58 protein-coding genes, 1 tRNA gene and 2 pseudogenes (1 of these 61 cut by a window edge) are annotated in these 54,820 nt (G+C 68.6%); 26 read left to right on the forward strand and 35 right to left on the reverse strand.

The annotated features are described in order from the left end of the window. A partial coding sequence (locus ACZ7L9_RS07935; RefSeq protein WP_383864639.1) for an Hsp70 family protein occupies positions 1 to 1,092 on the reverse strand: 1,092 nt, incomplete at its 3' end. Between the two features lie 329 nt (positions 1,093 to 1,421). Here ACZ7L9_RS07935 and ACZ7L9_RS07940 point away from each other — a divergent pair. The 3 genes from ACZ7L9_RS07940 to ACZ7L9_RS07950 all read left to right on the forward strand — a co-directional run bounded on the left by ACZ7L9_RS07940 (position 1,422) and on the right by ACZ7L9_RS07950 (position 5,574). Continuing rightward, positions 1,422 to 2,105: a sugar transferase gene (locus tag ACZ7L9_RS07940; protein ID WP_471413511.1), complete on the forward strand. Its 684-nt coding sequence runs from the start codon at positions 1,422 to 1,424 to the stop codon at positions 2,103 to 2,105. Positions 2,106 to 2,205: 100 nt separating this feature from the next. After that, positions 2,206 to 4,473, forward strand: a complete 2,268-nt coding sequence (locus ACZ7L9_RS07945; RefSeq protein ID WP_471413513.1) for a (Fe-S)-binding protein — start codon at positions 2,206 to 2,208, stop codon at positions 4,471 to 4,473. A gap of 174 nt (positions 4,474 to 4,647) precedes the next feature. Next, positions 4,648 to 5,574 (forward strand): Yip1 family protein, encoded by a 927-nt coding sequence (locus ACZ7L9_RS07950; protein ID WP_471413515.1) that lies wholly within the window; start codon positions 4,648 to 4,650, stop codon positions 5,572 to 5,574. Between the two features lie 131 nt (positions 5,575 to 5,705). On the opposite strand, the gene ACZ7L9_RS07955 is transcribed toward ACZ7L9_RS07950, so the two are convergent. Next, a complete protein-coding gene (locus ACZ7L9_RS07955) occupies positions 5,706 to 6,206 on the reverse strand; it encodes a phosphoribosyltransferase (protein ID WP_471413516.1) in 501 nt (166 codons plus the stop codon). Positions 6,207 to 6,211: 5 nt separating this feature from the next. Then, positions 6,212 to 6,787 (reverse strand): dCTP deaminase, encoded by a 576-nt coding sequence (dcd, locus tag ACZ7L9_RS07960; protein WP_072487843.1) that lies wholly within the window; start codon positions 6,785 to 6,787, stop codon positions 6,212 to 6,214. 465 nt (positions 6,788 to 7,252) lie between these two features. On the opposite strand from dcd, the gene ACZ7L9_RS07965 reads away from it, so the two are divergent. Continuing rightward, a tRNA-Gly gene (locus tag ACZ7L9_RS07965) sits at positions 7,253 to 7,323 on the forward strand. 54 nt (positions 7,324 to 7,377) lie between these two features. Here ACZ7L9_RS07965 and ACZ7L9_RS07970 read toward each other — a convergent pair. The 20 genes from ACZ7L9_RS07970 to ACZ7L9_RS08065 all read right to left on the reverse strand — a co-directional run bounded on the left by ACZ7L9_RS07970 (position 7,378) and on the right by ACZ7L9_RS08065 (position 18,446). Beyond that, the gene (locus ACZ7L9_RS07970; RefSeq protein ID WP_471413518.1) at positions 7,378 to 8,562 is read right to left on the reverse strand and encodes a tyrosine-type recombinase/integrase; all 1,185 of its coding nucleotides are present in this window, start codon (positions 8,560 to 8,562) and stop codon (positions 7,378 to 7,380) included. Then, positions 8,562 to 8,771 (reverse strand): excisionase family DNA-binding protein, encoded by a 210-nt coding sequence (locus tag ACZ7L9_RS07975; protein ID WP_329832957.1) that lies wholly within the window; start codon positions 8,769 to 8,771, stop codon positions 8,562 to 8,564. The genes ACZ7L9_RS07970 and ACZ7L9_RS07975 overlap by 1 nt, the downstream gene beginning before the upstream one ends. A gap of 253 nt (positions 8,772 to 9,024) precedes the next feature. Then, a complete protein-coding gene (locus tag ACZ7L9_RS07980) occupies positions 9,025 to 10,233 on the reverse strand; it encodes a DUF3631 domain-containing protein (protein WP_471413519.1) in 1,209 nt (402 codons plus the stop codon). Beyond that, positions 10,230 to 10,583, reverse strand: a complete 354-nt coding sequence (locus ACZ7L9_RS07985; protein ID WP_471413521.1) for a hypothetical protein — start codon at positions 10,581 to 10,583, stop codon at positions 10,230 to 10,232. Before ACZ7L9_RS07985 ends, ACZ7L9_RS07980 begins: the two co-directional genes overlap by 4 nt. Then, on the reverse strand, positions 10,580 to 11,470 hold the full coding sequence (locus tag ACZ7L9_RS07990; RefSeq protein ID WP_471413522.1) for a bifunctional DNA primase/polymerase: 891 nt from the start codon (positions 11,468 to 11,470) through the stop codon (positions 10,580 to 10,582). Before ACZ7L9_RS07990 ends, ACZ7L9_RS07985 begins: the two co-directional genes overlap by 4 nt. Then, the gene (locus ACZ7L9_RS07995) at positions 11,467 to 11,661 is read right to left on the reverse strand and encodes a hypothetical protein (protein ID WP_471413523.1); all 195 of its coding nucleotides are present in this window, start codon (positions 11,659 to 11,661) and stop codon (positions 11,467 to 11,469) included. The genes ACZ7L9_RS07990 and ACZ7L9_RS07995 overlap by 4 nt, the downstream gene beginning before the upstream one ends. A gap of 86 nt (positions 11,662 to 11,747) precedes the next feature. Continuing rightward, on the reverse strand, positions 11,748 to 11,921 hold the full coding sequence (locus tag ACZ7L9_RS08000; protein ID WP_471413525.1) for a hypothetical protein: 174 nt from the start codon (positions 11,919 to 11,921) through the stop codon (positions 11,748 to 11,750). A gap of 16 nt (positions 11,922 to 11,937) precedes the next feature. Further along, positions 11,938 to 12,180 (reverse strand): hypothetical protein, encoded by a 243-nt coding sequence (locus tag ACZ7L9_RS08005; protein ID WP_471413527.1) that lies wholly within the window; start codon positions 12,178 to 12,180, stop codon positions 11,938 to 11,940. Positions 12,181 to 12,333: 153 nt separating this feature from the next. After that, the gene (locus ACZ7L9_RS08010; RefSeq protein ID WP_471413528.1) at positions 12,334 to 14,412 is read right to left on the reverse strand and encodes a cell division protein FtsK; all 2,079 of its coding nucleotides are present in this window, start codon (positions 14,410 to 14,412) and stop codon (positions 12,334 to 12,336) included. 102 nt (positions 14,413 to 14,514) lie between these two features. Next, a complete protein-coding gene (locus tag ACZ7L9_RS08015; protein WP_471413531.1) occupies positions 14,515 to 14,835 on the reverse strand; it encodes a hypothetical protein in 321 nt (106 codons plus the stop codon). Between the two features lie 75 nt (positions 14,836 to 14,910). Next, positions 14,911 to 15,099, reverse strand: a complete 189-nt coding sequence (locus tag ACZ7L9_RS08020; RefSeq protein ID WP_471413532.1) for a hypothetical protein — start codon at positions 15,097 to 15,099, stop codon at positions 14,911 to 14,913. A gap of 16 nt (positions 15,100 to 15,115) precedes the next feature. After that, positions 15,116 to 15,484, reverse strand: coding sequence for a DUF6251 family protein (locus tag ACZ7L9_RS08025; protein ID WP_471413534.1), 369 nt, complete (start codon positions 15,482 to 15,484; stop codon positions 15,116 to 15,118). Further along, a complete protein-coding gene (locus tag ACZ7L9_RS08030) occupies positions 15,481 to 15,666 on the reverse strand; it encodes a hypothetical protein (RefSeq protein ID WP_471413536.1) in 186 nt (61 codons plus the stop codon). Before ACZ7L9_RS08030 ends, ACZ7L9_RS08025 begins: the two co-directional genes overlap by 4 nt. Before the next feature lie 143 nt (positions 15,667 to 15,809). After that, positions 15,810 to 16,022, reverse strand: coding sequence for a hypothetical protein (locus ACZ7L9_RS08035; protein ID WP_471413538.1), 213 nt, complete (start codon positions 16,020 to 16,022; stop codon positions 15,810 to 15,812). Beyond that, on the reverse strand, positions 16,019 to 16,348 hold the full coding sequence (locus ACZ7L9_RS08040) for an RRQRL motif-containing zinc-binding protein (protein ID WP_471413540.1): 330 nt from the start codon (positions 16,346 to 16,348) through the stop codon (positions 16,019 to 16,021). The genes ACZ7L9_RS08035 and ACZ7L9_RS08040 overlap by 4 nt, the downstream gene beginning before the upstream one ends. Next, positions 16,348 to 17,220, reverse strand: a complete 873-nt coding sequence (locus ACZ7L9_RS08045) for a protein spdB (protein ID WP_471413541.1) — start codon at positions 17,218 to 17,220, stop codon at positions 16,348 to 16,350. Before ACZ7L9_RS08045 ends, ACZ7L9_RS08040 begins: the two co-directional genes overlap by 1 nt. Beyond that, on the reverse strand, positions 17,217 to 17,501 hold the full coding sequence (locus ACZ7L9_RS08050; protein ID WP_471413544.1) for a hypothetical protein: 285 nt from the start codon (positions 17,499 to 17,501) through the stop codon (positions 17,217 to 17,219). The genes ACZ7L9_RS08045 and ACZ7L9_RS08050 overlap by 4 nt, the downstream gene beginning before the upstream one ends. Continuing rightward, the gene (locus ACZ7L9_RS08055; protein ID WP_471413546.1) at positions 17,479 to 17,658 is read right to left on the reverse strand and encodes a hypothetical protein; all 180 of its coding nucleotides are present in this window, start codon (positions 17,656 to 17,658) and stop codon (positions 17,479 to 17,481) included. The genes ACZ7L9_RS08050 and ACZ7L9_RS08055 overlap by 23 nt, the downstream gene beginning before the upstream one ends. Further along, positions 17,655 to 17,909, reverse strand: coding sequence for a DUF6284 family protein (locus tag ACZ7L9_RS08060; RefSeq protein ID WP_471413548.1), 255 nt, complete (start codon positions 17,907 to 17,909; stop codon positions 17,655 to 17,657). Before ACZ7L9_RS08060 ends, ACZ7L9_RS08055 begins: the two co-directional genes overlap by 4 nt. A gap of 87 nt (positions 17,910 to 17,996) precedes the next feature. After that, positions 17,997 to 18,446, reverse strand: a complete 450-nt coding sequence (locus ACZ7L9_RS08065; protein ID WP_471413549.1) for a transcriptional regulator — start codon at positions 18,444 to 18,446, stop codon at positions 17,997 to 17,999. An 861-nt stretch (positions 18,447 to 19,307) separates the two neighbouring features. Here ACZ7L9_RS08065 and ACZ7L9_RS08070 point away from each other — a divergent pair. Then, positions 19,308 to 20,027, forward strand: coding sequence for an XRE family transcriptional regulator (locus tag ACZ7L9_RS08070; protein WP_471413551.1), 720 nt, complete (start codon positions 19,308 to 19,310; stop codon positions 20,025 to 20,027). Between the two features lie 4 nt (positions 20,028 to 20,031). After that, on the forward strand, positions 20,032 to 20,505 hold the full coding sequence (locus ACZ7L9_RS08075; protein ID WP_471413553.1) for an NUDIX domain-containing protein: 474 nt from the start codon (positions 20,032 to 20,034) through the stop codon (positions 20,503 to 20,505). On the opposite strand, the gene ACZ7L9_RS08080 is transcribed toward ACZ7L9_RS08075, so the two are convergent. From ACZ7L9_RS08080 to ACZ7L9_RS08090, 3 genes are all read right to left on the reverse strand, one after another. After that, a complete protein-coding gene (locus ACZ7L9_RS08080; RefSeq protein WP_471413555.1) occupies positions 20,493 to 21,065 on the reverse strand; it encodes an HD domain-containing protein in 573 nt (190 codons plus the stop codon). The two genes, ACZ7L9_RS08075 and ACZ7L9_RS08080, sit on opposite strands and share 13 nt — an antisense overlap. Further along, a complete protein-coding gene (locus tag ACZ7L9_RS08085; RefSeq protein WP_471413557.1) occupies positions 21,062 to 21,529 on the reverse strand; it encodes a GntR family transcriptional regulator in 468 nt (155 codons plus the stop codon). The genes ACZ7L9_RS08080 and ACZ7L9_RS08085 overlap by 4 nt, the downstream gene beginning before the upstream one ends. A 517-nt stretch (positions 21,530 to 22,046) precedes the next feature. Then, positions 22,047 to 22,871 (reverse strand): hypothetical protein, encoded by an 825-nt coding sequence (locus ACZ7L9_RS08090; protein ID WP_471413559.1) that lies wholly within the window; start codon positions 22,869 to 22,871, stop codon positions 22,047 to 22,049. A 578-nt stretch (positions 22,872 to 23,449) separates the two neighbouring features. Here ACZ7L9_RS08090 and ACZ7L9_RS08095 point away from each other — a divergent pair. Continuing rightward, positions 23,450 to 23,797: a transcriptional regulator gene (locus ACZ7L9_RS08095; RefSeq protein WP_471413560.1), complete on the forward strand. Its 348-nt coding sequence runs from the start codon at positions 23,450 to 23,452 to the stop codon at positions 23,795 to 23,797. After that, on the forward strand, positions 23,794 to 24,465 hold the full coding sequence (locus tag ACZ7L9_RS08100) for a nucleotidyl transferase AbiEii/AbiGii toxin family protein (protein ID WP_471413562.1): 672 nt from the start codon (positions 23,794 to 23,796) through the stop codon (positions 24,463 to 24,465). The genes ACZ7L9_RS08095 and ACZ7L9_RS08100 overlap by 4 nt, the downstream gene beginning before the upstream one ends. A 344-nt stretch (positions 24,466 to 24,809) precedes the next feature. Here ACZ7L9_RS08100 and ACZ7L9_RS08105 read toward each other — a convergent pair whose 3' ends face one another. After that, positions 24,810 to 25,442 (reverse strand): TetR/AcrR family transcriptional regulator, encoded by a 633-nt coding sequence (locus ACZ7L9_RS08105; protein WP_471413564.1) that lies wholly within the window; start codon positions 25,440 to 25,442, stop codon positions 24,810 to 24,812. 122 nt (positions 25,443 to 25,564) lie between these two features. On the opposite strand from ACZ7L9_RS08105, the gene ACZ7L9_RS08110 reads away from it, so the two are divergent. The 3 genes from ACZ7L9_RS08110 (at position 25,565) to ACZ7L9_RS08120 (ending at position 28,209) form a co-directional block, all read left to right on the forward strand. Further along, positions 25,565 to 26,503, forward strand: a complete 939-nt coding sequence (locus ACZ7L9_RS08110; RefSeq protein ID WP_471413565.1) for an alpha/beta fold hydrolase — start codon at positions 25,565 to 25,567, stop codon at positions 26,501 to 26,503. 666 nt (positions 26,504 to 27,169) lie between these two features. Further along, positions 27,170 to 27,649, forward strand: a complete 480-nt coding sequence (locus ACZ7L9_RS08115) for a hypothetical protein (protein ID WP_471413566.1) — start codon at positions 27,170 to 27,172, stop codon at positions 27,647 to 27,649. 47 nt (positions 27,650 to 27,696) lie between these two features. After that, positions 27,697 to 28,209: a DinB family protein gene (locus tag ACZ7L9_RS08120; RefSeq protein WP_471413568.1), complete on the forward strand. Its 513-nt coding sequence runs from the start codon at positions 27,697 to 27,699 to the stop codon at positions 28,207 to 28,209. 7 nt (positions 28,210 to 28,216) lie between these two features. Here the strand turns inward: ACZ7L9_RS08120 and ACZ7L9_RS08125 are convergent, their stop codons facing one another. Beyond that, positions 28,217 to 29,350 (reverse strand): IS630 family transposase, encoded by a 1,134-nt coding sequence (locus ACZ7L9_RS08125; RefSeq protein ID WP_471413570.1) that lies wholly within the window; start codon positions 29,348 to 29,350, stop codon positions 28,217 to 28,219. Here ACZ7L9_RS08125 and ACZ7L9_RS08130 point away from each other — a divergent pair. Beyond that, the gene (locus tag ACZ7L9_RS08130; protein WP_471413571.1) at positions 29,286 to 29,831 is read left to right on the forward strand and encodes a DUF6193 family natural product biosynthesis protein; all 546 of its coding nucleotides are present in this window, start codon (positions 29,286 to 29,288) and stop codon (positions 29,829 to 29,831) included. The two genes, ACZ7L9_RS08125 and ACZ7L9_RS08130, sit on opposite strands and share 65 nt — an antisense overlap. A 649-nt stretch (positions 29,832 to 30,480) precedes the next feature. Here the strand turns inward: ACZ7L9_RS08130 and ACZ7L9_RS08135 are convergent. Continuing rightward, positions 30,481 to 31,080, reverse strand: coding sequence for a hypothetical protein (locus tag ACZ7L9_RS08135; protein ID WP_471413572.1), 600 nt, complete (start codon positions 31,078 to 31,080; stop codon positions 30,481 to 30,483). A 1,120-nt stretch (positions 31,081 to 32,200) separates the two neighbouring features. On the opposite strand from ACZ7L9_RS08135, the pseudogene ACZ7L9_RS08140 reads away from it, so the two are divergent. Beyond that, positions 32,201 to 32,687: pseudogene (locus ACZ7L9_RS08140) on the forward strand (hypothetical protein). A 145-nt stretch (positions 32,688 to 32,832) separates the two neighbouring features. On the opposite strand, the gene ACZ7L9_RS08145 reads toward ACZ7L9_RS08140, so the two are convergent. Continuing rightward, positions 32,833 to 33,807, reverse strand: a complete 975-nt coding sequence (locus ACZ7L9_RS08145; protein WP_471413574.1) for an alkylmercury lyase family protein — start codon at positions 33,805 to 33,807, stop codon at positions 32,833 to 32,835. An 82-nt stretch (positions 33,808 to 33,889) separates the two neighbouring features. On the opposite strand from ACZ7L9_RS08145, the gene ACZ7L9_RS08150 reads away from it, so the two are divergent. The 6 genes and pseudogenes from ACZ7L9_RS08150 (at position 33,890) to ACZ7L9_RS08175 (ending at position 42,549) form a co-directional block, all read left to right on the forward strand. Then, positions 33,890 to 34,309: a heavy metal-responsive transcriptional regulator gene (locus ACZ7L9_RS08150; protein ID WP_471413575.1), complete on the forward strand. Its 420-nt coding sequence runs from the start codon at positions 33,890 to 33,892 to the stop codon at positions 34,307 to 34,309. Between the two features lie 780 nt (positions 34,310 to 35,089). Then, positions 35,090 to 35,322, forward strand: a pseudogene (locus ACZ7L9_RS08155) (DNA-binding protein); the annotation flags it as partial. 451 nt (positions 35,323 to 35,773) lie between these two features. Next, positions 35,774 to 37,060 (forward strand): LAETG motif-containing sortase-dependent surface protein, encoded by a 1,287-nt coding sequence (locus tag ACZ7L9_RS08160; RefSeq protein WP_471413576.1) that lies wholly within the window; start codon positions 35,774 to 35,776, stop codon positions 37,058 to 37,060. 247 nt (positions 37,061 to 37,307) lie between these two features. Then, positions 37,308 to 38,219, forward strand: coding sequence for a protein kinase family protein (locus ACZ7L9_RS08165; RefSeq protein WP_471413578.1), 912 nt, complete (start codon positions 37,308 to 37,310; stop codon positions 38,217 to 38,219). A gap of 4 nt (positions 38,220 to 38,223) precedes the next feature. Continuing rightward, positions 38,224 to 40,425, forward strand: coding sequence for a protein kinase domain-containing protein (locus ACZ7L9_RS08170; protein WP_471413579.1), 2,202 nt, complete (start codon positions 38,224 to 38,226; stop codon positions 40,423 to 40,425). 39 nt (positions 40,426 to 40,464) lie between these two features. Then, the gene (locus tag ACZ7L9_RS08175; protein WP_471413582.1) at positions 40,465 to 42,549 is read left to right on the forward strand and encodes a protein kinase domain-containing protein; all 2,085 of its coding nucleotides are present in this window, start codon (positions 40,465 to 40,467) and stop codon (positions 42,547 to 42,549) included. Between the two features lie 97 nt (positions 42,550 to 42,646). Here the strand turns inward: ACZ7L9_RS08175 and ACZ7L9_RS08180 are convergent, their stop codons facing one another. Beyond that, positions 42,647 to 43,777: a site-2 protease family protein gene (locus ACZ7L9_RS08180; protein WP_471413583.1), complete on the reverse strand. Its 1,131-nt coding sequence runs from the start codon at positions 43,775 to 43,777 to the stop codon at positions 42,647 to 42,649. Positions 43,778 to 43,994: 217 nt separating this feature from the next. Here ACZ7L9_RS08180 and ACZ7L9_RS08185 point away from each other — a divergent pair, with 217 nt between their 5' ends. The 4 genes from ACZ7L9_RS08185 to ACZ7L9_RS08200 all read left to right on the forward strand — a co-directional run bounded on the left by ACZ7L9_RS08185 (position 43,995) and on the right by ACZ7L9_RS08200 (position 45,837). Then, entirely contained in the window at positions 43,995 to 44,405 is a 411-nt protein-coding gene (locus tag ACZ7L9_RS08185; protein WP_471413585.1) for a VOC family protein, read from the forward strand. A 125-nt stretch (positions 44,406 to 44,530) separates the two neighbouring features. After that, positions 44,531 to 44,971, forward strand: coding sequence for a helix-turn-helix transcriptional regulator (locus tag ACZ7L9_RS08190; RefSeq protein WP_471413586.1), 441 nt, complete (start codon positions 44,531 to 44,533; stop codon positions 44,969 to 44,971). A 10-nt stretch (positions 44,972 to 44,981) separates the two neighbouring features. Further along, positions 44,982 to 45,605: a glyoxalase gene (locus tag ACZ7L9_RS08195; protein WP_471413589.1), complete on the forward strand. Its 624-nt coding sequence runs from the start codon at positions 44,982 to 44,984 to the stop codon at positions 45,603 to 45,605. A gap of 94 nt (positions 45,606 to 45,699) precedes the next feature. Continuing rightward, entirely contained in the window at positions 45,700 to 45,837 is a 138-nt protein-coding gene (locus ACZ7L9_RS08200) for a hypothetical protein (protein ID WP_471413591.1), read from the forward strand. 414 nt (positions 45,838 to 46,251) lie between these two features. On the opposite strand, the gene metG is transcribed toward ACZ7L9_RS08200, so the two are convergent. Further along, entirely contained in the window at positions 46,252 to 47,865 is a 1,614-nt protein-coding gene (metG, locus tag ACZ7L9_RS08205) for a methionine--tRNA ligase (protein WP_471413592.1), read from the reverse strand. Positions 47,866 to 48,145: 280 nt separating this feature from the next. On the opposite strand from metG, the gene ACZ7L9_RS08210 reads away from it, so the two are divergent. Beyond that, on the forward strand, positions 48,146 to 48,799 hold the full coding sequence (locus ACZ7L9_RS08210) for a response regulator transcription factor (RefSeq protein ID WP_471414108.1): 654 nt from the start codon (positions 48,146 to 48,148) through the stop codon (positions 48,797 to 48,799). Between the two features lie 35 nt (positions 48,800 to 48,834). Beyond that, positions 48,835 to 50,061 carry a sensor histidine kinase gene (locus tag ACZ7L9_RS08215; RefSeq protein WP_471414109.1) on the forward strand — a complete coding sequence of 409 codons (1,227 nt, stop codon included), beginning with the start codon at positions 48,835 to 48,837 and terminating at the stop codon, positions 50,059 to 50,061. On the opposite strand, the gene ACZ7L9_RS08220 is transcribed toward ACZ7L9_RS08215, so the two are convergent. Continuing rightward, positions 49,995 to 51,719 carry a VWA domain-containing protein gene (locus ACZ7L9_RS08220; protein WP_471413594.1) on the reverse strand — a complete coding sequence of 575 codons (1,725 nt, stop codon included), beginning with the start codon at positions 51,717 to 51,719 and terminating at the stop codon, positions 49,995 to 49,997. The two genes, ACZ7L9_RS08215 and ACZ7L9_RS08220, sit on opposite strands and share 67 nt — an antisense overlap. Before the next feature lie 311 nt (positions 51,720 to 52,030). Between ACZ7L9_RS08220 and ACZ7L9_RS08225 the strand changes: the two genes are divergently transcribed. Further along, positions 52,031 to 52,432 carry an RNA-binding S4 domain-containing protein gene (locus ACZ7L9_RS08225; protein ID WP_471413595.1) on the forward strand — a complete coding sequence of 134 codons (402 nt, stop codon included), beginning with the start codon at positions 52,031 to 52,033 and terminating at the stop codon, positions 52,430 to 52,432. Positions 52,433 to 52,619: 187 nt separating this feature from the next. On the opposite strand, the gene ACZ7L9_RS08230 is transcribed toward ACZ7L9_RS08225, so the two are convergent. Together ACZ7L9_RS08230 and ACZ7L9_RS08235 are read right to left on the reverse strand one after the other, a co-directional pair. Then, positions 52,620 to 54,578 carry an FUSC family protein gene (locus ACZ7L9_RS08230; protein WP_471413597.1) on the reverse strand — a complete coding sequence of 653 codons (1,959 nt, stop codon included), beginning with the start codon at positions 54,576 to 54,578 and terminating at the stop codon, positions 52,620 to 52,622. Between the two features lie 22 nt (positions 54,579 to 54,600). Further along, a protein-coding gene (locus ACZ7L9_RS08235; protein WP_471413599.1) for a DUF2630 family protein crosses the window boundary here: on the reverse strand, positions 54,601 to 54,820 show its 3' portion. Its footprint extends 44 nt past the window's final position; only the last 220 of its 264 coding nucleotides appear in the window; its start codon lies beyond the right edge, outside the window — the gene reads right to left on this strand; its stop codon occupies positions 54,601 to 54,603.

Consider the following 54,820-nt stretch of genomic DNA (forward strand, 5'->3'; position numbering starts at 1 on the left):
GTCGAGCAGCAGGACGTCCTTGACCTCGCCCTTGAGGACACCGGCCTGGAGCGAGGCACCGATGGCGACGACCTCGTCCGGGTTCACACCCTTGTTGGCCTCCTGGCCACCGGTCAGCTCCTTGACGAGCTCGGCGACGGCCGGCATACGGGTCGAGCCACCGACGAGAACGACGTGGTCGATCTCGGTGAGCTGGATGCCCGCGTCCTTGATGACGTTGTGGAACGGCGTCTTGCAGCGGTCCAGGAGGTCAGCGGTGAGCTGCTGGAACTGCGAGCGCGTGAGCTTCTCGTCCAGGTGCAGCGGGCCCTCGGCGGACGCCGTGATGTAGGGCAGGTTGATCGTCGTCTCGGTCGAGGACGAGAGCTCGATCTTCGCCTTCTCCGCGGCCTCGCGCAGACGCTGGAGCGCCATCTTGTCCTTGGACAGGTCGACGCCGTGTCCGTTGGCGAACTGCTTCACCAGGTAGTCGACGACGCGCTGGTCCCAGTCGTCACCACCGAGGTGGTTGTCACCGTTGGTGGCCTTCACCTCGACGACGCCGTCGCCGATCTCCAGCAGCGACACGTCGAACGTGCCGCCACCGAGGTCGAAGACGAGGATCGTCTGGTCGTCCTTGTCGAGCCCGTACGCCAGCGCGGCGGCCGTCGGCTCGTTGACGATACGCAGGACGTTCAGGCCCGCGATCTCGCCGGCCTCCTTCGTCGCCTGACGCTCGGAGTCGTTGAAGTACGCGGGGACGGTGATGACCGCGTCGGTCACCTTCTCGCCCAGGTACGACTCGGCGTCCCGCTTCAGCTTCTGCAGGACGAAGGCGCTCATCTGCTGCGGGTTGAAGCTCTTGCCGTCCAGGTCGATCTTCCAGTCAGTGCCCATGTGGCGCTTGACGGAGCGGATGGTCCTGTCGACGTTGGTCACTGCCTGACGCTTGGCGACCTCGCCGACCAGCACCTCGCCGTTCTTCGCGAAGGCGACGACGGACGGCGTGGTCCTGGCGCCCTCTGCGTTGGTGATGACGGTGGGCTCGCCGCCTTCGAGAACGCTGACGACGGAGTTAGTCGTGCCCAGGTCGATGCCGACCGCACGTGCCATTTCAATTCCTCCAGCTTGACTACTTGAGTGCAACTGACTCAAGGATGCACGACCCCCGTCCCAGTGTCAACAGAGTTGAGTCGAGCAGACTCAACTATCGTGCACGCACCTCGCGCCCCTCGAGATCACCGACGACACCCGCCCGCCCTGCGGGCCGGGTAGACCCGCCCCATCATCGCGCCATGGGATCGTTCTGTCACAAAATGCCGCGAGTCACGCAAAACCCGCAATCGATCCGCTCGATCCGCCCGACCCCCAGGCAGGTGCGAACGATGCAGAGGCAGAGACGGAGACAGAGGCATGGCCGGAGACATGGACAGGGAGAGTGGGTGCGGCGGTGGCTGCAGGTACGGGCGCAAACGCGGCAATGGCTGTCGGCGCGGCAATGGGCGTCGGCGCGCCAGTGGGAGCGGCCGTCGGCCAAGCGCACACTGGATCTAGCCCTCGGCTCGCTCCTGCTGGTCCTGGCCACCCCCCTGCTCGCCGCGGGCGCCCTCGCCCTCGCGGTACGGCGACCGCCCGGCGGGGTGCTGGCCCGGTCGCCCCGGATCGGCCTGGGCGGCCACCTCTTCGTACTGCGCTCGCTGCGCACCCGGCGACTGCGGCTGGATCTGCTCTCCCGCCTGCCGCACGTCGTACGGGGAGACCTCTCCCTGGTCGGGCCGGAACCCCTGGCGCCGGGCGACGACCGGGCCGCCGGAGATGTCGGACCGAGTACCGCCGACACCCCGGCATCCGCCACCGCCCCCGCCGCGGGACACTGGCGGCAGGAACTGAAACCGGGCCTCACCGGCCTGGCACAGGTACGTTCCCGTTCCGGAATGCCGTGGGACGAGCCCGCCCTGCTCGACCAGCACTACGCCGAGCACCACTGGGTGGGACTCGACCTGGCCATCCTGGCGAGAGCCGTACAGACTCCGCTGCGCAGGGCGATCCGCGGACTCACCCGGCACGGCAGGGCACACCTGAGCGACACAGATCACCGCCGGTGCGGCTACAGCGCGGCGGAATAAGTGGATAGTGTCAGCACAGACTGATTAAGTTACTGCTTAGTAGTCGCCAGTACGCTTGTAGACGCTGGATCCCACCCTCGCAGGCCCGAGGAGCCCCCAAATGCAACTCGCCGCGATCATCGTGTCGCTGGTGCTGACTGTCGTCGGCGTTGCGCTCATTGCCCGAGCCGTCGCGCAGATCTACCGGTTCGTCACGCTCGGACAGCCGGTCCCGGCGGGCAGCCGCACCGACAATCCGAAGCAGCGCACGATCACCCTGGTCAAGGAGTTCCTCGGCCACACCCGGATGAACCGGTGGGGGATCGTCGGCTTCGCGCACTGGTTCGTCGCCATCGGCTTCCTGACGCTGCCGCCGACGCTGCTCCAGGCTTACGGACAGCTCTTCAAGGCCGACTGGGTCCTGCCGATCATCGGCGACTGGCCGCCGTTCGAGATGTACACCGAGTTCATCGGTCTGATGACGACGGTCGGCATCCTCGTCCTGATCGCCATCCGGCTGCTGAACCTGCCCTCGCGGGCCGGCCGCAAGTCCCGCTTCGCGGGATCCAAGGCCTGGCAGGCGTACTTCGTCGAGTACGTCATCCTCGTCATCGGCCTGGCGATCCTGACCCTGCGCGGTCTGGAGGGCGCGATCCACCACGTGGAGGGCTACGAGGCCTCGTACTTCATCTCGTACCCCCTGGTCCTCGCGTTCAAGGGCCTCTCGCTCGGCACGCTGCAGAACCTCATCTACTTCACCGCGATGATCAAGATCGGCGTCTCGCTGATCTGGATGATCACGGTCTCGCTCAACACCAACATGGGTGTCGCCTGGCACCGCTTCCTCGGCTTCCCGAACATCTGGTTCAAGCGGAACGCGGACGGGGCTTCGGCCCTCGGTGCGCTCCAGCCCATGACCTCGGGCGGCAAGGAGATCGACTTCGAGGACCCGGGCGAGGACGACGTCTTCGGTGTCTCCCAGGTCGAGCAGTTCTCCTGGAAGGGCATCCTCGACTTCTCCACGTGTACGGAGTGCGGTCGCTGCCAGTCGCAGTGCCCCGCCTGGAACACGGGCAAGCCGCTCTCCCCGAAGCTCCTGATCATGTCGCTGCGCGACCACGCGCACGCCAAGGCCCCGTATCTGCTGGCCGGCGGCGGCAAGGACATGGAGGGCAACGAGAAGGCGACCGAGGAGCAGCTGAAGGACGTCCCGGCCGCGGCGCTCGCGGAGGCCGAGCGACCGCTGATCGGCACGGTCGAGGAGAACGGCGTCATCGACCCGGACGTGCTGTGGTCCTGCACCACCTGCGGTGCGTGCGTGGAGCAGTGCCCGGTCGACATCGAGCACATCGACCACATCGTCGACATGCGCCGCTACCAGGTGATGATCGAGTCCGCGTTCCCGTCCGAGGCGGGCACGATGCTCAAGAACCTGGAGAAGAAGGGCAACCCCTGGGGGCTCGCCAAGAAGCAGCGCGTCGAGTGGACCAAGGAGGTCGACTTCGAGGTCCCGATCGTCGGCAAGGACGTCGAGGACCTGTCCGAGGTCGACTACCTGTACTGGGTCGGCTGCGCGGGCGCTCTCGAGGACCGCGCCAAGAAGACCACCAAGGCCTTCGCGGAGCTCCTCCACATCGCGGGCGTCAAGTTCGCGATCATGGGCGGCGACGAGAAGTGCACGGGTGACTCGGCCCGCCGCCTGGGCAACGAGCCGCTGTTCCAGCAGCTCGGCCAGGAGAACGTCGCGATGCTGAACATGGCGTTCGGCGAGGACGACGAGGACGACTCGACGAAGAAGGCGAAGGCCGCGAAGAAGATCGTCGCGACCTGCCCGCACTGCTTCAACACCATCGCGAACGAGTACCCGCAGCTCGGCGGCGAGTACGAGGTCATCCACCACACCCAGCTGCTCCAACACCTCATCGATGAGGGCAAGCTGATCCCGGTGACGCCGGTCGAGGGCCTGATCACGTACCACGACCCGTGCTACCTGGGCCGCCACAACAAGATCTACACCCCGCCGCGCGAGATCATCGCGAAGGTCCCGGGCCTCAGGAACGAGGAGATGCACCGCCACAAGGAGCGCGGCTTCTGCTGCGGCGCCGGTGGTGCCCGGATGTGGATGGAGGAGCGGATCGGCAAGCGCATCAACAACGAGCGCGTCGACGAGGCTCTGTCGTTGAACCCTGACATCGTCTCCACCGCCTGCCCGTTCTGCCTGGTCATGCTGACCGACTCGGTCAACGGCAAGAAGAACGACGGCAAGGCGAAGGAGTCGATCCAGGTGGTCGACGTATCGCAGCTGCTGCTGGACTCCGTGAAGACCCCGGCCGACCCGGCCGGGGAGACGGAGACGGCGGACGCACCTGAGCCGGAGCCGGTGAAGTAGCTCGGGCTGTCGTGCGACAGAAGCGGCCGGACCTGCCTCGGGGGCAGGACCGGCCGCTTCTGCTTTCCGTCCCCCCGGGGCATCCCCTAGGGGATGTCACAGCTCGGCCGCAATGGCGGGCGGGTTTCCCAGGCCCTCTCACCGCACCCGCGCGGACCAGGTACGTTCGATGACGTGGCTGGATTCAGGATCGGACGCGGCCGGGACAACCGCACCCCGCAGCAAGCGCAGCAGCAACCGCGGCAGCAGCCGTACGGCACACAGGCACCACCGCCGTACGCCCAGCAGCCATGGCCGCCGACGGGAGGCAACGGCGCCCCGCCCCCGTACAACAACGGCGGCTACGGCAACGGCAGCGGCTACAACGGCGGTGGCGGCCACGGCGAACCGGAGTACTTCGGCGACCCGTACCAGCAGCCCCACCACCCCCACGGATCCCCCCACCAGGGCGACCCGTACGCCAACTCCCCCGGCCACACCCAGGCGTTCAGCATCGGCGAGGATCCGTACGGCGACGGCAACACCTACCGCGCCGGCCAGGCCCCCGCCCAGCCCGCCGGACCGCGGCTGCCGTGGAAGGACCTGCTCGCCGGCATCGTGCTGCGCCCCGGACCGACGTTCTGGCAGATGCGCGACTACCCGGTCTGGGGCCCGGCGCTCATCGTCACGTTCCTGTACGGCCTGCTCGCCCTCTTCGGCTTCGACCAGGCCCGGGACGACGCGATCCACGCGACGATCTCCACGGCGGTCCCCTACGTCGCCATCACCGGCATCTGCTTCGTCATCGGCGGCCTGGTCCTGGGCGCGGTCACGCACACCCTCGCCCGCCAGCTCGGGGGCGACGGCTCCTGGCAGCCGACCGTGGGCCTCTCCATGCTGATCATGTCGATCACGGACGCGCCGCGCCTGATATTCGCGCTCTTCCTCGGCGGCGAGAACTCCCTGGTCCAGGTCCTCGGCTGGATCACCTGGCTGGCCTCGGCCGCGCTCTTCACCTCGATGGTGAGCAAGTCGCACGACCTGCCGTGGCCGAAGGCGCTGGGCGCGTCCGCGATCCAGCTGATCGCGCTGCTGTCGATCATCAAGCTCGGCACGATCTGACGCCCTCGCCCGCGCAGATGCGAAGGAACCCCCGGTCCTGGGACCGGGGGTTCCTTCATATCTTCAGAAGCCAGGAGTACGCACACACGCCACGTGTCACAGCCCACACGTCACGTGTCACAGCTCACACGTCACGCGTCGAGAACCTGTCCGCTGCGCCGCACGACGGGCTTGTCCACGCTCCAGGGGAAGTTGATCCAGCGATCGGTCTTCTTCCACACGTATTCGCACTTCACCAGCGAATGCGACTTCTCGTAGATGACCGCGCTGCGTACCTCGGCGACATGATCGACACAGAAATCGCGCACCAGCTTCAGCGTCTTCCCGGTGTCGGCGACGTCGTCGGCGATCAGAACCTTCTTGTCCGAGAAGTCGATGACATTGGGAACGGGAGCCAGCATGACCGGCATTTCCAGGGTGGTACCCACTCCGGTATAGAACTCCACATTCACCAAATGAATATTTTTGCAGTCCAGGGCATAAGCGAGCCCGCCCGCGACGAATACCCCGCCCCGCGCGATGCTCAGCACGACATCGGGCTCGAATCCGTCGTCGGCCACGGTCTGCGCCAGCTCACGCACGGCATGACCGAAACCCTCGTACGTCAGGTTCTCCCGCACCTCACCGCTCATCCGCATCACACCTGGGTCCGGTGGAAATTCATGAACGACCGCGACGCGGTCGGCCCGCGCTGGCCCTGGTACCGCGATCCGTACCGCTCGGAGCCGTACGGGAACTCCGAGGGCGAACTGAGCCGGAACATGCACAGCTGCCCGATCTTCATCCCCGGCCACAGCTTTATCGGCAGCGTCGCGAGATTCGACAGCTCCAGGGTCACGTGCCCGGAGAAACCGGGGTCGATGAACCCGGCGGTCGAATGCGTCACAAGACCGAGCCGGCCCAGCGAACTCTTGCCCTCCAACCGCGACGCGAGATCGTCGGGCAGCGAGATGACCTCGTACGTCGAAGCGAGCACGAACTCACCGGGGTGCAGGATGAACGCCTCGTCCCCGTCCGGCTCGACCATGCGCGTCAGATCGGCCTGCTCGACGGCTGGATCAATATGCGGATAGCGGTGGTTCTCGAACACCCGGAAGTAGCGGTCGAGCCGCACATCGATGCTCGACGGCTGCACCATCGACGCATCGAACGGATCAATGCGTACACGTCCGGCGTCGATCTCGGCCCGGATGTCCTTGTCTGAGAGAAGCACGCCCCGAGGATACGCAGAACGCGCGGGACCACCCCAATCCGGGACCGCCCCGCGCGCCTGACACCGCTCCTACCGCTGCTCGAACACCACAGGCACGGCATGCCGCAGCCGCGCGCAACGAGGACAGCGAATGAGCCGCCCGGGACCGATCCGCCCGGACCCGAGCTGCTGCATCGGGAACGAAGCGGTAGCGAATACGTGCCCTTCGGCACAGCGGACGACGGTGCGCTCCATGGAGTCCATCAAGTCCCTTCCCCAACAAACCGTGGACGAGAACGCCACATTAGGGGATGAACAGGACGCCACTCCAGGCGGCACTCCGGCCCCCACGCTACGCCCCCAACTCCCGCCCCCGGCACCCGCATCCACCCTCCCCCACAACAAAATGGCCCCATGGCTCAAACGCCGGGGACCTGGCATGGGGTAGAGTGTGCAACGATGCGCAAGCGATCAACGGTGCGCTTCGCGGGTGTAGTTTAATGGTAGAACATGAGCTTCCCAAGCTCAGAGCGCGAGTTCGATTCTCGTCACCCGCTCTTCCAAGAGGGCTCAGGTCAGCGACCTGGGCCCTCTTCGTTGTCTAGACCTCTCTATGCGTCGCGCACCACCTCCGCACCACCTGCCCCCTTCTGTGACTGCTCGCGCGCCTTCTCGCGGGCGGCTTGCACCATCCGATCCAGCCCACCGGCCACCTCCTTCTGCCGCTCGTGATCGGAGTGTTGGTAGATGAGCGCCGCCTTCTCGGTCGACTGCCCAGCGCGCACCATCGTGTCTTTGAGCGTCGCCCCGGATCGGGTCGAAAGGGTGTGCCCGGTGTGGCGGAGGTCATAGAACCGAAAATCGCTCGGCATCCCAACCTTTGTGCGCGCCCTTTTCCATTTCCGCCCGAAGGAGGAGCGGCGGAACGGGGCGCCCTTCTCCCCCACGAAGAGCAGGCCGTCCGGGCCCTTCTCCGCGTACCAGTCCAGATGACGCTTGAGGTCGATCCGCAGGAACTGCGGCAGGACCACGACCCGCTTGCCCGCCTCGGACTTGGTCGGCCCCTCCGCCCGCTGGCCGGTGGCCAGCTCCGGCGCTGCCTTCCGCACGGTGATCGTGACGTTGTCCACGTCAACGTCCTTCCGGCGAAGTTCGGCCTGCTCCTCGGGACGCATCGGGCCGTATGCCCCGAGGTAGACCATCAGGCGCCACCGGATGCCGATCGCGTCAGCGAGTGCGTCCACCTGCTCGACACTGGCGACCTGCCCAGACTTGGACACCTCCTTGCCGGCGCCCCTGATGCGGCACGGATTCCGGCGGATCAGCTCGTCATCCACTGCGGTCTCCAGGATCGCTTTGAGCAGCCGATACGACTTGGCTACGGTCGTGGCGGCGCTCGTGGTAGCCAGTCGCTCCGTCCTCCACTCACGGACCCTTGGAGGGGTGATCTCGTCCAGGTCCAGCTCTCCGAACGTGGGCAGGACGTGCAGTCGGAGCAGCCGGACGTACAGCTCTTCCGTGAGCGACGCGACTCCGCGTTCCGCGACCCACTTCGTCGCGTACTCCTCGAAGTTCACTGCCCCCGCGTCCGGGTCACGCCAGTTTTTGCGCGTGATGTCAGCCTCGATCTGCGACAGCCAGATCTCGGCGTCTGTCTTTGTTTCGAATGTCTCTGGAGCGCGTTGCCGCAGCCCCGTCGGGTCGAGGTACGACGCGGTCCAGCGCCCGGAACGGTACTGCCGAACCGCTCCGAACCTCCTCATGCCCTTGCCCTTCTTGGGCCCCCTCGCTCCCATCAGGCGGCCCTCCTCACACGGCGGCGGGGCTGGATCGGCTCGACGGTGTGTGACTCGATGAACGTGACCACCGCGCTCTGCGGGATGCGCACGTGGCGGCCCACCTTCACGAACCGGATGCGGCGCTCGGAGATGAGTCGTCGTGGGAACCGCTCAGTGGTGCCGAGCAGTTCGGCAACCTCAGGGACAGACAGGTACCTCTCGCTCAGTGGCGGAGTGGTGGGAGGGGTGGGCGCGGCAGTCAACCGGCGCCCGATTCGAGCAGCGCTGCTCATCAGACGTGTCTCCTTGGCGGGATGCCGGGGCCGTCTGGCCCCTTCCTGTCAGGTCCGCTACCTCCGCTACCTCCGCTACCGTGCAGGTCAGGGGCATGATCGAGGTAGCGGATAGGGGTAGCGGTAGCGGATGGATCCGCTACCGGCTCCGGCCCATGCGGGGCACGGGGCTGGTAGCGGGTAGCACTCAGGTAGCGGACGGGAACAGCTCTGCCGCTACCGTTTCCGGGCCGCTGACCTGCGGGGTAGCGGAGGTAGCGGAGGTAGCGGCCCCTGAGGGGGGTGGGGGGCAGTACCGCTGCCACGCGTCATGGAGATCGAGGGCGTAGTAGCCCTTGAGGACGGCCCCGGCGGACTTGATGTTGCGGGCCTTGACCGGGGTGTTGTCGGTGGTCATGTACTCGCCGAGCATCTTGGCCAGGCTCCGGGAGTCGATCGGCCGGCCGCTCATGTCCGCCCAGGGTGCTTCGTCCAGCGCGCACAGCCGGTCCAGGATGGCGACCGTCGGCATGCGGTCGATGCCCGCCATGACGTGGTCCCGAAGGTCGGTGAGCAGGCGGATGCCGAGACTGCCCTTGTCGTCGGCCCTGGCCGCGGTGACCAGCTCCATGCACGCTGTGCGGGCGCGCTCGGGCCAGTCGCCCCCGGCCGCGTCCGCGACGGACAGAAGGGGCTCCCACACATCTGCGGGGCGGTCGGTGACTCCCTCGGGCATCTCGGGCCACCTGCCCGCGATGTCGTCGCGGACCTGGTCGGCCCACTGGGCGAGCCGGTCCCGCAGCGCGTGGCCCTCGGCCTCGTGCAGTCGGGCCCGGAACGGCTCGGCCTTCTCGTTCCTCGCGCGGCGCCGCATGCGGATGATGACGGACCGCGTCGTGATCGTGTCCGGCAGGTAGCCGAGCCCCGCGACGGAAACGGCGGTGTAGGAGGGGAACTCCACAACCGTCTGATTCCCTCCGTCCCCGATGCACCGGTAGGTGACCCCGGAGCGACGGTGGCCCGCATTCAGGAAGCCGCGAAGCTCCTCGTTGTCCCCTGCCTTGGGGCCAAAGACTGTGTCGATCTCGTCGAACAAGATCGTGGGCCGTCCGGCCGGGTCGGAGACGGACCGGAAGAGCGCAGCGGCCCGCGCGTTCACCGCCAGCATCGGACGCGGCACCAGCGTCTCCACCACCTCCAGCGCCCGCGACTTGCCGGACCCCGGTTCCGGGGAGAGGAACGCGAGCCGCGGAGTGGAGTCGAACGCGTCGAGGAGGTGGGCGTGCGCGTCCCACAGGGCGACGGCCACATAGGCGGCCTCGCGGGGGAACACGTTGAACCTGCGGTGGAACCGCTCGACTTCGGCGAGCAGGGCCGCACCGTCGATGGGGGCCGTGGGCTGTGCGGGGGCGGTCATGCGGCGCTCCTGTTCTCTTCGGGGGCTCGGTGGGGGCAGTGCCAGACGCGTACGCGAGCGTTCAGCTCGGTGACGGCCTTCCGGCCGCGTGCGCGTTCGTGGTGCCCACAGGCGCACAGCCAGTCGGCTACGGGGAATCCGCCCCGTTCCAGTCCGCGGATGTGGAGACCGGGGCGGATGCCGGTCGTGGCGGTCGTGCGCGGGGCAGGACGAACAGCAATGGGGACGGCCTTACGGCCGACGACCTTCGGCGCACCACTGCCAGATGCGGCGGGGGCCGGTTCGGCGGTGCTGGGCCCGGTAAGGGGTGTCGGGAGGCTCTTCAGGGCGGAGCGGGGAGGGGCGTTCATGCCGTCCTCCGCTGCGGGTTGCGTGCGATAGACCAGTTCAGACCGCTGCGCACGGTCGAGCGGCACTGGCGCGACGACAGGCCGGCGCACTCCCCCGCCGACTGAAGAGCCTCCTCCACCACTGACCGGGGAAGGTCGCCCCACGCGATGAACCGCCCCAGGGCTCGCGCCGCCGAAAGCAGAGTCGAATCCCGCTCACCCTCCGGAGCGCTCCCCACGGTCGCCGTTTCCGCCGTGAGCGCGGCTGCGGCGTAGCGAGAGGCCCTGGACGACGACGGCACAGCCATTAGTGCCTGCGACTCCTGACGGGGTCTCAGAAGGGTGTACAGCCAATCCGGTAGTGGGGCAGGGCCGGTGGGGTCGGTGACGGTGTAGGGGCCGGTGGGGGTGGAGCTTCCGGGGGCGACGACATACCCGCCCCATGCCCGTGTGTCGATCAGCTTCCCGAGCAGGCCCGCACTGTTCGTCATACGGGTGCTGGGCGGGGCGGTGAAGTACAGGTGGTGTCCGCCGCTCGCGGTCCGGGTCCGGTAGGTGGCGGGGACGGCCTGTCCGGCGCGCTCGCAGAGCGCCGTGAAGGTCGTCACGCCGGAAGGCGTGCCCTTACTGCTGTTGGGCTTGGGCATGTCGAGATCGACGACGACCAGCCCGGACGGGCCCGTGGCGATCCCGATGTTGAATGGCCGGTCGGCCCACGCCCGGCGAATCCGGTCCGGGTCGACCGTGGCGCGGTCTTCCCACTTCCGGTGGCCGTCGGCGCAGTCACCGAGTCCGGGGCAGGTGGTCTCGCCGTGGAGGGCGGGCCGCTTGTCGCCGGGGCGGAGAGGGAAGACGTGCCAGCCATGCTCTGCCGCGTTCAGGGCGGCGGTCAGCAGGTGTGTGCTCATCGGGCGGTCCTCTCCGTGGGCTCCGCGAAAGCCGCGGCGATCTGCATGAGGAGCGTTTCGGCGGCCATGAGGTGACCGGCGAGGGTCCCGGCGTTGGTCAGGTCGATGACGCCGATGTCCGCGACGTAGGCGCGGGCGGCCTCGATCGCTACGACCTGTTCGGCGGCCTGGATCGGGGTGGGGTGGGTCATGATGGATGTCTCCAGTTCTCGTGTGTGAGCTGCTGGACGAGGGCGGCCCCGGTTCATTGGCGTGAGACAGGGGCCGCTTTCGGCGTTCAGTTGTGGAAGCGGTTGGATTCGGGGTACTGGTCAAGCCACGCTTCCGCGCACACCTTGTGGACGGGTTCGCGGTCGTGGGAGCGCATCGGGGTGGGCTTGCCGCAGAGCACGCAGGGCAGGTCGCGGGTGGCGTCGTAGTGCCGGTTGTCGCGCCAGTCGAGCAGCGGCATGACTGTCTCCTCGGGGTCAGTCGCGCTTCGGCTCGGGGCGGGTGCCTGTGGTGTGGATGCGTTCTGCGTGGTTGTGGATGCGGCGTCCGAGGCGGAGGCGGTAGCGGTCGCCGTGGCAGCGGCGGCAGACCTCGGCAGCACCTCGGGTGTCGGTCCGGCCGGTGCCCCGGCACTTGCGGCACGGGCCGAACGGCCGGGCCATGCACAACGCTGCGTAACCGGCGATGGCGAGCAGGAGTAGGAGGCTAGCGAGACCCATGGAGGGGTCCTTTCGCTTCAGGGGGGGCGGTTTTCCTGGGTTTTCGCAGGTGGGCCGCTAGACGATAGTGGGCAGCTCAGGGAGGCTTTTGGTTGCTAGCGGGGGTGCTAGACCTAGCAGTCGGGGCCGCTAGGTCTAGCAGTCGTGCTCGGGTCAGGCAGCCGCCTTGTTCTGGTCACGGCGGGTGATGGCGGTGGTGATGTCGGCGCGGTCGATGCCGCGCCGGTTCTTGCCTTCGCCGGTGTCGGTCTGGCCCCAGACCTGTCCGGCCTTGATGCCGTGGGGCTTCAGTGCGGTGGTGACGTTCTCGCCCTTCCACCCGGCGTAGGCGTCGGGCTGGGCGGCGGTCAGGCGGGTGGCGATCCGCTCGCACCACACCGCCTTCTCTCCCGGCGCGATGACCGCGAGGACATCGGCGAGGATGTCGGAGCGGCCGGTCTTCTCCGGCCCGTTGCCGATGGCGTGGCCGGTGATGTTGCCGTATTCCTCCCGCGCGGTGCGGGCCCGTGCGGCGATCTGCTCGGCGGCAACGGCATCCACGAAAGCGGAGGCGACGATGCGGGGGTCGTCGCCCTCACCGGCCATCCAGCAGATCCCCCGGTCGGACCGGGAGAACATCGTGGCCCGGTATCCGGCCTTGTACATCGACGTGCCGAGCACCATGTCGTTCGCGGGCTGAGCCATGACCTTCAGGCAGAACCGCAGCACTGCGTTGGCGCTGATGCCGGTGGGCAGCGACTTCGCGTCCGGCCGCTGGGTACCGAACAGGGTCACGATGCCCAGCGCCGGGCCGCGCTTGACCAGGTCGGTGCAGATCGCCTCGATCTCCTTGCCGTGCTCCTCGTGCTCGAAGGGCACCTGGCACTCGTCGAACCCGACCACGATCGGGTGGAGCTTCAGGGCCTTGTCGCTGGCCAGTTCCGGGGTGACCTTCGACTCCGGGCAGCGGGAGCGCGGCAGGGACTTGATGACCTTGGCCCGGCGGCGGAGTTCTTCCTTCAGCTCCCGCAGCGCGTCCAGGACGTATTCGATGTCGTCGTCCTCCTCACCGGCCCGGTAGCGGTGGCAGACCGGTTCCAGGGCCCCGAAGTCGCCGGTGCCCTTGAAGTCGAACGCGTGCAGCTCGGAACGGGGGTCCAGGGCGGCGATGAGCAGGAACAGGCGCATCAGGAACGTCTTGCCCATGCGGGGGATCGAGCCGACGACGACGGCGGCGAACATGAGCGTCACGCTCACGTCCCGCATCCGCTGGTCGTTGCCGAACACCACAGGCTTGAACAGGTCCACCGTCCCGGACTTGAGCAGCGGCCAGGCGGGTTTGGTCGTCTCGTTCATCGGCTTGTCCCCGACCCACAGCACCAGGCGGCCTTCGTGCTCGGTGGGGTCCGGCGAGGGCCATACGCAGCCGACCTTGCGCCGCAGACCCGAGGCGAGCGGCTTGCGGGACTCCATGATGTCCTCGGGCGTCACCCCGTAGGGAAGGTCCAGGTCGGCGCGGTAGCCGGGGCCGTCACGCACGATCTCCGAGACGAACCGCAGGCCGTTCATGTCACCGCCCTTCTTGATTCCGGCGGAGATCTTCGCGTTCCCGATCGAGTCGAGACCGCGCAGCACGATGCTGCCGGTCAGCTTCTGCACCTCGGTCTTCAAAACCGCGGGCCCGACGACCGGGGCGTCGGGCTGCTGACCGGCCATGCCCAGCAACAGCACCCCGCCGGCCGCGAACGCGTACATGAACGCGGGGGCTATGACGTACAGCCAGAGCGCGAACCCCAGGCCGAACACGGCCGCGACCAGAACGACCAGACCGCGCAGCCGAACACGGCCGGACCGCAGCCGGGCCAGACGCATGTACTCCTCGGTGTCCTCGGCGCGCACGGCGGCGGCCCGCAAAGGTGCGGCTTCCCGGTCCCACACCCACCGGTTGGTGGAGGCGATGAACCGGCACGCACCCCGGGGGGACATCAGTGCCAGCCGCCCGGCATACACCGGCAGACGCACACTGTGGAACAGGGCGCTGTAGCCGAGGTTCGCCCCGGCATGCCGGGCGGTGGCCGCGAAATCCCGCCTGTTGGTGAGCCACCCGGCCAGGACCGGCTTGCGCTTCTCGATGCTGACCTTCGGGTTGGGCAGTGCGGGGTTGTCGACCGCGACCGGCGCCGCAGGCTCGTTGTCGTCGTCGAGGTCGGGGACCGGGCGCAGGTGAGTGGCCGGAGCGGCGGTATCCGTCATGCTGGTACTTCCTCCTGCTTGATGGGCGGTGAGGGCTGGTGTCGGGGCGGCTGGTGTCCTTGGCCGGGTACGGCCGCCCCGACACAGCGCGGGGTGGTGTCTTCAGCGCTCCGCACGGGCCACGGCGCGCTCGGCGCGGCGCACGGCGTCCTCGGCCTGCTTGCGGGCCTGGCGGGCGGCGGGGCGGTCGGTGCGGGCGGAGGTGCGCTCGGCGGCCTTGGCGTTCGCGAGGGACTGGCGGGCGTCGGCCTGCACCTGGTGCAGAGCCCGCAGCTCCTGGGCGCCGCGCTCGGCGGCCCGCTGGTCGATCCGCTCGATCGCCTTCTCGACCTTCGGGTCGACGCAGTCCGCGAGGGCCTGCCGGAATCCCTTGCGGAACAGGCGGGCACGCTCGCGCTTCTCGGCGGGGGTGTAGCTCTCCACGATGTCCTCCTCGGGCGGGGCCGGGCTGTCCGGCTCCCCGCCCGCCCCGGGGCGACCGGGGCGGACAGGGAACCGTCAGGTGGGCCTCAACTCCGAGGTGTGGCACAGGACGGGGCCGATCAGGGGACTGATCCGGTTCACGGTCCATCGGCCCTCGGTCAGGGGTCCGGGAGGTACTTCGTCGACGATGCGGCCGGTTCTGCCGGCCGCGCGCGGGTCGTCCTCGCAGCGGACGATCCGCACCTTGTCTCCTGCCTTGAACATGACGGGCTCCCTTCGGTCAGCGACGACGGGACTTGGTGAGGGACTTGGCGGCGGCCTTGCCGTCCGTACCGCCGACCGACTTCACGACGGTCACGACGCCCCAGGCCAACACGGCGGCGAGGAACGCGAGCATCGCGAGGTTGGCGGCGATGGCGGTGAGGACGCCGACGAGGAGGGGGCCGAAGTACACGCCGGCCGCGACCGCCCCGGCTCCGACGCCGGAGCCGAGCGCGACCCGCTGGACCGTGCGGTCCGGGGGTGCCTGGTGGATGTGCTGGACGATCTGCTGCGGCGCGGCCTGCGGCTGGGCGGGCAGGTGGTCGGCGTAGGTGTAGGTGCCGTCCGGGAGCTGTACGACCCGGACCGGCTCGGGGAGGTTGTTCACGGCTGCTTCCTTTCGGCCCGGACGCGCTTGGTCCAGGCGTCCTGACGGGCGATGAACTCGGAGTGGATCGGGGCACCTTCGGTGCACGGCTGGTCGTCCTGGCAGGCGGCGCAGGCTCCGAGATGCGTCGTGGACTCCTCGAACGCACGCATGTAGGCGATGAACTCGTTGTCGCGAGACACAGATCTCCTCGGATCAGGGCAGGGGCGGGCCACCGGCGGCGGGGAGGCGCGTCGGCTTGTGGGTGGTGCGGGGAGTGCCCCGGGCCGGATTCGATCCGGCACCCTCACGGCGTTGCCGGGGCTCCTGGTGCTGGTTGGGCGGCCTACTGGTCGGCGTCGTTGCTGATGTGGATGTCGCCGTTGAAGGTGCCGCCGGTGATGCCGTAGTTCTCGCCGCCGAAGTGGCCGCCGGTGATGGTGCCGCCGCTCGCCTCGGCCGCCTGCTTGAAGTCGGCGGCCGACGGGTTGTCGTCGCTGTTGATGGTCACGTTGCCGAACTTGAAGATCGCCATGGTTCTGCCTGCTTTCTGATTCATCGGTGGGTGGTGTCGGTGCAGGTCACGCATGCGCCGAGCGTGGGCGGGATGCAGTACCCGGCGTCGCGTCGGCACTCGGGGCAGGTGCGGCGTGCGCGCATGGCCTTGGCCAGTGCCGCCGCACGGGCGGGGGTCATGGGCCGTACCGGCTTGGCCCGGTCGATCCGGTACAGGTACGCGACCAGCGGCCCGCGGCGCCGTCGCGGGCGTTCGAGCTGGGCGGCCACGTCCTGACCGCCGGGCCGCAAGCCCATGGCGCGGAGTTGGCGGCGGGTTGCGTACTCGTCCGGGGCGAGGCGCCATCGGTATACGGGGAGCGTGGCCATCAGGCGACCCGCTTCCATGAAGCGCGGAGCCGGGTCTCGGATGCGGAGTGACCGGCGGCCCGGAAGCGCGCGGCCACCTCGCGGTAGGACAAGGCCGGGTCGTCGCTGAGGCGGATCTCATCGACCAGGGTGTCCAGGGCGTCATCAGTGAGCGCGGGCCCCGACTCCAGAGCGCGGATGGAAACCGGCTCGGAGGGTCCCCACACGGGCAGTTCCCACCGGGGCGCGACGCCCGGCGTGACGTCGGGCGTGACGGGGGTAGTCACGCTGGTCAGAGCCCTGTTCGTGCCCTCACCGCCCCTTGCCTGCTCCAGCGTCGACCACGCGTCGGCCAGGGTCCGGGCGGTCTCGGCCTGCACCCGTGCGACACGTGCCCCGGCCTGCGTCACGGCCGTCAGCCGCGTCTCCTCGGTGCCCGCCTGCGCCCGCAGCCGGGCACGGGCCACAGCCGCGTCATCGCGGGCCTCCTGCTGGATGCCCCGGATCTGAGTCAGGGCACCAGAGGTGAGCGCGGTCCGCTCCCACATGGAATGGACCAGCCACAAAGCCTTGGCCGCAATCGGCAGCCACGCCACGGCCAGCCACGCACCCGTGGACTCTTCGACGGTCAGCGCGTGCGCGATCAGGACCCCGGTGGCGACCAGGCCAAAAGACCAGCCGACCACGGTCACCGTGACGTTGTGGTCGCCCTGAGCTGCAAGGCGGCGTTCATAGGCGAGGGTTGCCAGCCACCCGCCATCGATCCCGAGACCGACGACCAGCGCCACCATCCACGGCATCACCGGGCCCAGCCACAGCATGACCACAGCCAGCGTGAGAGCCATGGAAACCGCCGTCATCGCAACGGCGGGCAAAACAGTCTTGGCCTTCATGCCGTCCCCTCCTCCTCGCGGAACACGAACGGGGCGTAGTCGACCGGCTCCCTGATCGTCCGGCGCCGGATCTCCGCCGCGCTCCCCGCCACAGCCTCCGGGTACCGGGAGCGGGTCAGCACATCGAGCACGACACGGACGTCCAGGGCCCGCAGTTCGAGCAGCCGGTGGTGGGCGCGCTCGGCCGCCGCGTCGACTGCCGGCAGGGGCAGATCGAGCGCGGCGACCACTGCGGCCAGCAGATCCCTGAACGGCTCATCAAGGCCGGTGCTGTCGCTCATCGCGTCCCTCCCCACGAACGAGGAGGAGGTGCACGGCGACGACACCGGCCGCGGCAAGAGCCCCGGCGTAATGGACGTCCTGGCGGCCGATGACCAGGCCCAGGACCTCCACGGCGATGCCGAAGAGGGCCAGGAACCAGAAGGTGATGAGGTTCATGCGGCTTCCCCCGTCCCGGTGTTGGCGAGCACGGTCCGGGCAGCGAGGACTTTGCGGCGGGCGCGGCGGATGCGCCGCTCGTCCAGCTCGTTCGGCGTCCGGTCCAGCAGCGCGATCTGCACGTCCAGCAGCTCGACTTCCGCCGCGATGACGGGCATCTCCCGCTCGATCGCGTCCAGGTCGGCATCCGACGGGCCACCGTCGAGCGAGGCCGCCGTAACGAGGGTCTGAAGTGCAGCGATGGTCTTCATGGGTCGTTTTCTCCTGTCGGTGGGACGGCCCGAAAGCGGCCCCGGTGGTAGGACACCGGGGCCGCGCGCCGTTCATGGGGTGTGGGGTCAGACGGTGGCGATGAGCACCGAGGCGATCAGCAGCCACAGGTGGTGGAAGGACTGGTCCAGGGCGTAGGCGCCGGTCCCGATGTGCGGGTTGTCGTCGTGGCCGGCGCGCGGGGCACCGAGCCGGTAGAAGCCGCCCAGCCCGAGCACCTCGGCGAGACGGGCGAGGGTGCTGCGGCGGTCGGCCCACCAGTGCGTGGCCGCGTCAACTCCCAGACCGGCGACAAGGCCCAGCAGGGACAGGTGCAGTCCCAGCAGGAAGGCCACGGGCAGGAGTAAGGCCAGCTTCGTGGCGGTCAGGGTGGCGACGTGGCGGGCACCGGCCAGACGGCCGGTCCAGCCGGGCTTGCCCTTGTTCGCGGACTGGCAGGAGGTCTGCACCCAGTGGTCACCCACGCTGTGAGCGACGTACAGGGTGACGAACACGGCGGCGAACACTGAGGTGGCCATCAGCGCCGCCCCTGTGCCCGCGCGTTGTCCTCGCTGCGCTTGTTCGCTTCGGCGTTCTTACGGGACAGCTCGTCCCGCTCCGCGTCTGTCAGACTCGTCAACACAGGGACCTCCTAGTCAGGTGCCTGTCAGCGCCGTCCGGAGGGGCAACTCCGGGCGGCGCGCTCATTGGAACCAGGGGATTCCGGCTCCCCTCAGCCCCGCCCGTACGCGCCCCGCGAAGGAGGCCCGGACGGACGGAGGAGGCAACCGGCGCAGCAACCGCTGCGAGGGTGATCCCGACTCCGCGAATCACCGGCTGTCCCGGTGCGCTTCAGCGGCGGATCAGGTAGACGCGAAGGGCATCACCGCCCGTGCCGGTCCAGCACGAACAGGGCCTTGGTACATCGCTGGTACATGGCACGACCTCCTTGGTGTCGGCTATGCAGGATGGGATGAAGCACTGCAAGGGGGACCTCGTCCCCACTCTCCGGCCGTTGCTCGCGGTCGCCGGGCCACCTCGCCAGTCGGGCCGAAGCCCATTGCGTCCTACCTGGCCTTTAGCGGGATTGCAGCGTCCCCGCCCTTAGCTCAAGAGCAGCCCGAACAGGGCTCCTCTTACCGCTTCCGCCTTGCGGCCCGATGCGATACCTGCATTACAGGTGCTGCATCGGGGTTCCGTCAAGCGGAGCGATGGAACTTCTCGGTTTCGCGCCGTGAACTTCCTGGCGCACCATCAGCATCGCTGCAGGTCAGGGGCGTTGGTTACCCCATGCGTGGACAGCTCAGATTCATCTGGCTACCTTCGAGACGTCCCTAGACGTCCCATCGGGGGTTGAGATGTCCAACGAACGCTTGCGGTCTGCCCTACTTGCACAGGGCATGACCGTGCAGGACCTGGCCGAGTCCATCGAGGTCAACCCGAAGACGGTCGAACGCTGGATCACTCAGGGCAAGGTGCCGTATCGGCGGCATCAGTACGCAACCGCGGCCCGACTCAACGTGGACGTGACGACGTTGTGGCCGGACGACGCTCGCGCTGTCGACACGGCTGCGGACCTGAGTAAAGCCGAGATCGTCACCATCTATCCGCACCGGCACATGGTGCCAACCAACCTGTGGCGCGAGATTTACGAACGAGCCGAGTCACGCATCGACGTGCTCGTCTACTCCGGACTGTGGCTGTCGGAGGATCCCCTGTTCCATGACCTCCTGAAGCGGAAGGTGCAAGGGGCCGCTCAGGTACGGATTCTGCTGGGGGATCCGGGCTGCGCGGCGGTGCGTCAACGCGGCATAGACGAAGGTCACCGCATCATGGACGGCAAGATCCGCAACGCGCTGATGAACTACCGGCCGCTCTTCGCGAGCCACCCCGACATCGGCTTTCGCTTGCACGACGGAACGCTCTACAACTCGCTCTTCCGATCCGACGACGAAATGCTCGTGAACACCCACGTCTACGGAATCGGGGCTTACATGGCGCCCGTCCTGCACTTGCGACGACTCCCGGGAGGCGGACTCTTCGACACCTACGCGAATAGCATCGAACAGGCATGGGGCAGCGCACGCCCGATTGCGGATCACGACATTGTGGGAGCTTGAGCACATGGGACGCATCGACTACCTCCACGACCCCGACGCCCCGCCGGCCAACTCGGTCGTGCCGTCCGTCGTGGCGTTCGTGCAGAACGAGATGGGCGACGTCCTGCTCATCCAGCGTTCGGACAACGGTCGTTGGGCACTGCCCGGTGGCGGTCACGACGTCGGCGAGTCCATCAGCGACACCGTGGTGCGTGAGGTCTGGGAAGAGACCGGCGTTAAGGCTGAGGTCATCGACATGTCGGGGATCTACACCGACCCCGGACACGTGATGCTGTACGACGACGGCGAGGCACGGCAGCAGTTCAGCATCTGCTTCCGTGCCCGCCCTGTCGGCGGCGCGCTCCGTACGAGCGACGAAACAACCCAGGTCCGCTGGGTCTCTCCGGCGGACCTGGTGCAGTTCGACATCCACCCCACCATGCGGCTCAGGATCGAGCACGCGATGGACCGGACGCGCACTACGCCTTACGTCGGCTGACGCTTGGCGGCCGATAGCCGTTCGACGACGCGCGCAGTACTGGCGAGGATCTCCGGCTCCGCGCGTCGGATGAATTTCCCGATCAGGCTGTCCGGACCGTAGCGACCGGCGATCTCGTTCACCCGGTCCACAGGGTTCGTCGGAGTTCCGTCCGGCGTCGTGTTCATGTCGCAGTAGCAGAGTGCATCGGCGAGATGGGGGTGCTCCCGAGGGAACTCTCCGTCCAGCTCGTCACGTAGTCCGCGTGCTTCAGCTTCCATCCACGCGCAGGAGTGGTGAGCCACAAGGCGTACCACTCGCTCGTCCGCTTGGGCGACGTGCCGGAGGTACCGCGCGCCGTCCATCGGGTGGAAACCCGTCTTGGCGAGGTCGGGTGAATAGCCGATGTCGTGCAGAACCGCCGCTGCCTCCATGAGGCCAGCGTCTGCCCCAAGGATCGACGCGATCGTACGGGCTCTCTCCGCGACCCCTTGTGAATGGGCCCATCGGCGGGGCAGGGGCTCGGCGAGCAGCGATTCGGCGAGGGGGTAGGCCCAGTCAGTCAATGCCGTGGAACTCAAGGTTTGGCACTCTCCTTTTGGCTCGGCAGAGACAGCACCGTTCGCTGCTTCCCCTGCTTCCCTTCTGACACCAGTCCGGCGGCCTGCAGTTTGTCGAGTGCTTTGCTTACCGTCGGTCGCGAGACGCCGAAGCGTGCGCACAGCGCCGACGCGCTGGGGAAGGCCGCCCCCACCGCGAGTTCGTCATCCGTGATCACGTCAGCAAGACGTTCGGCCAACGGTCGACGGTCGACGGATTCCCCATGCCGAACCACCCGCCAGCGCGCGCCGGGCACCGGTTCTGCCACCCCCTCCTTCTGGAGAGCACCGAAGACCCGAAGGGCGACGCCGCGGGATACACCGTGGTCGCGCATCAGGTCCGCAGCCGACGGCAGCTCGGTCATTTCGTCGTCGGCTTCAATCTGAGCCCTGACAACATCAGCGATCTTCAGGAAGGTCCCGCGGGGGCTGGCCTGCTGCGACACGCGTCTTCCCTCTCTCCGTCGTAGTTGTCTCAAGCCTGCCATGCTCCTCTTCTCGTCAGTACTGCCCGGCTGGGATGACTCTGTCGGTGGCCAGTGCACTCTGGACGCCCAGCTCCGGATGGCGCGCCCAACACCCGACTCGGCTAGCGGACGATCACGGACTGACGAACCTGACGCGTTCGCAGCGCGCACAACCTACGCACCACCTCCGCACCACGTAGAGCGGTAAACCACGGTCAATGACGGATCCTCGGCGGTGGCGCGAGAGTCCCCTTGGGGTCGCTTCCGTCCAGGTCAGACGGGAGTCGGAAGGGCTCGGACCAAGATTCCCAAGCTCAGAGCGCGAGTTCGATTCTCGTCACCCGCTCTTTGAAAGGGTCCCAGGCCAATGGCCGGGGCCCTTTTCGTTGCCCGACCTCATAGACTCCGGGCAACGAGGTCATCCCACACCGCAGCATGTCTCTTTTCAGGTTTGATAGAGCTGTCCTTTGAGCCAAAGGCTGTCCGAAAGTGCCAGTCAGCTGCTCGCTGGCCTATTCACGTCCGAGCCAGTGGAGAGGCGAAGAATCTTGTCCCAAGTAGCCATTACAGCCACAGCGGCGGCCGTAGCCAGGGCGACGCCGACGGCTGATGAGGCCAAGGCAAAGACGATGCCGGCGAGACAGAGGGTGAACGCAGATCCTCGCAACACCTGCTGTCGCCACGCTCTGCGCTCCCGGTGGCTGTGCAACAGCTCGTCGGCGGATGCACCACCGGGCGCGAGATCTTGCAGCTGACCACTGGCGAGGACTTTCAGGATTCTCTCGACTCCGAGCAGAGCAGACTTCGCACCGTCGATGCGATCAAGTTCAACCCCGTCCCGAAGCTCGCGCACGAGGGCGGCGGCTGCTGAGAATCGAGCCACGACCTGGGGCATGGGGTTGCGGCCGTCGGGAAGCGCACGTTGCAGGGCGTATCTCTCCAGCGCAATGGCGAAGTCCTCCAACGCTTGGACTGCCGCGACATGCGGGGAGTTGAAGGGCGATGCTGTCAGAGGCACCTTCCCCTTCACTTCCAGAGGCTTGAGAAGTGACTCATAGGCCCTACGTACCGTGGCTGTCACAACCTCGGTTGTCCACCGTTGCATGCCTTGGTTCGAGACAAGTGAAGCAATCACGGCAGTGATCAGAATGGGCGTCACGAGGGCCCCGACAGCGAGGGCGTCGCGCCAGACATGCCAGGCTGCGCGTTCGATGGTTGCTGCAAGGGCTAACCCCGTTGAAAAGGATGTCAAGACGGGGACGATCACCTTTATGCCGAGTGCCCTCCTCGACACCTGATAGAGGACGTCTTCGCGCTGCAAGTAGTCCAGCGTTGGATAGTCTGGACGTGTCGCCAGGGAGCTGTCGCGAATCTGGCGCACCAAGTGAGCACGACGACGTCGTGCGTGCAACCGCGCGCGAGCCCAGCAGAGCCGCTCCAAGAGCGTTCTTTTACCTCGGCGCTGCGACGTTGCCGTCATGGTCAGGGCCCATATCGACACTGTCCAAGCAGCGAAGACGAGCGCCACAAGATCGGTTTTCGACACGCTCTCCCCTCCGAAGAATCGTGGGACTCAGCCCCACCACGCGCAGCGAACAGCTGGCAGAACTCGATAGAGAGCATCTCAGAGGTGCCGGGTCTGGTCAGTGCGGTGGCCGGTATCGTCGCCTCCTCCACAGCCAGTCCGGTGGCCAGACGCTCTCGATCGTCCTGGGCGATCTGGGGGTGGGCGTCACGCTGGTGCTGGGGGCCGAGTTCCACCGTCGATCTCCAAGATGGGCACCGCAGGCGGCGGCATCGTCGGCGCCGCCGACGGGGCAGCGCGCCGGTGTCCTCCTCGCAGGAGTGATGTCTGCGGCCCGAGCCGCTCATCGTCGGCTCTTCCTGGATAATCGATGCATGGCATCACAGCCTCGTCTTTCCGACCTCCGTCGTGCCAAGTTCGTCCGGCGCCTGCCCGCAGCGCTCTCCGAGCTTGCCGGTCCCAAACACGGCCCGGTACACCTGCCGCTCCACCTTGCCTGGTCGGGGTTGACCACGTTCGACCTCGACCGGCCCCGGCTACGGATGAGCTACTACCGGATCGTGCTGGCCGAGGGCCGGCGCGACGACTTGGTCCAGTACCTCGACCAGGACCTGCTCGTCGGTCTGTGGCCCACACTGCGCACACTGGTCAGCCCGGATGTCCGCGAGGTCTGGGAGAGCGCCTTCGGCGAGCTGGCCGACAGCGCCCGGACCGCTGCGTGAACCTCACGGGCCTGCACCACCGCTTGCTTGCAGACGTGCTTGCCGTGGGCGGCGCTTACCCTCTCGCGCTCACCGGCGGCTACGCGGTCCAGGCACACGGCCTTGTCGACCGGCTCAGCCAAGACCTCGATGTCGCGACCGAGAACCCAGATCCCATGGAGGACATCGCGACCGTCGTACGCACCGGACTGGAGCGGCGCGGATGGCACGTAGAAGCCCTGGAGACAGACCCGCTGTCCGCGCGCCTGATCGTCACCGACCCTGCCAGTCGCGAAGAGTGCGAGGTCGACATCCTCAAGGAAGCACTCTGGCGACCACCCGTACAAACCGAACACGGCCTGGTGCTGTCCCTCGAAGATGTCGTGGGCACCAAGGTCCGTGCCCTGGCCGACCGCGGACTCGCCAGGGACCTGATCGATGTGCAGGCCGCCACGAGCCGCTGGAGCCCCGTCGAGCTCGAAGAGCTCGGCCGACGCCATGCCCGCGACTCCTTCGACCTCAGCGAGCTTCAAGCGCGGCTGAGCGGAGCCGACTGGATCGACGACACGGAATTCGCCGCCTACGGACTCGACGCGCAGGCAATTGCCGGGCTGCGCCGGTGGGCACAGACCTGGGCCGACGACATCGGGGAACGGCTTCACGAGCTTGAGGCCCCGCACGAGGACTGACGGCCTGACGGATGCCGCCCATTCGACAGGAATGCGGTTCGCGACAGGGGCTGGACGCCCCTCGGCCGCCGTGCCCCATCCGTGCCCTTCGGAGCGGACAACAGCGGTCATGTACGGCGCCCAGAGACCCCGCCAACCGCTACCACCCCGATCAAACGTGCAGGTCAGAGCTAATACGGCCGTTCAAGAACCGTTGATTCCCAAGCTCAGAGCGCGAGTTCGATTCTCGTCACCCGCTCTTGAGAGAAGGCCCAGGTCGGAGACCTGGGCCTTCTTCGTTGTCCAGACCCCTCGGAGCCCACCCGCCATTCGCGTGCCACAAGTGCCCTGACAGCGCGCCAGATTTAGCCCGCCGCCCCGTTCACCGACGTCTCGGTGGCCGAGAAGATCCGGTCCAGATGGTGACGAAGTACCGCGATGGCCGACTCCGGACTCCGCTGGCCCACGAGGATGCTGGTACCCATGGTCGCCGTCATGGCGAGCAGGCTGATCGCCTCCGTGCGCGCTGCGATGCCGGCATCGGCCATGCCTGACGCCTGGGCCTGTTCGAGCAGCCCGGTCAGCGCGTTCTCCGCGGCATCGGGGTTATCGATGAAGGGCTGGGCTGCAAGCGCCTCGTCGGTCACGGACAGGATCGAGTAGGAGCTGTAGAGGAGGTGGAAGGTGCGACTCTCCTTGTCGGTCGGCAGGGAGGCCAGCAGCAGCGCTTCGATCGTCGCGCGCGGGTCCGGGTCCGGACCGGCGGCGGCGAGGCGGGCGCCCACCCGCGCCGTGAAGCGGTCGGTCAGGTGCTGGAGCCCATAGAAGAGCAGTTTCTCCTTGGTCTCGAAGTAGTACTGCACGAGCCGGAGCGAGACACCGGCCTCAGCAGCCACGTCCCGCATGCCGACAGCGTGCAGCCCTCGCCGCCCCGCGACCTGGATGAGCGCCTCGGCGATCTGGGTGCGTCGTTCCTCGTGGTCCACGCGCTTTGGCATGTGCCGTGTCTCCGCCCGTCGGTCGCGTTCGCGGTCCGGCCTGCCCGAACTTCTTCATGGTACCGCCGTACCATTATCATGGTACGGTCGTATCACGAAGAACGATCTTCCCGGAGGTGCCCGTGCCCGAGAACACGACCCGTGTGCGCCGCGACGTCGGCCGCTACGTCAACGACACCCTGCGCGACCGCTACTTCGCCGCCAGCGACGTCCTCTACGCGATGGGCGCACCCGCTCGCTCCGAGACGGACGTCGAGACGAGCTTCGGCACCACGCACGTCTACCGGTACGGCCCCACCGACCCGGCCGCCGAGTCCCGCACTCCGGTGGTCCTGATCCACGGCGCGGGCTACTGCTCGGCGATGTGGTACCCCAACACCCCCGAGCTCAGCGCCGAACGGCCCGTCTACGCGCTCGACACCCCCGGCGACGCCGGGCGCAGCGTCCACCGCGAGCCCATGTGGCAGCCCGAGCGCGCCGCGCAGTGGATGGACGAGGCCCTCGACGCGCTCGGCCTCGACCGGGTCCACCTCGTCGGCTCGTCCTACGGCGGCTGGCTGGTGCTCAACCAGGCGCACCGCCGGCCCGGACGGCTCGCCTCGGTCACCGCCCTCGACCCGGGCGGCCTGGAGAAGGTGGGCCTGCGCTTCTTCGCCTGGGTCTTCGTGAGCCTCTTCGCCAGCTTCGCTCCCAAGGCGCTGCGTCCGCGCCTCGCCTCCTGGCTGGAGCAGCCGGTCATCGCCGTTCCCGAGTTGCGGAAGTGGGTCCAGGCAGGCGCCCGGGCCTTTCGCATCCGCCGTCCCGCACCTCTGCCGCTGGCCGAGGACGCGCTGCGCTCCATCCGGACCCCGCTCTACCTCATCATGGGCAAGCGCAGCCTCCTGGTACACCCGCAGCGGCAGCTGGAGCGCGTACCGCGCCTGATCCCCGGCGCCCGCGCCGAGATCATCGCCGCGACCGGCCACGGACCACAGATCGACCACCCCGACGTCGTCAACGCCCGGATGCTGGGCTTCATGGAGGACATCGACTCCCTCGACCCCACCGCAGTCGACTCGTAGGGCCTGCGGCAGGGAGCACCGGCTTGGCGGCTGCAAACCCCTGACTCGTTGAAGGAACCCCGACGCGTCAACAGCCGGACTCGACACCAGTGAACGATGGCGGGAGGCACCTGCCCCGTCGTGCCCCGTCCGTGCCCTTCAGATCGGTGCGCAGCGGTCAATACGGGGCCTTCACCCACCCCGGGAGCGAGCCATCGGATCCACTGTTTTCGCAGGTCAGGACCTACCTCGATGCCCAACCCGCCATAGATTCCCAAGCTCAGAGCGCGAGTTCGATTCTCGTCACCCGCCCCATGAAAAAGCCCCAGGCCAGCGGCCGGGGGCTTCTTTGTTGTCTGGACCGCTTCAGGGTTCTCGCACCAGATCCGCACCAGAAGGCCACTGATCGCCCGCAGTGGATGGGCTCGGAGGGCATGAGACGAGAACCGAACCCGCGGCTATGGACATGGCACGGGCGGGGGCGCTCAGACTCCGGTATGGGACTGGGCGCCATTCGGGGAGTGCCGGCCGAAGTGCGGCGAGCGTCATCAGGCTCACATCCCGACCACATTCGCCCCAGGCAGAGCCGAGCTTGAAGGTGGTCGGGATGGTGCTGCTGGGTGCGGAGCGGATACGAAGTCTCCCGCACCCACGGTTGGCTCAGTTCCCGCGGCATACGGTGGGTGCATGAACGGACGTCCAAGCGAAGAGCTGTCCAAGTTCTATCCGGAGCTGGCTGCGCCAGGCGGCTTGAGAGAAGCGCTGGCTCGCGAGGCGGTTCGCCGCGGGCACCGTGTCGAACCCATGGATTCCGTTGAGGGGTACGGCCCCGCGGTCTCCGCACGCTGCGCACGTGGAGAGGCGCGGTTCGCCGTATACGCAACCAACACTGACGAACGCGAGTTCCGTATCGAGATCTCCACGGACTCCGGGTGGCGTTGGGGTGCCTTCGGAAGCACCGATGACCTCGCGGTGGTCGACGCCATCCTGCACGCCTGGCGTGAGGGGGCATCGATCGATCAACTGCGGCGTGAGTGGACATTTCTCTCGGCGGGCCCGCTGGATGCGGCACCGCCGGGGAGGGTGGTGTCGACCGCCTGGCGGCTGACTCTGGAACGCTCGCCGGTGATCAAGCTAGTGCCGCATCAGGCAACGTTCGCCCTGTAGCGAGGCCCCGCCTGTCGACGGCTTCGGCCGCTGGCGATAATCGACCGATGAGCGCCATCGATCGCCCTATGCCGCCCCTGAACGCCGACGAGCGCACGACGCTTGAAAGCTGGCTCGACTTTCACCGCACCACACTGGCCATGAAGTGCGAGGGTCTGGACGATGAGCAGGCCGCCGTCGCGTCCGTGCCGCCGTCCGGCTTCACGTTGACCGGCCTGGTCCAGCACATGGCGGAGGTGGAGCGGAACTGGTTCCGCCGCGTGCTCGCCGGAGAACAGGCCCCGCCCATCTACGACCCGCAGGCCGACCCGGACGGCCCCGACGGCGGCTTCGACCTTGCTGCGGGCGCCGCCCTGAGTGACGCCCTCGCCACCTGGCACGCGGAGATCGCCCGCGCCCGCGAGCACTGCGCCGCCCGTGCTCTGACCGATACGGGCCGCTTCATGGAGCAGGACGTCAACCTCCGCTGGATCTACGTCCACATGATCGAGGAGTACGCCCGCCACAACGGCCACGCCGACCTGGTCCGGGAACGCATCGATGGCACCACTGGCGTTTAGCGCCGGATCAGGCAGCGTTAGCCCTGTCGACGACAGCGCGTAGGCGCTGGTCGTCGGCGTGGCGGTTTCGCCAGATGATGTAGCGGCGGATCATGCTGCCCTGTTCCTTGTGGCTGGCGTGGTCGGTGCCATCGAGGGTGAAGTAGCGCAACGCGGTGAACTGGGCCTCGATGCGATTGAGCCAGGAGCTGTTGGTGGGGGTGTAGGCGATTTCGACGTTGTTCGCCGCGGCCCAGGTGCCGACGCGTTGGCACTTCTTGGTGGTCAGGTGCGGGGAGAAGTTGTCGCAGACGATCGCAATACGGACCTGGGGCGGGTAGAGGCTGCGCAGGTAGCGGCAGAATTCCAGGAACTGGGTGCGCTTCTTGACCGGCTTGATGTGGCCGTAGAGCCTGTCCTTGGCCAGGTCCAGGGCGGCGAACAGGTGCCGTACTCCGCCGTAGCGGTTGTAGGTCGCCCGCCGCCTGCGGCGAGGTTCGCGGTCGAGGTCCTTGTGCTTGCCGCCGCGTTCGGCCCACTGCCGGCCCGGGTGGGGCATCAGGTTGAGCGGCCTGAACTCGTCCATGCAGAAGACGACTTCGGGCTCGCCCTCCTCGGGTATGACCTCGACGTCGGCGATCGCGTAGAGGTGCTCGACGCGGGCCTTCTTCGCCGCGTAGTCAGGGTCCTTGGAGGTCTTCCAGGTCTTCAGGCGTTGAAAGGAGACGCCCTCCTCGCGGAGCAGGATGCGCAGGCCCTCGTGGCTGATGTCGTCGACCACCCCCTCGGCGACCAGGAAGTCCGCCAGCTTGGTCAGGCTCCAGGTCGAAAACGGCAGATCGTGCTCGGCCGGCTTGGACTTCGCGATCTTCTTGATCTCGCGCCGCTCGGGCAGGGTGAAGGTCCTGGGCCGGCCGCCCTTGTACTTCGGATACAGGGAGTCGAAGCCGTCGGTGTTGAAGTTGTGGATCACGTCCCGGACCCGGTCCGCGCTCGTGAACGTCACCTCGGCAATCTTCGCCACGGGCATACCCTGCGCGGACAGCAGCACCGTCTGGGCGCGCCGCCAGGTCACCACCGACCCCGTGCCTCTGCGGATGGTCCGCAACAGGCGCTGCCCCTCGTCGTCATCGATCTCGCGGACACGTACTCGTTCTGCCACCCGGACAGCCTGGCGACACCGCGCCGTCCGGACCAGCATCCGAACGGCGCGTCACGTCACTACGGGGCAAAGGTTGTCTGATGCGGCACTAGGCAACGCCGAACTGGCTGAGGCCCTGTATGCGCAGCCGACCCTGCGCGTCTTCTTCCCGTTTCCGTCGCACGGCGAGTTCAGCCTCCTCAGCAGTACGGCTGACCCCTTCTACGAGGAGGTTCCGCGCGTAGTGCCGAGTGGAGACGGACTGTGGAACGTGGTTCTCCACTGGTCACGGTGGTCGCCGCACATACCGTCACGCGTGCTCGGGTACCGCCTCAGCCTTCGCGAGGCCGCGGCATTGGTTGCCGCGAACGTTCCCCCAGGCAGTGGCCCGGCCGTCGGAGCATGGCGTCGTCTCGCGCCCTCCAGCCCACTCCGCGCCACCCAGGGCAACATCGAGCGGGCGGCTGTGAGCCGCTGCCAGGATTGCGACGCGCCGCAATAGGGACGCCGCTCGACTCCTTGGTGAGGAAGAACCTGCCCATTCAGGCTGGCCGACCGTGCCCTTCGGGGCGGTGAACAGCGGTCGGAACGAGTGCGGCCAGATCACCGCCAAGAGCCGCCTATGAGAGCGTTCTCGCAGGTCAGATGGCTGAAGATCCCATCGAGCAACGGCGATTCCCAACCTCGGAGCGCGAGTTCGATTCTCGTCACCCGCTCTTGTCTGCGGCTTCTCTGGGCCGACAGCGAGCCGACGGCTGTCCTGGACTGGGACCGGCTGGGCGTTCGCCCGTACGCGGAGGAAGTCGTGCGTACGTGAACTGCTGCGAGTGCAGAGATCGTGCTCGATTGCCAGACGATGTGCGTTTGACCGTCGCGCGGAATGGGCCCGGAGACATCCCGGTGGTTGTGGACTGGACTGCCATCTCCGCCGTCTTCGCCCTGGCCGTCACCCTCGGTGCCACGACCGCCCGGACGCTGTCGCTGCGGAATCCAACTCCCGCCCACACAGAACGCTCGGCTGGGAAACTCCAGCCGAGCGTCTGACTGAACTGCTGATAACAGCCGCTTGACCAGAGGGTTGCTACGCCCTCTTGAATCCGTCACCGGGAGCGGGCTTGTGCATCCGGCGTGGCCTTCAAGCTGCCACCAGGTCAGATCGTCGGTGTGTCATCCACGATCTCCTTGTGCGGTTCGACAATGAACTTCCAGCCCTCGCTGGGCTCCAGGAACCGCACTCGGGTCGGGTAGATGTCCAGGGCGCGGCGGTCGCGGTTCTGGCTGTTCGCGTTCTTCCGCGCCCGGGCCGGCTCCTCGTACAGGTCGACCTTGACGTCCGGCACTGCGACGACTTCCTCGCTCCAGCGCTGAACGACCCCGGCACCGAACGCGTCCCGCGCGGCGGAGTAGAGCGACTCCAGGGATTCCTTGTTCCCGCTGGGCACGAAGAGGGCAAGGTTCAGGAGGACGCCGGCACTCTGGAGAACCTCGATCTCCTCCCCCTCCTTGTCAGCAATCCAGATCCCGGCCTCTTCAGCATTGTCCGGGAGGACGTGAATCTCCTCACCGAAAACCGTCCTCGCAGCGAAGGACCCTCCCTCGAAATTTTTGCCCGGCTCCGTGAGAAAAGCCGGGGCATAGCAGTCGAGAGGAAGGCCGCCCATCCCTGCCGAGACGAAGATTCCGTCCCGGGGGCCCAAGCCTGAAATCTCCTCGGCTGTAAGACGTCGAGCCGTAACCTTCTCGATATTCACGCCATTCCCCTTTTAATCGCGGCGTCCTGTGAATTCATTGAGACTCTACCATGAAAAGGATCAGCCACTTCCCATTACGCATGGCTTCGCGCTCACGGTGACACTGGCCAACCTGCGAACAATTCCTTCCGGGAGAGCGGCGGACAACTCCTCCTACATCACCGACGAAACGCAGCACTCATAGAGAAATACGGAGGCACCCAAGAGGCAACCTCTTACTTCGGCACTGTTTTCAGCAACGACGCCAACCGCCGAGGGAAGTCGGCCGGATATCCGACGCGAGGACCGCGCGAGCCAAGGGCTGTCCCGTAATCCCTGGTGGATCGGTGCGCGGTGTCAGATATGGCACAGCGCAAGGCAGAGGGGCGCCCACATACCGAATGTATGCAGACGTTCCGAAAACGCCGCGAGGTGCCTCAACTGACACCGCGCGCCCGCCAGGGATTACGGGACATGAAGGACGACGCAAGCAGATTGCGCATTCACGGCACCCTGCGTCAAACACAGACAAAACACCGAACTGCGCGCACCGAGTGACAACTCCGATCGAATCACAATTGGGCGAGCTTTCCGTTCTCAGCGACATACCGGCGACTGCGAACCACCATATAAAAGTTCTGCGATCACGGAGGTCAACAGCGGTCTCTGCCCATTCCGAGATCGCAATCTCGGCCCCGGCATGCAGAGGTGCGGACGAGAAACACAGAAGCCCTCCGCGGAGCACAGCAGCTCGCCCCGACGCACTCCCCCGCACGCGAGGGCCGCCGGGCTCCGGGTAGAGGAGGGTGGCTTCCCGCGCAGGCCCGCGTACGCCGGTACCAGGGTACGTAGGTCCTTCGCGGGGAGCTCGGGTGTGTCTCCGGGCATCGTCGCTCCTCAAGGCGTACAAACAGCAACGGAACGCTGCAGGCACGCTAGTACGTGCCACCGACAACCCGTACAGCGACGACCGCCTCATCACCCCCCAATTGCGAGTGCAGCGAGGCCCGAACTGCGCCGGAGCCTCAACCGCGGCCTTCTCATCAGCCTGTGGCCCACACTGCGCACTGATCAGCCGTGATGTTCGTGAAGTATGGGAACGCTCCTTCGGTGAACTGGCCCACAGCGCCCAGGCCGTTGCATGAACCTCACAGACCTGCACCGTCGCCTGCTCGCAGACGTGCTCGCCGTAGGCGGTGCGTACCCTCTGGTCCTTACCGGCGGTTATGCGGTCCAGGCGCACGGCCTGGTCGACCGGCTCAGCCAGGACCTCGACGTCGCAACCGAGAACATTACTGCTGCCGTACGAACCGGCCTGGAACAACGCGGGTGGCAGGTCAGTGCTCTGAAAACGGACCGGCTCTCCGCGCGCCTGATCGTCACAGATCCCGGCAGTCATGAAGAGTGCGAGGTCGACATCCTCAAGGAAACACTCTGGCAGCCACCCGTGCACACGGCACGGCTTGGTGCTGTCCCTCGAAGATGTCGTCGGAACGATCGACGACACGGAATTCGCCGCCTACGGACTCGACGAGCAAGCCATCACCAGGCTGCGGCAGTGGGCACAGGCATGGGCTGACGACATCGGCGAACGACTCCAAGAGCTGGAGGCCCCGCACGAAGACTGATGGCCGCATGGAGACCGGACACGCTCAGCAAGATGTACGTTCCTCGGCAGCATCGCCCATTCCTACCGGCACCACCTCCTACGCCACCACCGCGGACAAGGACGCGTGGCGGGCCTGGTCGGCACGCCGGAATTACGGCACAAGGTCAGGGGGCGAGCAGCGCTCCGAAGGTCTTCCGTGCGATCTCCTCGGCCTGTGCCTGGGCGACCACGCGGCCGGGGATGTCCGGATAGCCGGTGACCCAGGTTTGAGCAGAGACGGTGGACGTGAAGAAGTTCAGCGCGTCGCAGCACGTCATGGCCGCGGGCCCGCCGCCGGGTCGCTGCCCGACGAACACCACCGCCTCCGCCGGCTCCCAGGCGGTTACCCCGCCCCGGGTGGTGACGATGACCGGCTCACCGTTCACCGGGTCCGTGGAAGAGATCACCACATCCGCTTCCAGCATCGCGGGGATGCCGAGCGCGTCGATCGCACACATCGACCACACCTCCACGCCGCCGTCGATCGCCACGCGGTGGCGGGTCGGCACAGCGGAGAACGGGTACGCGGCTCGGATCCGCCCGGTCTCGTCAAGGGTCAGGAAGTCCTCGGCGGCCAGCTCGGCCAACACCGGACGGGCCGTCCGACCCGCCAGCGCGGCGACCGGCTCCAGTACGTCGGCCCCAGGCGCCGTACCGGTATCGGAAAAGTGCCGCAGCACCGCTTGCTGCACCGCCCGCAGACCGCGCTCGGCAGGTGCACGGCGGCCTCGCCCGGCCCGCCCGACCACATCGAGGGGGTCCATCTCACAGCAGTCCCCCGGTGCGACAGCCTCCGCCCCGCCCACACCGGTGAACGCCTGGCGCAGCGCGGCCAGGCTGGGGGCACCGGCGGCCTGGCCGTCAGCGTCCCGGTACAGGCGGCACGACACACTCGGGACCGCGTCGGCCGGGGCGAAGGGGTCCACGCCGTCGAGCAGGATCGTCGGTGAGCCGGTCATCCCGCGCGCGGCAGCCTGCTCCTGGTCGTGGACCTCGACCAGTTCTACCTCCGCCGCCCTGCCGGCCAGTGCCTCGGTGACCCGCTCCAGGGCCAGCGGGGCATTCGGGCATTCCGGAACTGTCAGCACTGTGATCCGCATCCTGCTCATCCTCCCGGCTCATCGTTCTGCCCCGACGCTAGACCTTCCAGCACACTGGAAGGTCAAGTCTTAGCCTGGAGGTATGCGTATCGGCGACCTCGCGGCGGCCAGCAGGCTGACCACCAAGACCATCCGCTTCTACGAGCAGGTCGGCCTGTTGCCCGCCCCGCCCCGCACCCCCGGCGGCTACCGCGACTACCCCGAGCAGGCGATAGTCCGGCTCGGCTTCATCCGCGATGCCCAGGGCGCCGGCCTCAGCCTCGTGGAGATCCGGTCCGTCCTTGCTCTGCGCGATGACGGCCAGGTCCCTTGCGCACACGTCACCGCGCTCATCGACCAGCGCCTCGTCGGCATCGAACGCCGCCTGGCCGAACTGACCGCCACCCGCGAGGCACTGCGTGGTCTTGCCCGGCGTGCCGCTGCCACCGACCCGGCCGCCTGCTCCGAGGACGACATCTGCACCATCCTGATCCCGGCCGATGACCCACGCGTCGCTCGTTGAAACACCCCATTTCGTGGACACAGGAGCGAGCCGAGCGAGGAGCATCCCCGCCGTATTCAAGAACCCCATCAACCCTCGCCTGCTGGTGGAGAGTGCAAGACCGAATAACACACCGGAAGCCCCAGCACCTACGTAGCTCTTCATCGCCCGGCTCGAAGTTCAGCTATCGCTTCGCCGCCCCAGCGCACCGCATACGCCGCCCCCACCGTGCGCGTAGGCCGCTGTTCACAACCATGGCCGCGAGCATGCCGCCAGCCGCTGGCAGGGATGGCCTCGTTGCTGAAGTTGGGCCCCACCGCGCCGCAGCCAGGCAGAGGAGAGGCTGCCTCCCACTGAGTTGCCACGAGAGGGCGTGCCACAACGTGCCAGTAAGGGCGGCAAACAGCGGTCAGCAAGGGGCCTGCCAAGGCGCCGACATCAAAGCCTAGCGGGGATGTTTCCGCAGCTCAGAGGCCGTGCACAAAAACAGTGCTGGTTGATTCCCAAGCTCGGAGCGCGAGTTCGATTCTCGTCACCCGCTCCACGGCGAAGGCCCAGGTCACTGACCCGGGCCGTTCTAGTTTGCCTGACTCTGTTACCCGTCGGGCAACACGCCCGCATCGCACCCATCCGAGCCACCGCTCGCTTGGTTCACGACCGGGTGGAACGCACCGGCTCTCCGCTGCCGTCGTCGGAACTCGCCCTGCCGCAAATGCCGGAGGGCCGGCAAGCCGCGCCTCCTGAGCGTCACCCGACCCCGGGGCGGAACCCAGGAGGGCAAGCGCGACCCTCTCTGCGCCCCCGCGCCTGAACCGGTCCCTGTCGCGCATCAAGTGGAGCCGGTCACCGAACAGGCTCCGAAAGCAGCCGCGGAGCTCCTCGAAGGAGCCGGACTGCGCAGGCACAAGTACGCCATCGACGCCACTGTGGCCCAGATGGCGCTGCGCCGGCCGAAACCAGTCGCACTGCCGACATCCGACAGCGACGACATGACCAAGCTCTGCGGCAGCCAAGTTCGGATCATCCCTCTCTGACCCACCAGCCCACTTCGAGCAATCGCACCTCGGTGCACCCTCATGAGGAGCAGCGCAGGCCCGGAGTGTGATGTTCGTCGACTTCTCCTCTACCGCCGCGCGCCAAGTGCTGCCGTAGCTGCGGCGGTGGACGTCCGCGCGGGGCGACCGGCGAGCGGGGAGGCGCACACGTATGCGGAGGTGCAGGCGCTCGCGGGGCGGGCGACGCCGGGGACGCGTGGAACACCGTACCCAGGGGCCTGTGGCATTGATCACAGCGAAAGCGCAGGCGGTGAATACAACTGCACCCTTTCGCCTTTTCTGTCGGTCACGGTGCTGTGGTATCGGCCGGAACAGGTGAAGAAATCGTGGTGGTGGACCGCCGACCCGGCCATACGATCCCCTCAAGTCGCATCTGCGTGCCCCCTCCCGCTGCGACCCCTTCTTCTTTTTCGGACACCGAAGGGCTCTTGTGAAGATTCGCCCGATTCTTGCCACAGCTGTTGCCGCCGCAGTGACCATGCCTGCTCTCCTGCTGTCGGTCACCCCCGCGTTCGCCGACGACAAGCCGGCAGCACAGACGCAGGACAAGACGCAGGACAAGCCGTCCATCGCGGAGCTGGAAAAGGCCGCCGCCGCCGCGAAGGCGACGTACGACGACGCCGTAGAGGCCGAGAGTGCCGCCAAGGCGGCTCTGGAAGCCACCCTGTCCGACACCAGTCCTCTGGCCGTGGCCGCCAAGGCCGCCGAGGCCGCGGCGGCGGAAGCCGCCACCGCGAAGGTGGACGCCGACCAGGCGGTCATCGACGCCCAGGCCGTGGTCGACGCACTCCCGGAGACGGCCACCGAGGAGGAGAAGGCCGCCGCCGCGACCAAGCTCACCGAAGCGAAGGCCGACGCCGAGACCGCCAAGGAGACCAAGGCCGCCGCCGATGCCGCGGTCGTGAAAGCCCTGGACGCGCGGGACGACGAGCGGGTCGCCGCGGTCCGGAAGCTGGACCAGGCGCAGAAGGCCACCAAGGCGGCCCTCGCTGACAAGACCGCCGCCGACGAGGCGCTGGCCAAGGCCAAGGAGGAGGAGGGTGGCGAGGACGGTGAGGACTGCGTCCCGGAGGCCAGGCTCACCACGGTCGTCACGGGTCTGCCGTCCACCGTCGTCGCCGGCACGAAGGTCGACTTCAATCTCCGGGTGACCAACGGCACCGACAAGACGTTGGACGAGGTGCTTCCGTTCGCCTACGTCCACGCGACCGACCGGAGCGGGCTCAAGAGCATCGATGACCTGGTGCACCTGCAGTGGTCCTCCGCCTCGTCCTCGACGTGGAAGACCGTCGACAACAAGCACTACATGGACGCCATCAGCCCGCTGAAGGCCGGCGCCCACGCCGACATCAAGATGCGCCTCAAGGTCGACGCCTCGGCCCCCGCAGGCAACGGCGTCACCTTCGTCGCCGGTGACTACTTCAACGACAACGGCACCTGCGGCGGGAACCCGGACCTCGAAGGCTACGAGTTCCTGATCGCCGCCGCGGGCAGCAAGCCCGGCAAGGTCGGTGACGCCAAGCCCAGCACCACCAAGCCGAACACCTCTGATGTCAAGGCACAGAGCAGCACGTCCCGTCCGGTGAGCGGCAGCCTCGCCGCCACGGGTTCGTCCTCCGCGATGCCGCAGCTTGCCCTCGCGAGCGGCGCGGCCGTGGCGATCGGCGGGGGCGCGGTGTTCCTCGTACGCCGTCGCAAGGCCGGCTCCCACGCGTGACGCATGGGGTGGGGTGCCGACCGGGCACCCCACCCCACGCGCCGGTGGTGCGTACGGCCGTTGGAGGCCGTTCCACTGCCCCGGGCAGTCACGGGTGCCACGGGTGCCCGGGGCCGATAGGCATGCCCCTTCTCCGCCCCGAGCCGGCAAGCCGGTCCTGAGGCCCGCCGCCCCGACCCTCCCGTCGGCCCGCGCCGTCACGCCGGTAGTCTCGTCTGGCCGCTGTCGTGGCTGGGGGGATGCGCAGATGGAACGAGCACGCACGGACGGGTCGCGACGGATCGGCCCGTACCACCTCATCACCCGTCTCGACCCGAGCGGCCCCGGCCAACTGCCGGTCCCCGTACGCCGGTTCATCGGGCGCAGCGCGGACGGTGACCGTACGGTACTCATCAGCGCGCCACTCGACGGCACCGATCCGGGACGCTTCCTCGTCGAGGCCGACGCGGGCCGCCGGCTCCTCGGCCCGTGGGTGCTGCCGGTCGCCGAGCTTGCCGCCCCGTCCGAGACCCCCTGGTACGCCTCTCCGTACCTTCCCGTACTCCCGCTGCCGGTGGCGCTCGCCGTACACGGCGGCCCGCTGCCCGAGCGCACAGTCCGAGCCCTGGGCGCGGCCCTGGCCGAGACCCTTACGGGCGCGCACGCCATCGGCATCACGCACGCCGGCCTGTCCCCCGCCTCCGTACTCCTCGCCTGGGACGGACCGCGTCTGACCTGCTTCGGCGCGGTCCGCTCGGCGGCCCCGGACGGCGAGCAGCGCACCGGCCTGCCCGGGCTCGAGCCCGGCAGCCTGGCCCCCGAGCAGGCATCGGGCGGGCGGCCCCGGCCGCCCGGCGACATCTACGGACTGGGTGCGGTTCTGGCATACGCGGCGACCGGCCACTCGGTCCCAGACTCCGCGGAACTACCCGAGTCACTGCAGGCGTTGGTCGCGCGCTGCCTGACGCGCGACGCCGCCGCCCGCCCGACCGCGCCCGAGGTACTGCGCGCGCTGCCCGGAGCGTCGTCCACCCCCATGGCGACGGTCCTGGACTCGGCCGGTGCGCTGCTGGGGCCGGGCTGGCTGCCGAGCCGGGTGGTCGCGGCCATGGCGCGCCAGTCCGCGGAGGTCCTTGCCGCGGAAGTCCGTACTCCGATCTCACAGACGGCCAGGATCTGACGCGATGCTTTCCCCTCTGACCCATGACGATCCGGCCGGGCTGGCGGGCTTTCGGCTGCTCGCGCGGCTGGGCCACGGCGGCATGGGAACCGTCTACCTGGCTCGTTCGGCGGGCGGCCGCACCATCGCTCTGAAGACCATGCACCCGTCCATCGCGACCGACCCGGCGTCGCGCACCCGCTTCCGCCTGGAGACGGACGCGGCCCGCATCATCGGCGGCCACCACGGCGCCGTCGTCGTCGACGCCGACCCCCTGGCGCCCACCCCGTGGCTCGCCACCGAATACGTCCTCGGTCCGCCCCTCGACGACGCCATCGACCTCTGCGGCCCCCTGCCGGAGGGGTCCGTACGCGCCCTGGGCGCCGCACTCGCCGGAGCCCTCGCCCAACTCCACACCTCCGACGTCGTCCACCGCGACCTGAAGCCCTCGAACGTGATGGTCACCGCCTACGGTCCGAAGATCATCGACTTCGGCATCGCCCGCGCTTTTGGCGACGACCACCTCACCCGCACCGGAGCGGCCGCCGGAACCCCTGCCTTCATGTCCCCCGAACAGGCCATCGGCCAGGAACACACCCCCGCGGGCGACGTGTTCGCCCTCGCCGGAGTCCTTCTTTACGCCGCCACCGGCCACGGTCCCTTCGGCACCGGGCAGCCGGCGGACCTCCTCTACCGCGTCCGCTACGCCGACCCGGACCTCACCGGCCTCCCCCAGGCCCTGGTCCCGATCCTCGGCCCCTGCCTGGCCAAGGACCCGGCCCGGCGACCCACCACCCGCGAACTCGCCAGCCAACTCCACGGTGGTCAGGGCCACTTCGCCGACCATCTGCCCGATGCACTACTGGCAGACATAGCCCGGCGGGCATCGGAGGTCTGGCAGCACCAGCCGGAGCGGCTTCCCGCCCCCGCAGATCACGCAACAGCCGAGACCGTCCCGGTCACCGCCGCGCCCGGCATGAGCCGCCGCAAGCTCCTCACCATCAGCGGCAGTTCACTGCTGGCCACGACAGGGATCGGCGCGGGTGTGTGGGCATCGACGAGAGAGCGGGACTCGGACACGCCGAAGTCCTCGGGTTCGGGCAACGCTCCTGCGGCTCTGTGGCGGAGAAGCATCGTCACGGCGTCACCCGCCGATCTGGGGCGTCCGCTGGTGGTCGGCGACAAGTTGATCGTGGCCAACGGGGCCGGAGTGAGCGCCATCGAGGCGTCGAGCGGGCGGAGTCTCTGGTCCGGCAACCCGGTGCTGAGTTCCTGGGACGTGGCCACGGACGGAGCGAAGCTCTTCGCGGTGGACTACTCCCTGTCCCCGGGGGAAGGACTGCGTATCGCGCAGATCGACCTCGACGACGGAGCTCTGATGGATCCGGCCGTCACCGAGAAGGCATACAACGGGAAGCTGGTGGGAAATCAGCTTCTCTGCGTCGCCGGTGACGTCGCTTGGCTGCTCACGGCGCGGGTGCGGAAGGAAGACACCGACGAGTCGAGCGGCGTCGGTCCCGAACGAGGTTGGCTCATCGCCTCCTTCTCGCTCTCGACGGGCAAGAGACGCACCGAGCTGATCCTGGACGAGCCTGTGCCCGAGGAATACCCCTGGGTGACCGGCGTGCGTGCGATCGGCTCGAGCCTGGTCCTCTTCTTCCGTACGAAATCCGGCCGGGTCGACGTACTCGTCTGCGACACGCGCACAGGAACCGGCGTCTGGCGGGCGCCCCTCGGCCTCAACGCCGACGATGCCGCCCGCAGTCCCATCGCCGTGGACGGCAAGCACCTCTACACCGCGTCGGACGCGGTGCGGGCACGGCGCATGACCGACGGCAAGGAAGCCTGGAGGTACCAGGGAACGAACGTGACCGGGTACGGACCTCCCACAGTGAAGGACGGAGTCGTCTACGCGGTGGAAGCGGCGGGAGCGCGAGGTCTCGTGGCCCTCAGCGCAGACACCGGCGCACTCCTGTGGCGGGAGAAGAATCCCGTGTCGTCCGGGCACGAGCTGAAGGTGGCACCCACTGTCGGCGACAAGTACGTCTACAAGCACTGTGCGGCGGGGCTGCGCGCGATCGATCTCCGGACCCACGAAACCGCCTGGCTCCACCCGGAGAGTCTCGACAGGTTCACCGCCCTGATCACGGCGGGACTGCTCATCGGCGTCGGCGAAGGACCCATGGTCGCTCTTCCGCTGGAGCCCTCGGACCATGCCTCCTCATAGGCTCCCCACCTCATCACCACGAAGGGCTCGGCTCACACCATGCAACCTCTCAGTCTCGGCGACCCGATCCGGCTGGGGCCGTACCGCATCGCCGGAGTGCTCGGCGAGGGCGGCATGGGCAAGGTGTACGTAGGTCACGACAGTTCCGGCCGCCTGGCGGCCGTCAAGGTGCTGCGTCCTGAACTCGCGCACAACCGCAACCTCGCCCAGCGCTTCCTGCGCGAGGCGCAGACCGCGCAGGCGGTGACCAGCACCGGCGTGGCACGCGTCGTCGGCTCGCAGACCGAGGGCGGGCGCCCCTGGATCGCCACCGAGTACCTGTCGGGGCCGACACTGGAGCAGGCGATCACGGACCACGGCCCGCTGGACGACGCCGGCGTACGCGCGCTGGCCGGCGCCCTGGCATCGACATTGCAGGAGATTCACGCGGCGGGGCTGATCCACCGCGACCTCAAGCCGGCCAATATCGTGCTCACTTCCTCGGGCCCCCGCATCATCGACTTCGGCATCGCACGCCCCGAGCACGGCCTCACCCTCACCACCACGGGCCAGGCACCGGCCACCCCCGGGTACGGGGCACCTGAGCAGATTCTGGGTCAGCGCGTCGGCCCGTCGGCCGACGTGTTCTCCCTCGGTGCGGTACTGGTGTACGCGGCAAGCGGCAGGCAGGCGTACGAAGGTGCGCATGTCGCGGCGGTGCAGTACGAAGTGGTGCACGGAAGGCCCGCCCTCGACGCCGTGCCGCAAGCTCTCCGCCCTCTCATCGCCCCCTGCCTGACCAAAGAGCCCGCACACCGTCCCCACCCCTCGTCGGTCGTCCAGGCATTCGCACCCCCTCGCGGCGCACACCGGCTGTGGAAACAAGGCGTTCTCGGCGAGCAGATCAAGGAGTACGAGACCCGGACGGATCAGCTCACCTCTCTGGCCGGCACCACTGTTCCGGGGGCGAAGCCGTCGCGGCGGCGCTTCCTCACCTCGCTCGCCGCCGGCGGAGCGGTGCTGGCACTGGGAGGAGGCGCAACGGCCTGGTGGCTGACCAGAGGGCCCGATCTGCCCGACGCTGCGGACGCCGAACCGGCAAAGCTGCTGACTTCCGGCGAGTACGAGCCGGGCACGCCGCCAAAACCCCTGTGGGGGCCGCTGAAGGCAGCCGCTCCGAGCGCGTCCACGCTGTTGCCGGTGCGGGATGTCGTCATGTTCGCCGGCCCGTCGGGAGGACTTACGGCGCACAGGGTGACCGACGGCCGGCAGAAGTGGTCGCTTCCGGAGGTGTCGCCGTCCGCGGGCTTCCTGCGGCTGACGGCCGAGCAGTTCGTCGCGGCCGATGCCGACGGCAACGTCCTTGCCTTCGACGCGTCCACCAGTGAGCCGCAGTGGAGTGCCCCGGCGAAGGCGGAGAAACTGCTGGCCACCGCACCCGATGCGGCGCTCGTGTACGTGCTGACGAAGGACGACGAGGTGGCTGCGGTCGACACCGAAGCCCGCAAGGTCCGCTGGACCGCGGAGGCCCCTGAGGGCATCGTCATCGACCCGGCGGCCGTGGCCGGTGCCGGACCCGGCCGACTGGTCGTTTGCACAGCGGACGGGCACTACTTCGCCCTCGACTCCGCCAACGGCGACAATGCCTGGCAGTTGGGCGGCCATGCCAGGACGGCGCTGACCCCCGCCATCGAGGATGGATTCGTCTACGTCGGCGGGAAGTCGCTCTTGGCACTCGACCTGCAGAGCGGCGACGAGGTCTGGTCCGCGGCTTCGCAGTCGCTGAACCCCGATCAGGACGGGTGGGGCTCTCCCGCGATAGCCGACGACTGCATCGCCGCCATCGACGACGGCCGTCTCTACCGGGTCGCCAAGGCTTCCGGCACCGAGGGCCACGTCTCATGGCCGGATGGCACCCTCCCGTCCCGCACTCCACCGGTCGTCCAGGGCAACACCCTTTGGATCACCGAGGGAGGTACCTCGTCAGGCGTATCGGCCTTCGGGAACATCCCGAGCGACGAATCGGACGGCCGGCTCATGTGGACCTACGAACCCGAGTCGGAAGGTCCCTGGCACATGGCCGCCGCGGGCAACCGGGTGTTCCTGCTGCACAAGGGCTCGGTCGTCGCCCTGCCGGTGTTCTGAACGTACGCTCATTGCCCGGACCCGCCGGTGCCACGGCGAAGCCGACGGGTCTCCTGGCCGAAGGGTGCACATCGCCGACGACGCTGCGGGACCGGGATCAGTCGGGCCCCTGGCCCCCCAGTGTGTGCCGCTGGATCAGCCGTGAAATGTCCTTCGCGGTGACGATTCCCACCAGATGGTTCCCGTCCACGACGAGAATGCGCATGCCAGTACCCGGGCGGAGCTTGTCGAGAGCCTCACTCAGAAGATCACTCGGGGTGGCAACCGCGCACTGTGACAGCGGGATCGCCACCTCGCGCACGCGCAGCGCCTCCTGGTGCGCTCCCGGTATCCGGGCAAGCTTGCGTATCTGAACGATCCCGCTTGGACGGCCTTCGAAATCGAGCAGCGGCACGGCGGAATGGCGGGAGTCCACTGCCACCTCGTCGATGAAATGCCGGATGGTCAGCCAGTCGGCGCCGGTGGTCACCGGGCTGGACATGGCATCGGCGACCTTGATGCCTCGCAGTGCTGTGTGGATCACGGCGCGTTGCCGTTCGGCGCCGGCCACGACCGTGATGAAGAGGCCGACGAATACGAGCCACAGCCCGCCCGGGGCCCCGTGCAGGAAGGAGATCCAGCCGAAGGCCATCAGCAGCCCGCCCACGACCTGACCGCTTCGGGAGGCCGCCCGATCCGCACGTTCCCGGTCTCCGGTACGCCACCACAACAGCGCCTGCACCACCCTTCCGCCGTCGAGCGGCGCAGCAGGAAGGAGGTTGAATGCGCCCAGGAACAGGTTTGCCCAGCCGAGCCACACCAGAACGGCGGCGGGTACCGCCCGGCCGAACATCGCGTGCAGCCCGATTCCCGCTCCGAGCGCGACGCTTCCGATGGCCAGGCTGGTGAGCGGCCCGCTGATCGCCACTGCGAAAGCCACCGCGGCCGTCGGCGGGCGCCCCATCCGGGTCATGCCGCCCAGCGCCCACAGCGTCACATCCTGTACCGCGATCTTCTTCCTGCGGGCAGTCGCAGCGTGTGCCGTCTCGTGGAGCAGGAGGCTGCCCATGAGCAGCACGGCCCCCACGGCACTGGCGAAGGTGTAAACCGCATTCGAGCGCCCTGGAGTCCATGCGGGGAGGGTCTGGCGGCCAAGACCGTACGCGAGCAGGACCACCAGCAGCGGCACGCTCCAGTGCATCCGCAGTGGTACCCCGACAACTTGTCCGACACGGACCGAGCCGTTCATCGTCGTCTCCCGTCGGCTCGGCACCCGGTCCACCGGGCAGGACCTCGCGACCTGACTCGATGAACCGACGAGCACGGCACTCACCCACAATTGTCGCTCTCGGAATCTCCCGCAGTCGGCCAAGCCCCAGGAGCCCAGGACGTGATCCGGGTCCGGTGACCAGACCGGTCAGGAATCGAGAAGCACCGGTCACCGGAGCGCAACTAACGTGATGGCCATGGACCTCACCATTCACACGACCGTCCTCCCGCACGACGACCCGGACGCCTCCGTGGCCTTCTACCGCGACACCCTCGGCTTCGAGATCCGCACCGACGTCGGACAAGGCAAGATGCGCTGGATCACGGTCGGCCCCGTCGACCAGCCCGGCACCTCCATCCTCCTGGCGCCACCGGCCGCCGACCCCGGAGTCACCGAGGACGAGCGCCGCACCATCGTCGAGATGATGGCCAAGGGCACCTACGGCTGGATCCTGCTGGCCACCCGGGACCTCGACGGCACTTTCGAGAAGGTGCAGGCCGGCGACGCCGAGGTCGTCCAGGAGCCGACCGAGCAGCCGTACGGCGTCCGCGACTGCGCCTTCCGCGATCCCGCGGGCAACCTGGTCCGTATCCAAGAGCTTCGCTGAGCCGTTCGGCAGTCGATTCGGTCTCGGTGACGGCGCCACGACCACCTCGCCGGCGGCCTCGGGAGGCAACCCACGTGCTCACGAACATCGATGAAGGGAGTTCCCTCATGTGTCATCCTGCCTGGATGAGCGCACTTACCGCGGCGCAGCGCCTGAGCGACCTCGCGCGGCTGCGCCGCGTTCGCGATCGGATCGATCGGGAATACCAGCAGCCGTTGGACGTCGAGGCGCTCGCCCGCGGCGCGAACATGTCGGCCGGACACCTCAGTCGCCAGTTCCGGCTGGCCTACGGTGAGTCGCCGTACGCCTATCTGATGACACGGCGCATCGAGCGCGCGATGGCGCTCCTGCGTCGTGGCGATCTCAGCGTCACCGAGGTCTGTTTCGCGGTCGGCTGCTCGTCACTGGGCACTTTCAGCAGTCGCTTCACCGAACTGGTCGGTGTGTCTCCCAGCGTCTACCGGCGCCGGGAGGCGGGCGGTACGGCGGGGATGCCGTCCTGTGTGGCGAAACAGGTGACCAGACCGGTCAGGATTCGAGAAGCAACGGCGGCGAGCCGTAACTAGCTTGACCACTATGACCTCCATCGAGTCCGTCACCCTTGAGGTGGCCGATCCCACGGCTGCCGACCGCTTCTACACCGCCTTCGGTCTGGGTACTCAGGTGCGGCTACGAGCCTCAAAGGCGCCGACGACCGGCTTCCGCGGGTTCGCACTGGCGCTCACGGTGTCCCAGCCGGCCGATGTCAGCAGCTTCATCGGTGCCGCCCTCGACGCCGGTGCCACGCCGCTGAAGCCTGCCTCGAAGTCGCTCTGGGGCTACGGCGGCGTCGTACGGGCTCCGGACGGGACCATCTGGAAAGTCGCGACATCCGCGAAGAAGGACACCGGCCCGGCCACCGGCCGGATCGAGCAGACCGTCCTTCTGTTGGGGGCCACGGACGTGGCCGCGAGCAAGCGGTTCTACGTTGACCGCGGCCTCGCCGTGGCGAAGAGCTTCGGCCGCAAGTACGTCGAGTTCGCCTCACCGGCGAGTTCCGTCAAGCTGGCGCTGTACGGGCGCCGTGCCCTTGCCAAGGACGTCGGCGTCCCCATCGACGGCAGCGGCTCGCACCGGCTCGTGCTGGGCAGCGATGCCGGGTCCTTCACCGACCCGGACGGGTTTGCCTGGGAGGCCGCGTCGGTGACACCCACGCCCTGATCTGTCCTCGCTGTCCGCCCGAGAAGTCGGCACCGCAGCGGATCCCTGGCATGCACGGGTCCTGCTCGAGCCGCCGCGAGAAAGGAAACCCGCGATGAAGAGCACGCGGACATCCATCAAGAGCACCAACGCAGTCGACGAGAAGTACGACGGGTTCACGGACGAGGAACGAGGCGCGATGAGACCGGTCCTTCCCGCGGACACAACGCTCACTGCGGCCCAACTCGACTGACCGTCGTGCACACCGTCCCGACCCCGGCCGACTCAGGACCCGGGCGGTGGTCGATCGCGGAGACTGCGCACACTGGTACGGAAGTTGCGTACGAGTGAGCGGGGGAACGGGTGGAAAGCTGGGCGTGGCGGCACCGTAAGTGGCTGTGGGGGTCGGCTGTGTACTGGCCGTCCTGATCATCGTCGGGTTTTCGGTCCGGGCGCCGGTGAAGGCCGGCATGCGCTCCCGTGGCTGGGGCCGCGTGCTGATCGCGCGGCCGATCGTCACCAAACCGACGCCCACGCAAAACGCTCGGCCGGGAAACCCCGGCCGAGCGTTTTGCGAACTGCTCGCGGCCTGGACAACCGACCACGTGTGGCAACGAACACTGGAAACCGCCTCGTGCGGTCCCGGCCCCTCGTCGTGTGTACGTGCTTACGCCGGCTTCTCCTCCAGGCGGGGGAACAGCACCGCGCCCTTCGTCACCGTCGCGCCCACCGGGAGCCGGCCCCAGGTGCCCGCGTCCTGTACGCGCTGGTCGGACAGCGCGCCCAGGGAAGCCTCGGCGCCGAGGGAGTCCCAGAGCTTCTGCGAGGTCTCCGGCATCACGGCGTTCAGCAGGACCGCGACGCCGCGCAGCGACTCGGCGGCCGTGTACAGGATCGTCGCGAGGCGGGCCTGGCCCTCCGGGGACTCGTCCTTGGCCACCTTCCAGGGCTCCTGCTCCGTGATGTAGCCGTTGACCTGCTTCACGAAGTCGAAGGTCGCCAGGATGCCGGCCTGGAAGTCCAGCTCCTCGCCGATCTTCTCGTCGGCCGTCGCGACGGCCTTCGCCAGACCCTCCTGGACCGCCTTCTCGGCGTCACCCGCGGCCGTGGCCTCGGGGAGCGCCCCGCCGAAGTACTTGCCGACCATGGCGGCGACGCGCGAGGCGAGGTTGCCGTAGTCGTTGGCGAGTTCGGAGGTGTAGCGGGCGGAGAAGTCCTCCCAGGAGAACGAGCCGTCGCTGCCGAACGCGATGGCGCGCAGGAAGTACCAGCGGTACGCGTCCACGCCGAAGTGCGAGGTCAGGTCCTGCGGCTTGATGCCGGTCAGGTTCGACTTCGACATCTTCTCGCCGCCGACCATCAGCCAGCCGTTGGCCGCGACCCGGCCCGGCAGCGGCAGCCCCTGCGCCATCAGCATCGCGGGCCAGATCACCGCGTGGAAGCGGAGGATGTCCTTGCCGACCAGGTGGACGTCGGCGGGGAAGGTCCCGTCGAACTTCTCCTGGTTGGCGCCGTAGCCGACCGCCGTGGCGTAGTTGAGCAGGGCGTCGACCCACACGTAGATGACGTGCTTCTCGTCCCACGGCACCGGGACGCCCCAGTCGAAGGTCGAGCGGGAGATGGAGAGGTCCTGCAGGCCCTGCTTGACGAAGTTCACGACCTCGTTGCGGGCGGACTCGGGCTGGATGAAGCCGGGGTTGTTCGCGTAGAACTCCATCAGCTTCGGGCCGTAGGCGCTCAGCTTGAAGAAGTAGTTCTCCTCCTTGAGGATCTCCACCGGCTTCTTGTGGATCGGGCACAGCTTGACGCCGTCCTCGTCCTCGATGAGGTCGCCGGGGAGCTTGTACTCCTCGCAGCCCACGCAGTACGGGCCCTCGTAGCCGCCCTTGTAGATCTCACCCTTGTCGTACAGGTCCTGCACGAACTCCTGCACCCGGTCGGTGTGGCGCTTCTCCGTCGTACGGATGAAGTCGTCGTTCGCAATGTCCAGGTGCTCCCAGAGGGGCTTCCACGCCTCCTCCACGAGCTTGTCGCACCACTCCTGGGGGGTGACGCCGTTCGCCTCGGCAGTGCGCATGATCTTCTGACCGTGCTCGTCCGTGCCGGTGAGGTACCACACCTTCTCGCCGCGCTGGCGGTGCCAGCGCGTGAGCACGTCGCCTGCGACGGTCGTGTAGGCGTGGCCCAGGTGAGGAGCGTCGTTGACGTAGTAGATGGGGGTCGATACGTAGAAACTCTTCACGCCGTCGCCCCCTTGCTTCTCGGATCCAGTGGCCGCCATGGTCGAAATCCTAACGGCCTGCGGAAGATCGACTCACACCGATTACGGCCGACCGCCGTCGGACCAGGGGCGGAAGGGTCCTCGGCGTGGACGGAGAAGGCGGGGATGTCCAGCAACTCCGCCGGGGCAGGGACGACCGGGAGATCGAGCCGGTCGTCGCCGTTGGTTCCGGGAGCCCGGTGACAGGCTGTGCGGAGACCTTTGCGAAACATCCCTTCCCGTAGCAAAGACGCATCCTGGGAGGGAATGGACACGCATGCACGAGGCAGGGGACATCACGATGCGGGTACTGGTCGCCGAGGACGAGGAAATGCTGGCGGAGCTGGTCGCCACCGGGCTGCGGCGTGCCGGGTTCGCCGTCGACACGGTGTACAGCGGCGATGCCGCCCTCGCCTACCTGGGGCTGCACGACTACGACGTCGTCGTCCTCGACCGTGACCTGCCACGGGTGCACGGTGACGACGTGGCGCGCGGGCTGGTCGCCTCCGGCTCCCGGACCAGGATCCTGATGCTCACCGCCGCCGGTTCCATGGAGGACCGGGTCGCCGGGCTCGATCTCGGCGCGGACGACTATCTGGGCAAGCCGTTCGAGTTCCCCGAGCTGGTGTCGCGGGTACGGGCGCTGCGGCGGCGCAGCGCCCGCCCCGTACCGCCGCAGCTGGAGCGGCACGGCATCCGGCTCGACACCGTGCGGCGCACCGCTTCCCGGGAGGGGCGGGAGCTCGACCTCTCGCCGAAGGAGTTCTCGGTGCTTCAGCTGCTGCTGGAGGCGGACGGCGGGACCGTCAGCGCGGAGGAGCTGCTGGAGCGGGCCTGGGACGCCAACGCCGATCCGTTCACCGGCGCCGTACGCGTCTGTATGAGCAAGCTGCGGGGCAAGCTCGGGGAGCCGGCCCTGATCCGTACGGTGCAGGGCGTGGGGTACGCCCTGTGAAGCGCCCGTCGCGCGGCCCCTCCGTCCGGCGGGTCCTGCGCATTCCACGTGTCCGGCATATCCCGCACGTCCAGCACTCCACGATCCGGACGCGCATCGCGCTCGTGTACGGCGGGGTGTTCCTGGTGCTCGGGACGGCGCTGCTCACCACCGTCAACCTCGCCTCCCGCGCGGGTACGGACTCCCAGGCGCGCGACATCGCCCGCACGGCGGCGGTCGTCCAGCCCGGCTACGCGGTGAACGGCCCCCTCGTCACCCGGCGGACTCTCGGCCCGCCCACCGTCTACGACCTCACCGACCACGTCAGCGACGCGGCCGGCCATCAGCTGCTCGTGTGGTCCGTGGCCGCGCTGCTCGTCATGACGGCCTGCGCGGTCGCGGTGGGGTGGTGGACCGCGGGGCGGATCCTGCGGCCCGTCCACGCCATGACCGCCAAGGCTCGCCGGCTCTCCGAGCACACCCTGCACGAACGGATCGCGTCCAGCGGCCCCGACGACGAGCTGAAGGAGCTCGGCGACACGCTCGACGCGCTGCTGGCCCGGCTGGAGAAGGCGTTCGACAGCCAGCGCCGGTTCATCGCCAACGCCTCGCACGAACTGCGCACCCCCCTCGCCACCCAGCGGGCCGCGATCCAGATCGGTCTGGACGACCCGTCCCAGGAGGATCTCGTACGGACCCGGCAGACGCTCCTGGACAACAACCGGCGCAGCGAGCGGCTCATCGAGGGGCTGCTGGTCCTGGCACGCAGCGAACGCGGGCTCGCGGCGAGCGAGCGGGACGCGGTGGACCTTGCGCAGGTGGTGGTGGAGGAGGCGGCCCGGCACCCGGGCGTGAACGTCGACGCCGGACCGTGCGCGGTACGGGGGAACCGGCTGCTGCTCGCCCAGCTGGTGGCGAATCTGCTGGCCAACGCCGTCACGTACAACGTGTCCGACGGGACGGTGGACGTGTCCCTGGTGGCGGCCGACGGCGGGGTACTGCTGGAGGTCCGCAACACCGGGCCCGTGGTCGACGCGGCGGACATCCCCGGGCTGTTCGAGCCGTTCCGGCGGGGCGAGGGCAAGGACCGGATGGGGCGGGGCTCGGGACTCGGCCTCTCGATCGTGCGTTCTATCGCGGTGGCGCACGGCGGTACGGTCACGGCGGTGCCGGGCCCCACGGGCGGGCTCGCCGTGACCGTACGCCTGCCGGTGGATCAGCCTTCGGTCGCCGCTTCGCGCGCCGCTACCCAGGCGGGGAGGGCGGCGAGGACCTCGCGGTAGAACGTGGCGTCCGCGACCTCGCGGGGGGCGGGACCCGCGTGGAAGAACCCGGCGTTCGGGACGTCCAGCTTCCGCAGGAAGTCGAAGCCCTTCGCGTCCTCGTCGCCGAACGCGACGAACTGGAAGAACAGCGGCAGCCGCGCCGCGTCGGCCAGCGCCTGCTTGGCGGGCTGCTTGGCGTCCGGCGGGCCGTCCGTCTGGAAGATCACCAGAGCGGGGCCGGTCGCCTCCGACTTCTCGTAGTGCGCGACGACCTCTTCGACGGCGCGGTGGTAGTTCGTACGGCCGAGGCGGCCCAGGCCCGCGTTCAGTTCGTCGATCCGGCCCTCGTGGGCGGCGAGGTCGACCGTGCCGGTGCCGTCGATGTCGGTCGAGAAGAAGACGACGGGGACGGTGGCGCTCTCGTCCAGGTGCGCGGCGAGGGCCACGGTGCGGTCGCCCAGGTGCTGGGCGCTGCCGTCCTTGTAGAACGGCCGCATGGAGCCGGAACGGTCGAAGACCAGGTAGACGGCGGCACGCAGCCCGGTCAGCCCGTGTGCCTCGAGCGCGGCCTGGGCGGCCTTGTACGGCTCGACGAGCCCGGGCGCACCGGACGTGACCCGGGCGAGAGGGAGGGCGGACCTGGACGCGTCGGGGGCGGGGGCTGCTTCGGGGGCGGAGGCCGACGTGGCCTCGGGCTCGGGCTCGGGCTCGGTGGCGGATGCGGGGGCGGCGGCGGTGACCGGCTCGGGCTTCGGCTCGGTCTCGGCGGTGCGTGCGGGGGCCGACGCGGCGGGGGCCTCCGCCGTGGCGGGTTCGGGTTCGGGTTCGAGTTCGAGTTCGGTGGCAGGTTCCGCCGTCGGCTCGGCGACGGCGGTGACGGGCTCGGGCTCAGGCTCGGCCTCGGCGGCGACGGGCTCGGGCTCTGCAGCAACCTCCGGCTCGGCGACGGCGGTGACGGGCTCGGGCTCGGTCTCGGCGGTGACGGGCTCGGGCTCGGGCTCGGCGACGGCGGTGACGGGCTCAGGCCCGGCGACCGCGGTGACGGGCTCGGGCTCAGGCTCGGCCTCGGCGGTGACGGGCTCCGGCTCGGCAGCAACCTCCGGCTCGGCGACGGCAGTGACAGGCTCCGGCTCGGCGACGGCGGCGACGGGCTCAGCCTCGGCCTCGGCCTCGGTGACGGGTGCGGTCTCCGGCTCGGCGGGGGCCTCGGCCTTGACGGGCTCGGCCTCGGCAGGAACGTCGGCCTCTGCGACGGCCGTGGCCTCCGGCTCCGCAGCGACCGGCTCCGGCTCGGTCTCGGTGGCGGGCGCGGCCACCGGCTCCGTGACCTCGGCCTCCGCCGGCTTCGGCTTCGGCTTCGGGGCCGAGCCCTGGGAGGGGACCGTGGGCAGGGACGCCTTGTCGAAGGCCGCCGCCACCAGGTCCGATGCCAGACCGCTGTCACCGGTGGCGGACCGGGGCGAGGCGGGGGCCGGGACCGAGGCCTTGGTGGCCGGGGCGGTTTCGCGCACCGGGGCGGATTCCGTAGCGGGCTCGTCCACCGTCGTCGTGACCGGCTCCGACTCCGCGGGCGCGGTGCGTTCGGTCTGGGGCGGGACCGTGGCCGTCGGCGCCGGCGCGTCCTGCTCCGCGCGGTCGCGGCCGAACACCTTGCGCAGCAAGCTCCGAATGCCCATGGGCGAGGCCTTTCGCGTGAGTTGGGTGCGATGAATGTCCGACCTGCGGGATTCATCCCTGGCCAGGGCGGATACGTAAGGTTAGCGGCCGGATCCGGCCGTTCGGTGGTGCGGCCCGCCCGTGGGACAACTGAGCCGCAACCGAGCTCGGACCGAGTCCTGTACGCATGCCGTGCGGACCTGATGTACGTCGTTCAAATGTGCCCACCTGGTCCCGCGTTGCTTCGTCGGCTTGAGCGGACCGTGTGCCTGACAAGCAGTCAGGCACACGGAACCTGCCCCGGGGCCCGCGCCGCACTAGAGTCGGCTGCATGGTTTCCGGTGAGGCGCCGCAGGCGGAGGGCAGCGTTCGGGTCGACGTCTGGATCTGGTCGGTCCGGCTGACGAAGACCCGTTCGCAGGCGGCTGCCGCCTGCCGCGCGGGTCATGTGAGGGTCGCCGGCGAGCGAGCCAAGCCCGCCCAGGCGTTGCACGTCGGCGACGAGGTACGGCTCCGGCACGCGGGCCGGGACCGGATCGTCGTCGTGTCGAAGCTGGTCAAGAAGAGGGTCGGCCCTCCGGTGGCGGCGGAGTGCTTCGTCGACAACAGCCCGCCCCCGCCGCCGCGCGAGGCGGCGATCCAGGTTCCGGTACGGGACCGCGGCGCGGGGCGTCCCACGAAGCGGGACCGGCGGGAGATGGAGCGTCTGCGGGGGGCCGGGCCCACCCCCTGACCAGGCCCTGTCCTGCCGATCTTCGCGGGCCCGGAACGACTGGCACGGCACCTCGCCGCGTTGTCGTCAGTCGCCCGAGTACATCCAGTACGAGGACGATCCTCCGCCCAGCGATGCACCGCACCAGACGCCCCGGGCCGATCCACGAAGATCGACAGGACAGGACCCAGGAGGGCGCGGGTTGCGGCTACGGCTGCGGTGACGCGATCGCCCGCGCCGCCGCCACCTCCTGGCGCAGCGGGGCCAGTACCCCCTCCTCGTCGCCCGGCAGTTCCGCGCGTACGCCGACCAGGGTCTCGCTGGTGCGTATCCCCTCGGCCAGCCCCCGCAGCTGCTGCTGGATCCCGGCCACTTCCGCGGCGGCCGGTTCCGGTGCTCCGTGGTCGACGCGGACCCGGGCCGCCGTCGTCGCGTCCACGATGCGTTCGACCGCGACGACCAGCGGCCACCACGCAGCGGCCCGGGTGCCGACCGGCGGCGGTTCGGTCAGGGCGCGCTGGAACTCGGAACGTACGACGGACAGGTCGCGGTAGATGCGGCGCCGGGCCCGTACCCGTTCCGCCCGGTCGCCGGGGCCGCCCGGCTCGAACGCGTACGCCACGTAGTCGGCGATGTCCGTCACCGCGTCCGCGAGCCGGTGGCCGATCCGGACGTGCCAGCTCTCCGGCCACAACAGGTAGCCCGCCACCAGCACGATGGCGCAGCCGATCAGGCTGTCCAGGAAGCGCGGCCAGACCAGGTGGAAACCCTGGTGGTTCAGCAGGTCGGACAGGAGCAGGATGACCGGGGTGATGGCCGCGGTCTGGAACGCGTACCCCTTCGCCGTGAACGCCGGGATCAGTGCCGCGAGCACCACCATCACCGGCACGTCCCACCAGCCGATCGGCACCGCGGCGAGGATCGGCGCGGCGATCACGAGACCGGCCGCGGTGCCCACCGAGCGCAGCACGGCCCGCGAGAACACCGAGCCGAAGTCCGGCTTCAGGACGAACGTGACGGTCAGCGCGACCCAGTACGAGCGGGGCACCGGGATCAGTGAGGTCAGCGCCTGCGCCAGGCCGATGCAGAGGGCCAGGCGCAGCCCGTACCGCCATGAGGACCCGGAGAGCAGCACGTCGCGCGCCGTCCGCCGGATCCGTATCCCGAGCGCGGCGGGGCGGCCGAGCCGGTCGTCGACGTTGTACGGGTCGGGGTCGGCCTTGTGCACGACGGCCGCCGCGTGCCGGAGCGCGCTGTCCACCGCCCGGGTGGCGGGTGAGTCCGGGGCGGGCAGGGTGAGTTCGGCGTCGCCGGTGCGGCTCTCCTCGACGGCGGTGGCGAGTTCGCGTACCGCCGCCGGGATCTCGTCCGGGAGCGGGCACCGCCGGACGTGTACCGCGGGCGCCGCCTCGACGAGCGGGATGACGACGTTGAGCTGGGCGAGCAGCCGCACCATGGCGTTGCTGCGGCCGTGGTAGCGGGCCCGGCGGGCCAGGATCAGGTCGTAGGACGTGTTGAGGGACTGGGTGACGGCCTGCCGCCGCTCCTCGTACGCGTCGGTGCCCGCGGCGGCGAGCAGGTCGGCGACCGCGAGGTAGGTGCCCGCGACCGCGACCCGTTCCGGCAGTTTGCGCCGCAGCGGCCACGCCAGCAGCGTCATGGTGAGGACGAACAGGCCGCCGACCGTCAGCAGCAGCGGCGCCACCCACCAGGGTTTCGGCATCGGGAGCCCCGCGCCGACCACCGCGTTGAGCAGGAGCAGCAGCCCGGACACGGAGGCGACGGCGCCGATCGTCGACATCATGCCGGAGACCAGAGCGACCAGGGTCAGCGCGGCGACGGCCGCCCAGCCGGTCCCGAAGACCAGCGTGCCCAGCATGATGCCGAGCGCGCCGAAGAGCTGCGGTACGGCGATGTTGAGGATGCGCATCCGGTACGCGTCGGCGGTGTCACCGATGACGCCGGAGAGCGCCCCCATGGAGACGAGCGCGCCGTACGCCGGCCGGTCCAGCGCGAAGCCGGCGGCCAGCGGGCCGGCCAGGGCGAGGGAGGCGCGGACGGCCGCGGCCCAGGGGACGGGCGCGGCCGCCCCGGGGCGGAGTCCGCTCAGCAGCCAGGGGGGCGGTGCGGCACGCCTGCGTCCGGATCCGGCCTCCGTGTCGGTCAATGCGTCCCCCTGTGTGGTGCGTTCAGCCCCAGTAGCCCTCGACCTCGTCGGCCGGCCGTACCGTCGCCGCGGACGGGTCCTCGCCGAACTCCCTGAGGGCGCGGCGCTGGCGCAGCAGGTCCCAGCACTGGTCGAGCCGGACCTCCACCGTACGCAGGCGGGATCTCTCGTCCTCGGTGAGGCCCGATTCCTCGGTGGAGCGGCTGCGCAGGTCCCGTTCCTCGGCGATGAGTCCGCCGATG

The organism is Streptomyces sp. NPDC111516 (assembly GCF_055635345.1).

Coding starts and splice junctions, on each gene's coding strand:
- ACZ7L9_RS07945 (WP_471413513.1), top strand. CDS start 2,206: ATGCAACTCGCCGCGATCATCGTGTCGCTGGTGCTGACTGTCGTCGGC.
- ACZ7L9_RS07955 (WP_471413516.1), bottom strand. CDS start 6,206: ATGAGCGGTGAGGTGCGGGAGAACCTGACGTACGAGGGTTTCGGTCAT.
- ACZ7L9_RS07970 (WP_471413518.1), bottom strand. CDS start 8,562: ATGGGAGCGAGGGGGCCCAAGAAGGGCAAGGGCATGAGGAGGTTCGGA.
- ACZ7L9_RS07980 (WP_471413519.1), bottom strand. CDS start 10,233: ATGACCGCCCCCGCACAGCCCACGGCCCCCATCGACGGTGCGGCCCTG.
- ACZ7L9_RS07985 (WP_471413521.1), bottom strand. CDS start 10,583: ATGAACGCCCCTCCCCGCTCCGCCCTGAAGAGCCTCCCGACACCCCTT.
- ACZ7L9_RS07990 (WP_471413522.1), bottom strand. CDS start 11,470: ATGAGCACACACCTGCTGACCGCCGCCCTGAACGCGGCAGAGCATGGC.
- ACZ7L9_RS07995 (WP_471413523.1), bottom strand. CDS start 11,661: ATGACCCACCCCACCCCGATCCAGGCCGCCGAACAGGTCGTAGCGATC.
- ACZ7L9_RS08000 (WP_471413525.1), bottom strand. CDS start 11,921: ATGCCGCTGCTCGACTGGCGCGACAACCGGCACTACGACGCCACCCGC.
- ACZ7L9_RS08005 (WP_471413527.1), bottom strand. CDS start 12,180: ATGGGTCTCGCTAGCCTCCTACTCCTGCTCGCCATCGCCGGTTACGCA.
- ACZ7L9_RS08010 (WP_471413528.1), bottom strand. CDS start 14,412: ATGACGGATACCGCCGCTCCGGCCACTCACCTGCGCCCGGTCCCCGAC.
- ACZ7L9_RS08020 (WP_471413532.1), bottom strand. CDS start 15,099: ATGTTCAAGGCAGGAGACAAGGTGCGGATCGTCCGCTGCGAGGACGAC.
- ACZ7L9_RS08035 (WP_471413538.1), bottom strand. CDS start 16,022: ATGAATCAGAAAGCAGGCAGAACCATGGCGATCTTCAAGTTCGGCAAC.
- ACZ7L9_RS08040 (WP_471413540.1), bottom strand. CDS start 16,348: ATGGCCACGCTCCCCGTATACCGATGGCGCCTCGCCCCGGACGAGTAC.
- ACZ7L9_RS08045 (WP_471413541.1), bottom strand. CDS start 17,220: ATGAAGGCCAAGACTGTTTTGCCCGCCGTTGCGATGACGGCGGTTTCC.
- ACZ7L9_RS08050 (WP_471413544.1), bottom strand. CDS start 17,501: ATGAGCGACAGCACCGGCCTTGATGAGCCGTTCAGGGATCTGCTGGCC.
- ACZ7L9_RS08055 (WP_471413546.1), bottom strand. CDS start 17,658: ATGAACCTCATCACCTTCTGGTTCCTGGCCCTCTTCGGCATCGCCGTG.
- ACZ7L9_RS08060 (WP_471413548.1), bottom strand. CDS start 17,909: ATGAAGACCATCGCTGCACTTCAGACCCTCGTTACGGCGGCCTCGCTC.
- ACZ7L9_RS08065 (WP_471413549.1), bottom strand. CDS start 18,446: ATGGCCACCTCAGTGTTCGCCGCCGTGTTCGTCACCCTGTACGTCGCT.
- ACZ7L9_RS08070 (WP_471413551.1), top strand. CDS start 19,308: ATGACCGTGCAGGACCTGGCCGAGTCCATCGAGGTCAACCCGAAGACG.
- ACZ7L9_RS08075 (WP_471413553.1), top strand. CDS start 20,032: ATGGGACGCATCGACTACCTCCACGACCCCGACGCCCCGCCGGCCAAC.
- ACZ7L9_RS08095 (WP_471413560.1), top strand. CDS start 23,450: ATGGCATCACAGCCTCGTCTTTCCGACCTCCGTCGTGCCAAGTTCGTC.
- ACZ7L9_RS08105 (WP_471413564.1), bottom strand. CDS start 25,442: ATGCCAAAGCGCGTGGACCACGAGGAACGACGCACCCAGATCGCCGAG.
- ACZ7L9_RS08115 (WP_471413566.1), top strand. CDS start 27,170: ATGAACGGACGTCCAAGCGAAGAGCTGTCCAAGTTCTATCCGGAGCTG.
- ACZ7L9_RS08120 (WP_471413568.1), top strand. CDS start 27,697: ATGAGCGCCATCGATCGCCCTATGCCGCCCCTGAACGCCGACGAGCGC.
- ACZ7L9_RS08130 (WP_471413571.1), top strand. CDS start 29,286: ATGGTCCGCAACAGGCGCTGCCCCTCGTCGTCATCGATCTCGCGGACA.
- ACZ7L9_RS08145 (WP_471413574.1), bottom strand. CDS start 33,807: ATGCGGATCACAGTGCTGACAGTTCCGGAATGCCCGAATGCCCCGCTG.
- ACZ7L9_RS08150 (WP_471413575.1), top strand. CDS start 33,890: ATGCGTATCGGCGACCTCGCGGCGGCCAGCAGGCTGACCACCAAGACC.
- ACZ7L9_RS08165 (WP_471413578.1), top strand. CDS start 37,308: ATGGAACGAGCACGCACGGACGGGTCGCGACGGATCGGCCCGTACCAC.
- ACZ7L9_RS08170 (WP_471413579.1), top strand. CDS start 38,224: ATGCTTTCCCCTCTGACCCATGACGATCCGGCCGGGCTGGCGGGCTTT.
- ACZ7L9_RS08175 (WP_471413582.1), top strand. CDS start 40,465: ATGCAACCTCTCAGTCTCGGCGACCCGATCCGGCTGGGGCCGTACCGC.
- ACZ7L9_RS08180 (WP_471413583.1), bottom strand. CDS start 43,777: ATGAACGGCTCGGTCCGTGTCGGACAAGTTGTCGGGGTACCACTGCGG.
- ACZ7L9_RS08185 (WP_471413585.1), top strand. CDS start 43,995: ATGGACCTCACCATTCACACGACCGTCCTCCCGCACGACGACCCGGAC.
- ACZ7L9_RS08190 (WP_471413586.1), top strand. CDS start 44,531: ATGAGCGCACTTACCGCGGCGCAGCGCCTGAGCGACCTCGCGCGGCTG.
- ACZ7L9_RS08195 (WP_471413589.1), top strand. CDS start 44,982: ATGACCTCCATCGAGTCCGTCACCCTTGAGGTGGCCGATCCCACGGCT.
- ACZ7L9_RS08200 (WP_471413591.1), top strand. CDS start 45,700: ATGAAGAGCACGCGGACATCCATCAAGAGCACCAACGCAGTCGACGAG.
- metG (WP_471413592.1), bottom strand. CDS start 47,865: ATGGCGGCCACTGGATCCGAGAAGCAAGGGGGCGACGGCGTGAAGAGT.
- ACZ7L9_RS08210 (WP_471414108.1), top strand. CDS start 48,146: ATGCGGGTACTGGTCGCCGAGGACGAGGAAATGCTGGCGGAGCTGGTC.
- ACZ7L9_RS08220 (WP_471413594.1), bottom strand. CDS start 51,719: ATGGGCATTCGGAGCTTGCTGCGCAAGGTGTTCGGCCGCGACCGCGCG.
- ACZ7L9_RS08225 (WP_471413595.1), top strand. CDS start 52,031: ATGGTTTCCGGTGAGGCGCCGCAGGCGGAGGGCAGCGTTCGGGTCGAC.